39 protein-coding genes and 1 tRNA gene are annotated in these 41,222 nt (G+C 61.8%); 13 read left to right on the top strand and 27 right to left on the bottom strand.

The genetic code is table 11. From position 1 onward, the window contains the following. Positions 1 to 161: 161 nt before the first annotated feature. The 3 genes from B5G12_RS15100 to B5G12_RS11130 all read right to left on the bottom strand — a co-directional run bounded on the left by B5G12_RS15100 (position 162) and on the right by B5G12_RS11130 (position 1,361). The gene (locus B5G12_RS15100; RefSeq protein WP_275532646.1) at positions 162 to 293 is read right to left on the bottom strand and encodes a hypothetical protein; all 132 of its coding nucleotides are present in this window, start codon (positions 291 to 293) and stop codon (positions 162 to 164) included. A 233-nt stretch (positions 294 to 526) separates the two neighbouring features. After that, positions 527 to 922, bottom strand: a complete 396-nt coding sequence (locus B5G12_RS11135; protein ID WP_087324955.1) for a hypothetical protein — start codon at positions 920 to 922, stop codon at positions 527 to 529. Positions 923 to 1,067: 145 nt separating this feature from the next. Beyond that, a complete protein-coding gene (locus B5G12_RS11130) occupies positions 1,068 to 1,361 on the bottom strand; it encodes a hypothetical protein (RefSeq protein ID WP_144064140.1) in 294 nt (97 codons plus the stop codon). A gap of 425 nt (positions 1,362 to 1,786) precedes the next feature. Between B5G12_RS11130 and B5G12_RS11125 the strand changes: the two genes are divergently transcribed. Further along, on the top strand, positions 1,787 to 2,308 hold the full coding sequence (locus tag B5G12_RS11125; RefSeq protein ID WP_158099718.1) for a sensor histidine kinase: 522 nt from the start codon (positions 1,787 to 1,789) through the stop codon (positions 2,306 to 2,308). A 244-nt stretch (positions 2,309 to 2,552) separates the two neighbouring features. On the opposite strand, the gene B5G12_RS11120 is transcribed toward B5G12_RS11125, so the two are convergent. From B5G12_RS11120 to B5G12_RS11090, 7 genes are all read right to left on the bottom strand, one after another. Further along, positions 2,553 to 3,383: a MurR/RpiR family transcriptional regulator gene (locus tag B5G12_RS11120; protein ID WP_087324952.1), complete on the bottom strand. Its 831-nt coding sequence runs from the start codon at positions 3,381 to 3,383 to the stop codon at positions 2,553 to 2,555. Between the two features lie 12 nt (positions 3,384 to 3,395). Beyond that, positions 3,396 to 4,172, bottom strand: coding sequence for an inositol monophosphatase family protein (locus B5G12_RS11115; protein ID WP_087324951.1), 777 nt, complete (start codon positions 4,170 to 4,172; stop codon positions 3,396 to 3,398). After that, complete coding sequence (locus B5G12_RS11110) at positions 4,172 to 5,005, bottom strand: PHP-associated domain-containing protein (protein ID WP_242956020.1); 834 nt, start codon at positions 5,003 to 5,005, stop codon at positions 4,172 to 4,174. The genes B5G12_RS11115 and B5G12_RS11110 overlap by 1 nt, the downstream gene beginning before the upstream one ends. Before the next feature lie 19 nt (positions 5,006 to 5,024). Beyond that, the gene (locus B5G12_RS11105; protein WP_087324949.1) at positions 5,025 to 5,858 is read right to left on the bottom strand and encodes an energy-coupling factor transporter transmembrane component T family protein; all 834 of its coding nucleotides are present in this window, start codon (positions 5,856 to 5,858) and stop codon (positions 5,025 to 5,027) included. Next, on the bottom strand, positions 5,855 to 7,552 hold the full coding sequence (locus B5G12_RS11100; RefSeq protein ID WP_087324948.1) for an ABC transporter ATP-binding protein: 1,698 nt from the start codon (positions 7,550 to 7,552) through the stop codon (positions 5,855 to 5,857). Before B5G12_RS11100 ends, B5G12_RS11105 begins: the two co-directional genes overlap by 4 nt. Before the next feature lie 5 nt (positions 7,553 to 7,557). Further along, positions 7,558 to 8,400 (bottom strand): DUF8171 family membrane protein, encoded by an 843-nt coding sequence (locus B5G12_RS11095; protein WP_087324947.1) that lies wholly within the window; start codon positions 8,398 to 8,400, stop codon positions 7,558 to 7,560. 334 nt (positions 8,401 to 8,734) lie between these two features. After that, positions 8,735 to 8,821, bottom strand: a tRNA-Leu gene (locus B5G12_RS11090). Between the two features lie 176 nt (positions 8,822 to 8,997). On the opposite strand from B5G12_RS11090, the gene B5G12_RS11085 reads away from it, so the two are divergent. Together B5G12_RS11085 and B5G12_RS11080 are read left to right on the top strand one after the other, a co-directional pair. Beyond that, entirely contained in the window at positions 8,998 to 9,378 is a 381-nt protein-coding gene (locus B5G12_RS11085; protein ID WP_087324946.1) for a DUF3592 domain-containing protein, read from the top strand. Positions 9,379 to 9,390: 12 nt separating this feature from the next. Further along, positions 9,391 to 10,329, top strand: coding sequence for an FKBP-type peptidylprolyl isomerase (locus tag B5G12_RS11080; protein ID WP_087324945.1), 939 nt, complete (start codon positions 9,391 to 9,393; stop codon positions 10,327 to 10,329). A gap of 92 nt (positions 10,330 to 10,421) precedes the next feature. On the opposite strand, the gene B5G12_RS11075 is transcribed toward B5G12_RS11080, so the two are convergent. From B5G12_RS11075 to B5G12_RS11060, 4 genes are all read right to left on the bottom strand, one after another. After that, positions 10,422 to 10,964, bottom strand: coding sequence for an HdeD family acid-resistance protein (locus B5G12_RS11075; RefSeq protein ID WP_087324944.1), 543 nt, complete (start codon positions 10,962 to 10,964; stop codon positions 10,422 to 10,424). Continuing rightward, the gene (ftsH, locus tag B5G12_RS11070; RefSeq protein ID WP_087324943.1) at positions 10,961 to 12,796 is read right to left on the bottom strand and encodes an ATP-dependent zinc metalloprotease FtsH; all 1,836 of its coding nucleotides are present in this window, start codon (positions 12,794 to 12,796) and stop codon (positions 10,961 to 10,963) included. Before ftsH ends, B5G12_RS11075 begins: the two co-directional genes overlap by 4 nt. Positions 12,797 to 12,957: 161 nt before the next feature. Beyond that, positions 12,958 to 14,745: an ABC transporter ATP-binding protein gene (locus B5G12_RS11065; protein WP_087324942.1), complete on the bottom strand. Its 1,788-nt coding sequence runs from the start codon at positions 14,743 to 14,745 to the stop codon at positions 12,958 to 12,960. Then, on the bottom strand, positions 14,742 to 16,499 hold the full coding sequence (locus tag B5G12_RS11060; protein WP_343286637.1) for an ABC transporter ATP-binding protein: 1,758 nt from the start codon (positions 16,497 to 16,499) through the stop codon (positions 14,742 to 14,744). The genes B5G12_RS11065 and B5G12_RS11060 overlap by 4 nt, the downstream gene beginning before the upstream one ends. A gap of 288 nt (positions 16,500 to 16,787) precedes the next feature. Here B5G12_RS11060 and B5G12_RS11055 point away from each other — a divergent pair, with 288 nt between their 5' ends. Together B5G12_RS11055 and dnaK are read left to right on the top strand one after the other, a co-directional pair. Further along, entirely contained in the window at positions 16,788 to 17,882 is a 1,095-nt protein-coding gene (locus B5G12_RS11055) for an SseB family protein (protein WP_158099717.1), read from the top strand. 98 nt (positions 17,883 to 17,980) lie between these two features. Then, positions 17,981 to 19,801, top strand: coding sequence for a molecular chaperone DnaK (gene dnaK / locus B5G12_RS11050; RefSeq protein WP_087324939.1), 1,821 nt, complete (start codon positions 17,981 to 17,983; stop codon positions 19,799 to 19,801). 384 nt (positions 19,802 to 20,185) lie between these two features. Here dnaK and B5G12_RS11045 read toward each other — a convergent pair whose 3' ends face one another. The 10 genes from B5G12_RS11045 to B5G12_RS11000 all read right to left on the bottom strand — a co-directional run bounded on the left by B5G12_RS11045 (position 20,186) and on the right by B5G12_RS11000 (position 29,632). Continuing rightward, positions 20,186 to 20,938 (bottom strand): amino acid ABC transporter ATP-binding protein, encoded by a 753-nt coding sequence (locus B5G12_RS11045; protein WP_522731438.1) that lies wholly within the window; start codon positions 20,936 to 20,938, stop codon positions 20,186 to 20,188. Positions 20,939 to 20,951: 13 nt separating this feature from the next. Beyond that, complete coding sequence (locus B5G12_RS11040) at positions 20,952 to 21,662, bottom strand: amino acid ABC transporter permease (protein WP_087324938.1); 711 nt, start codon at positions 21,660 to 21,662, stop codon at positions 20,952 to 20,954. Positions 21,663 to 21,856: 194 nt separating this feature from the next. After that, a complete protein-coding gene (locus B5G12_RS11035) occupies positions 21,857 to 22,738 on the bottom strand; it encodes a transporter substrate-binding domain-containing protein (RefSeq protein WP_242956019.1) in 882 nt (293 codons plus the stop codon). A gap of 335 nt (positions 22,739 to 23,073) precedes the next feature. Then, complete coding sequence (locus B5G12_RS11030; RefSeq protein ID WP_087229149.1) at positions 23,074 to 23,649, bottom strand: nitroreductase family protein; 576 nt, start codon at positions 23,647 to 23,649, stop codon at positions 23,074 to 23,076. Positions 23,650 to 23,670: 21 nt separating this feature from the next. Beyond that, positions 23,671 to 24,714, bottom strand: coding sequence for a DmpA family aminopeptidase (locus B5G12_RS11025; protein WP_087229146.1), 1,044 nt, complete (start codon positions 24,712 to 24,714; stop codon positions 23,671 to 23,673). 63 nt (positions 24,715 to 24,777) lie between these two features. Further along, positions 24,778 to 25,701, bottom strand: coding sequence for a homoserine O-acetyltransferase MetA (gene metA, locus B5G12_RS11020; protein ID WP_087229143.1), 924 nt, complete (start codon positions 25,699 to 25,701; stop codon positions 24,778 to 24,780). 30 nt (positions 25,702 to 25,731) lie between these two features. Next, the gene (locus tag B5G12_RS11015; protein WP_087229140.1) at positions 25,732 to 27,006 is read right to left on the bottom strand and encodes an O-acetylhomoserine aminocarboxypropyltransferase/cysteine synthase family protein; all 1,275 of its coding nucleotides are present in this window, start codon (positions 27,004 to 27,006) and stop codon (positions 25,732 to 25,734) included. Between the two features lie 65 nt (positions 27,007 to 27,071). Continuing rightward, positions 27,072 to 27,728: a methionine ABC transporter permease gene (locus tag B5G12_RS11010; RefSeq protein ID WP_087229137.1), complete on the bottom strand. Its 657-nt coding sequence runs from the start codon at positions 27,726 to 27,728 to the stop codon at positions 27,072 to 27,074. Then, a complete protein-coding gene (locus B5G12_RS11005) occupies positions 27,725 to 28,738 on the bottom strand; it encodes a methionine ABC transporter ATP-binding protein (protein WP_087324936.1) in 1,014 nt (337 codons plus the stop codon). Before B5G12_RS11005 ends, B5G12_RS11010 begins: the two co-directional genes overlap by 4 nt. A 21-nt stretch (positions 28,739 to 28,759) precedes the next feature. Next, the gene (locus B5G12_RS11000) at positions 28,760 to 29,632 is read right to left on the bottom strand and encodes a MetQ/NlpA family ABC transporter substrate-binding protein (protein WP_087229131.1); all 873 of its coding nucleotides are present in this window, start codon (positions 29,630 to 29,632) and stop codon (positions 28,760 to 28,762) included. Between the two features lie 518 nt (positions 29,633 to 30,150). Here B5G12_RS11000 and B5G12_RS10995 point away from each other — a divergent pair. From B5G12_RS10995 to B5G12_RS10980, 4 genes are all read left to right on the top strand, one after another. Then, complete coding sequence (locus tag B5G12_RS10995; RefSeq protein WP_087324935.1) at positions 30,151 to 30,939, top strand: threonine/serine exporter family protein; 789 nt, start codon at positions 30,151 to 30,153, stop codon at positions 30,937 to 30,939. Next, the gene (locus B5G12_RS10990) at positions 30,936 to 31,391 is read left to right on the top strand and encodes a threonine/serine exporter family protein (protein ID WP_087324934.1); all 456 of its coding nucleotides are present in this window, start codon (positions 30,936 to 30,938) and stop codon (positions 31,389 to 31,391) included. The genes B5G12_RS10995 and B5G12_RS10990 overlap by 4 nt, the downstream gene beginning before the upstream one ends. Before the next feature lie 258 nt (positions 31,392 to 31,649). Continuing rightward, positions 31,650 to 33,212, top strand: a complete 1,563-nt coding sequence (locus tag B5G12_RS10985) for a GH3 auxin-responsive promoter family protein (RefSeq protein ID WP_087324933.1) — start codon at positions 31,650 to 31,652, stop codon at positions 33,210 to 33,212. A 22-nt stretch (positions 33,213 to 33,234) separates the two neighbouring features. Further along, on the top strand, positions 33,235 to 34,962 hold the full coding sequence (locus B5G12_RS10980; RefSeq protein ID WP_087324932.1) for a PP2C family protein-serine/threonine phosphatase: 1,728 nt from the start codon (positions 33,235 to 33,237) through the stop codon (positions 34,960 to 34,962). Positions 34,963 to 35,112: 150 nt separating this feature from the next. Here the strand turns inward: B5G12_RS10980 and B5G12_RS10975 are convergent, their stop codons facing one another. Genes B5G12_RS10975 through B5G12_RS10965 form a run of 3 tightly spaced genes read right to left on the bottom strand, consistent with a single transcriptional unit; the run spans position 35,113 to position 37,382 of the window. After that, complete coding sequence (locus B5G12_RS10975) at positions 35,113 to 35,700, bottom strand: flavin reductase family protein (protein WP_087324931.1); 588 nt, start codon at positions 35,698 to 35,700, stop codon at positions 35,113 to 35,115. Next, positions 35,697 to 36,674, bottom strand: coding sequence for a glycosyltransferase family 2 protein (locus B5G12_RS10970; RefSeq protein ID WP_087229119.1), 978 nt, complete (start codon positions 36,672 to 36,674; stop codon positions 35,697 to 35,699). The genes B5G12_RS10975 and B5G12_RS10970 overlap by 4 nt, the downstream gene beginning before the upstream one ends. 27 nt (positions 36,675 to 36,701) lie before the next feature. Next, positions 36,702 to 37,382, bottom strand: coding sequence for a Crp/Fnr family transcriptional regulator (locus tag B5G12_RS10965; RefSeq protein ID WP_087229116.1), 681 nt, complete (start codon positions 37,380 to 37,382; stop codon positions 36,702 to 36,704). A gap of 208 nt (positions 37,383 to 37,590) precedes the next feature. On the opposite strand from B5G12_RS10965, the gene B5G12_RS10960 reads away from it, so the two are divergent. The 4 genes from B5G12_RS10960 (at position 37,591) to B5G12_RS10945 (ending at position 41,045) form a co-directional block, all read left to right on the top strand. Further along, positions 37,591 to 38,658 (top strand): ABC transporter substrate-binding protein, encoded by a 1,068-nt coding sequence (locus tag B5G12_RS10960; RefSeq protein ID WP_087324930.1) that lies wholly within the window; start codon positions 37,591 to 37,593, stop codon positions 38,656 to 38,658. Between the two features lie 120 nt (positions 38,659 to 38,778). Next, entirely contained in the window at positions 38,779 to 39,546 is a 768-nt protein-coding gene (locus B5G12_RS10955) for an ABC transporter permease (RefSeq protein WP_087324929.1), read from the top strand. Next, positions 39,543 to 40,127, top strand: a complete 585-nt coding sequence (locus tag B5G12_RS10950; protein ID WP_087324928.1) for an ABC transporter ATP-binding protein — start codon at positions 39,543 to 39,545, stop codon at positions 40,125 to 40,127. Before B5G12_RS10955 ends, B5G12_RS10950 begins: the two co-directional genes overlap by 4 nt. Before the next feature lie 243 nt (positions 40,128 to 40,370). After that, positions 40,371 to 41,045, top strand: coding sequence for a hypothetical protein (locus tag B5G12_RS10945; protein WP_087324927.1), 675 nt, complete (start codon positions 40,371 to 40,373; stop codon positions 41,043 to 41,045). Positions 41,046 to 41,222: the final 177 nt, after the last annotated feature.

The following is a 41,222-nucleotide window of genomic DNA, read 5'->3' as shown; positions in this document are numbered from 1 at the left end:
CTGCTCCCCTGGGCCGAAAGCCTACCCGAGTATTGCAAACTCAAATAATTTTAACCGATTTGAGTTCCTTATGGGAGCTCTTTTCTTTATCCCTCACGGGGGATTATTGAGCGCTTACGGACAGCTGACAAAAAGCACACTGTCCTGCAGGTGGTTTTGGGTTAGCGTTCGGGCAGCGAGACGTTTTTGGTCTGCCAGACGGCGCACTCGATGGTTTTATAACCAGATGCGCCGATGGGCTGTTGATAGGTGAAGCCCCCTTCATACAGATGCCGGTGTCCCTGGAAATTCAAAAGATCCCATCCACCTTGCCCCAAGGAGTGCTCTCGCCGCTATAGCCGGCCTGGGTATTGCTCATCATGCAGACGGCTAAAACAGCGGATGCCATTCCTTTTTTCGTGGTCATTCATCTCTTTCAATATACGTTTTCAGCAGCATCCCGCCCAAAAGCAGGGCGAACAGCGCAGCAATGAGGTCAGCATGGATCTTCATAAGGGCCTCCTTCCGTCTGCCAGTGCAGCAAGCTTTAGCTGATGGCCAAATCGGAGAGGGCCCAGCCCTCCACCACCCGTGCGCCGATCGGGTCGGGATTCATCTTGAACTTGACGAATTCCATGGTGTTCTGAATAAACTCCTCGCCGGTGTGCAGGTTCTTGATCTTGACGGTGTAGCGAATGGCACGCCAGTCATCCCGTATGATCATGTTATCAAACTGGCCCAGCTCCATGGTAAAGTGCTGGAACAGCTGTCCCAGCATGTCCTTGTATTCCTGCAAGATCAATCGTTTCTGCGCACCGCGCAGGGGAATGTTGTAACAGGCATCCGGCTCATAGAGGGTGTCGCACCACTTCAGCCATCCGTCGTAGCCTCCGTTCCAGTTGTTGAACCCGCTGAACAGGCGGTCGCGGATTGCCTTCTCCATGTCCTTCTCGATGGGGGGTGGGGTACTTGACTTCAGAAACTTTCATGGTAGAATTCTCCTTTTATTTTGATGTTATTACACAGGAGATGCCGGAGCGGGGGCTCTAGATTCCCCTGTTGTATCGATAGTTTAGCGGCTGTTCAGTTCATGGAAGAGATTTTCTTTGGGGCGCAGTTCCATGGGCAGATAGGCGCTGCCGGATGGTGTTGCCCGGCCATAGGCAGTTGGTGCCCCAGAGAGCAGCCCACACAAGCTGTACGCCATACCAGGCCACCAGCGGGCCCGTCTGCTGTACGGAGTCCAGCGAACAGACATCGATCATAATACCGGTGATGTAAAGAGCTGTGCAGAGCAAACGGAATACTTTCCGCATCAAGTCGAAAGCCCTCATCCGGGCCGGGCGGTGGACAAAGCGAACCATCTGTACCAGCAGGGTCATAGCATAGCCAGCCGCCCCTGCAAAGAGCTCAGACAATGGTTCATACAAAATCCATTCTTTTTCGCCGTTGTTTGCGTGCAGCCAGCAATCAGGCCGCGAGGACAGTCAGGATAACGGCAGCGCCGCCAAAAACGGTTTTCTTCATGGTCATTTTCACCTCCATGTTGTAGGTGTGTTGTTTTGATCGACAGCTTTATCTTACCCCCGAAATGTTTGGCTGTGTTTTGGTTTGCGTTAAGAATCGGTTAAGAAGCAGAAGCCGTATATTTTCTGCGCGGTGCGGTATAGAGAAATTAACACCGGCTTAACATGGATGTGCTATATATAAAAGCATAAATACTATAAGGGAGGAAACGCCATGATCCATATCCTCGTCATGGAGGACGACCACGACCTGAACGAGGCAGTCTGCCGGCCGGCTGTCGGTGCTGGTGACAAATATCCTCCAGCTGAACCGGCTGGAAAACCAGAAGATCCGTCCCGTGCCCATTCCCTTCAACCTCAGTGAAGCACTCAGCCGCTGCATCCTCGACTTCGACGCCCGTTTGGAAGAAAAAGACATTGACCTCGAGGTCAGCCTCGACCAAAACCTGCTCCTCGCCAGCGACGAGGCCCTTTTGGATCTTGTATGGAATAATCTCATCTCCAATGCCGTCAAGTTCACGCCCGCAGGCGGACAGGTCAAGATCTCCCTGCGGCAGGAAAGGGAGTGTGCGGTTGTTACTGTCGCCGACAGCGGCTGTGGTATGGACGCTGAGACCCTACGCCATATCTTCGACAAGTTCTACCAGGCTGACTCCTCCCACGCCACCCAGGGCAATGGCTTGGGCCTCGCCCTCGCCAAGCGGGTCGCCGACCTGCTTGGCGGCTCCATCGCTGTTGAGAGCGTGCCAGAGACGGGCACGGTGTTCACCGTACGGATACCGGAAACAGTTCAGCATACATAAACCGTTCTTTCAAAGATTCTCCTATTTGACATTCTCTCCCCAGCAACACAAAAGCGCCCGAGGCACGATTGCCTCAGGCGCTTTTGCGTTACTGCTACTGTATTGGAATTGGAAAGAGTTCAGATTTTTTGCTTGTGATGTACCAGCATGAACCAGACAAAAAATCGCAGACAATCCATCCTCAAAAGCTGCCGCCTATCCGAGACAGCCCCCAAAAACGGCTGTCCGGACATGTACATGTTCCTCACAGCCTATCCTTATATGCGGCCTTGAGCTGCTGGATTTCGTCCAGGCGGGCTAGGGCGACGTCACCCATTTGGGCCGAGAGGGCCAGGCTTAGAGCTTCGACCACCGAGATGGGGGAACTCATTGAGTGCTGCTCCTTTTCGTCCCCGCGATAGACAAATAGTTCAATCTCAGCGCGAGGGCCTTCGCCGTGCCAAACGCGGCTGGTGAAAAGGATGGTCCGGTAGCCGGCCTGCTGCTGCCGGTCCAGAATGACCCCGGCCGCCTCCGACACTTTGGCAAAGCCGAACAGCACGACGACGTCCCGCGAGCCGATAAGCGCCAGACGCTCTGCCAGTTCGCTGCCGGCTGCCGGCAACTGCTCCACATCCAGTCCAATGCGGCGCAGCCGGTATTCCAACAGGACGGCCGGGGCGCGGGAGGCGTTGCGGGCATGGAGGAAAATTTTGCGCGCCCCCAGCAGCGTGGTTACCGCTGCGGCAAAGGCATCCCGGTCCAGCAGGTCGAGGGTCTTTTGCAGGTTATAACGCTGCTGCTCCATCCAGGCGGTCAGTAAGTCGCCGTCTCCGGTCTGAAGGGTACGGTTCAATTTCTGAGCGGGCCCGCGCTGAACGGTCTGCTCCACTACCGTTCGTTTGAGGTGCTTGAAATCCTCGCAGCCCACATGCCGGGCAAAGCGGGAGACCGTGGCCTCCGAGATATGCAGCGCCGCCGACAGCTGCCCGATGGTCATGCAGAGAAATTCATCCCGGTGCGCGGCGATGTACTCTACGATGTCCTGTTCGGTGCTGGTCAGTTTTTCCGGCATTTGGGGAAAGGAAAGATTCATAGACGCCTCCTGTTATACCAGGGCCAGCAATTCCTCGTGAATGTGGCCGTTCGTCGCCAGTATAGCACAGCTGGCTGCGGCAAGGGAAGGGGTCTTGCCGTCCCATGCGGTCAGGCGGCCGCCGGCTTCTTCCAGGATCAGCCAGCCGGCCGCATAGTCCCAGGGTTTGAGCCCGTGCTCCAGGTACGCATCCAGACGCCCGCAGGCGGTATAGCACAGCTCGACGGAGGCCGCGCCGAGCCGGCGGATGTCGTGGCAGCGGTCGTAGATGCGGCGGGCCCGGGCAAAGGCGGCGCCGGCTTCCTCACGCCGCCCGGGATTGGTCCCTACCGAGCACAGGCTGTCCGCTAGACGCGCGGCTCCGCTGACATGGATGGGCTTGCCGTTACAAAAGGCCCCACCGCCGCGCCGGGCGACAAACAGTTCCCTCGCAAAGGGGTCGAACACAAGGCCGAGGCGCACCCTGCCGCCCTCGGCCAGCGCCAGCGAAATTGCGCTGTGCCGGAAACCGTGGATCAGGTTGGTGGTCCCGTCCACCGGGTCCAGGATCCAGACCGGGCGGGCTGGGTCGATGGAGGCGTTGTCTTTTTCCTCGGCCATGAACTGGATGGTCCCATCCAGCGCCTGCAGCCGGGCGCGGATCCGCTCCTGCACTTCGGTATCCACCGCCGTGACAAAGTCGGTGGGGCCTTTGGCGCGCACCTGCGCCGCCCGATCCCGGTCCTCCAGGCGTGCGCCTGCCTCCTGTACGATGCGGCCTGCCTGCCGCAGCAGTTCAGCGGCGTCCATCACAGGACCGCCTTTTTGGCTGCCAGCACAGCCGGGGACTCTCCCCCGCGGCTCAGCAGGACCGAAACATAATCCCCACCCAGGGCGTGGACCTCTTTCAGCGCGCGTTTGAGCAGGCCGGCCGTGCGCACCTTGACTTCCGCGTCGGGGTGGATGCAGATGCTGTACCGGCCGGCCTTCATCTCCCGGGCCAGCACATCAAAGGAATCAAAATCGTGTTCAAAACAGGTACGGATGCAGCCGTACTGCACCGCCTGATGGGTATCGCTGCCGGCCACCACCGGCTTGCCCAGCCGCTGCCCCAGCCCGAAGGTCAGCTCCTCGGTGCGCTGACGGTCCTCAGCGATGTCCTTGCCGTTCAGATCCAGAAAATCAAAGCGCATCAGCAGCTCCGGCGGCAGGTCGGGGATATGCCCGCCGGCCCGGAAGGGGTGTCCCGCCCCCACCAGGACCGGGTATTCGGCAAAGAGGTCCAACAGCTGCGCCGCCGGGAGAAACCGGTCTTTGGTTTTGTGCGGCTCCAGGCGGCGGTTCATCTCCCGGATAGCCTCCATCGGGCCGACGCACAGCACATGCCCGCCTTCCGCAATGTCGGTCTCCATACCGGGAAAAACACACAGCCCGCCCGCGTCTTCAAAGACATAAGCGTCCCCGTTCTTTTGGCCCCGCGCTTCGATGTAGCCGTAAAGGGTGTCGAACTGCTGGGTGTTGAAATGCTCGGTCAGGCAGATGGCGTCCAGGCCGGCGCGGCGCGCCTCGCGCAGCAGCCAGTCGGTGTATTCGGTGGAAAAGGGCAGATACTTTGCCAGCTTCCCATGCGTGTGAAAATCCATGTACATAGCGTTCTCCCTCTCAGAGCAAGGTGGAAGTCAAAAAGGCGGCGGCGACCCAGACGAACGACAGCGCCAGGAACAGCAGATCGTTGTTGGTCACTTTGAGGGCGGCCAGCTTGAGCTTTTTGACTTCGGGGTTTGCGGCGGCGTAGCGGTAGCCCTTGATCTCCAGCACCTCGACGGTGGTGCGGGACCGCTTGGCCGTGTTGAGCATCAGGGGATAAAAGGCACAGATGATGATCCGTATCTGGTAGGCCAGGTACCGGATCTTGCCCAATAGGGTATCGTGGGCCGGTGGATTGCCCCGCAGCCGGTAGGACAAAAGGACATTTTGGAATTCTTCCATCAGGATGGGCAGCATCCGGTAGGCGTAGGAGATGGAAAAAGACAGCTGCTCCGGGCAGCCAAACCACATCAGGCCATTGGCCAGTTTGTCGGGGTCCATCCCCGAAAAGACGGTGACCGATGCCAGTGACACAGTGGCAACCTTGAGGGTAAGCACCAGCAGCGGCGCGATGGCCGAGGCGTCTCCGCCGAACAGCCAGGTCACGACCAGCAGGTAGCCCGTCTGGGAGAACACCCCCAGCCCGAACAGGAACAGCACCAGCCCCGCCACATGGGCCAGGATCGTGGTGGCCGTCACCAGCACAAAGCATCCCAGCAGGAAGGGCAGATCGCTGACGAACCAGGGGACCAGCCCAAAAAAGAGGTACCAGACGATCAGGACGCGGGGATCCATCGCGGCGATGACGGTATCGTTGTTGCCGTAAGCGTTTTTCAGCACCTGGCTGCGCAGAAAATCAATGGACAGTTTGTCCAGGATGCTTTCCGAGAGCTTATCGACCGCTTTCATACAGGTTTCCTCCCCTCAAAACAGCGCAAAAAATCGTCGATGGTGTAACAGAGGGCAGCAGGGTCCAGTGTCTGCCCCATGGCGAAGATCTCGGGCGGACGGATGCCCACACGCTCGATCAGGGCGCGGTCCCCGAAGATCTCATCCCGGGTCCCGTCGGCCACGACCTTTCCTCCGCACAGGACGATGATCCGCTGAGCCCATTCACAGACCAGCTGCATATCGTGGGTGGCAATGACCACCGTCTCGGTGATCTCTTTCAGATCCTCTAGGGTCCGCATGATCTCCTTCCGGGTGGCAATGTCCAGGTTGGCGGTGGGCTCATCCAGCAGCAGAATGCCCGGGTCCAGCGCCACCCCGATGGCCAGGCTGGCCCGGCGCATCTGCCCGCCCGAGAGCAGGCGGCCGTCCCGGTCCCGCAGGCCGGACAGGCGGAAGCGCTCGAGCAACCGGGCGGTGCGGCCTGCCGCATCGGGAACGCCCCGGACTTCCATCGCGTAGGCGATGTCCTTTTCGATCGAATCTTTGATGAACATATCTTCGGGGTTCTGGTAGACCATCGAGACCTCGCGGGAAAGGGCCTCCGGCCGGACATCCCGCAAAGACCGCCCATGCAGGCAGACCGTGCCGGACGAAGGCTTCATCAGCCCCACCAGCAGTTTCATAAAGGTGGATTTGCCTGCCCCGTTGGAGCCGATGAGAGCCACCTTGTCCCCTTTGTGGATCGCAAGGCTGAGCCCGTCGAACACCTTGTGCGGTTCCCCCTTGACACTGCGATAGGCGACCGAAACGTCCTGGAAGGAGGCCACTGTCTCCCCCTGCGCAGGGGCGGCGGGCGGCGGGGCGGGTGCCGAGTCTGCCCGGGGGACAAACACTTCCCTGCCCTCTGAGATGGTCGCCGGCAGGCGCGGCACGGTCAGGCTGCCCGCCTGGCGCATCCGCCAGGCCGCAAGGGTCACCTGCGGCGGGAAAATATTGCAGCTTTGCAGTTCTTCCACTCGCTGCAGAGCCTCGCCGGTGGGCAGCATCCACTGCACCCGGCCTTCTTTCAGCAGCATGACGTGCTTGCAGAAGTCGGCAATGTACTCGGTGTGGTGCTCGATGACGATGATGGTCTTGCCGTACCGCTCGTTCAGCTCCCGCAGCACCCCATAGATGCGGTCGGCGTGGGCCGGGTCCAGCTGGGCGATGGGCTCGTCCAGGATCAGGACGTCGGGCTGCAGAGACAGAGCCCCCGCCAGTGCCAGCAGATGGGTCTGCCCGCCCGACAACTGCCAGATGAAATCACTCTCCCGGCCGCGCAGCCCGCACCGCTCCAGCGCCATCATGCCCCGCTCTTTATAGTCCGGCATGGCATAGTTCTGGCAGGCGTAGGAGGCGTCGTCCAGCACGGTGGGGCGAATGATCTGATTTTCAAAGTCCTGGTATACATACCCCACCTTCCGGGCCAGGGCGCCCACGTCGCTCGTGCGGGTATCCAGCCCGCAGGCAAGGACGCGCCCCGAAAAATCGCCGCTGATGAACTGGGGGATCAGACCGTTTAGGGCCTTGCAAAAAGTGGACTTTCCGCATCCATTGTTGCCCACAATGGCGAGAAAGTCCCCCTGTTCCACACAGACGGTGATATCTTGCAGCGCCGGATGCGCTGCGCCCGGATAGGAATAGGTCAGGTGATCTATTTCTATCGCGTGCATAAGGCTCAACCTCTCTGATCCTGCTCTGCCTGTTTGCGGATGACCAGGACGGCCACCAGGCACAGGGACGCAGCGATCAGGATGGCCATTGCGAAAGCGGGCATGCTCTCAGACCAGGGAGCCTCCCAGTCCACAAGGCTCATACCGCTCTTGGCCAGCATCTGAGTGCCGGCAGCAGCAGCAAAACCGACGATGCAGCCCAGGACAGCCTTAGCCCCCAGGGGCTCCAGTGCGGTTTTCGGGGTGCGGGGCTGCATCCCCAGCAGCGGCTCGATCTTGCCGTGGAGCTTGGGCACCAGATAGAGGGTGGGCAGCAGGCAGAAGAGGATGCCCGAGAAGAGCAGGTCGTTCAGGAAGGCAAAGCCCTCGGTGGCAAAGACGCTTTCGGGCAGGCCGGCCACGGCCTCAAAGTCCTCGATGGCAAACTGTACTTTCAGAATATCCACCACCGTGCCCATAAACAGCTGCAAAGCGGTACCGCCTATGGCCGCCACACCGACCATCACCCGGTTGGACGGGTCACGCACCAGCCGGCCGGCCACGTAGACGCCTATGGTGACGGTGAGGAATTTTTCCATCTCGCCCAGGCCGCCGAACTGCCCCAGCATGATCTCGCTGAACACCAGCTCGCCGGTAGCGGCGCCCAGCGCTGCGGACATGGGATCAAACAGCATCGCCAACGTCAGCGGGATGAACAGGAAATACTCCACCGAAAACTCTACGATGCCCACCTGAAACTTGGGGATCAGTTCGGAAAAAAGGGTGGCCAGGCCATACAGCGCCATGGTCAGAACAAAGACCATCCGTTTTTGGGACTGGCTGGCCGTCTGCTTGTTGACAGATTCCATACATGATACCTCCCGGTAATCTTGAAATGTTAACCGCTTCGAACAATTCCAAGTTTACCAGCGGAACGTAAAGCCTGCGACCACAGAGCCGTAAAATGTTTGTATAATTTTCCGTTTTTCATAATGTGAAATATTATTTTCACGCAAAAACCGTCCACCGCGCAGAATTTGTCCAATGAGCGCTTTTCTTTAATCCGTCAATCCGTCACTGTTTGGCTCGCCCGGCCTTCTGGTACGGTTTCGGACAGGGGATAGCTCCCTGGTTCAACTCCCCAAAGAAAACGAAAAATCCGAACCCTTCTCCTATTGGAAAAAGGTTCGGATTTTGTGCTTGTGGTGCGGATAAGAGGACTTGAACCTCCACCGAGTTGCCCCGATTAGAACCTGAATCTAACGCGTCTGCCAATTCCGCCATATCCGCTTATTCACTTGCGCCCCGCTGCCGGGAACGTTAGCTATTATAGCGCAAAGCAGAGCAAATGTCAACAGGAACTTCCAGATTTTTTTGACAAATTTTCCGGACGAATTTGCTGCACTCTGCGCGCCGCAAATATGGTACAATAAAACCTGTATTTCAAACAGAAGGAGAAGCAACGCATGAACTTTGTGATCTTTATGGCCGGCGCTGTGCTGATGCTGGTCATGGGCCTGCGGGCCACCAAAGCCCGCCGCACCCTTATTACAAAAGGGGAAAAGGTGGAGGCCCTGGTGGCCGGCACCGTCCATACCCGGGACGGGGTGTCCCTGGCGCTGGAGTTCACCACGCCCGGCGGCAGCACCCGGCGGCTGCCCTATCCTGTGCCGCAAAAAGCCAAAGGTTTTGCCCAGGGCAGCCATGTCACCCTCTATTACGACCCGCTCAAACCCGAAAAGGTGTATGTCCAGGGGGACAAATCGGTGCTGGGAGCGGAGATCATCTATTACGCTCTGGCGGCGCTGCTGCTGGGCCTGGGCGTGGTGCTGCAGATGATGCAGTAAGGAGGGAATGCTATGATCCTGGAACATCTCTATCAGGGGGAACCCGGGGCCTGGAAGATCACCTTCCGGGCCAGCGCCCAGGAACTGGCCCGGGCTTTGCAGGAGGCCGAGGGCCAGACCGAACAGGACCGCCTGGCGGACGCCGTCAACCGTGCGATCCTGGCGCCGGATGGGTTTTCCACCGTATGGACCAAGGCGGTGGAAAAAGCCGGCCTGACCCCGGTCACCGACCCGGATTTCAGTCTGCAGGCGCTGAACAAGGATGAAGGCTTCCGGGCGTCGGCCACCTTTTTCGCCCTGCCGCCGCTCGAGCTGGGGCGGTACACCGGCTTTGTCCAGGCCGTTGAGCCCCGGCCCATCCGCCGGCTGACCATCGAGCTGGAGATCAACCAGCACCACGGTCCCGAAGACCGGGCGGCCGACGAGGCGGGCAAGGCTGCGCTGCGCCGCCGCGTGACAGCGGAGATCTACCAAAAGCGCTGCCGGCAGGCTGAGGAACTGGCCCGCCGCAAACTGCTGGTGCAGCTGGGGGACGAGGTAAAGGGTGCCCTGCCCAAGAAGCTGGCGGGGATCAGCTACTTTGCCGAGCAGCGCCGCTTCAACCTGAGCCTGCAGGCCCAGGGGGTCAATTTTGACCAGTACCTGCAGGTGCGGGGCCAGACGGTGGAGCAGTTCCGCGCGGAACTGCACGCCGATTCGGAGCGCAAGCTGCGCAGCCAGCTGGGCCTGCTGCTGGTGGCCCGCAGGGAGGGCCTGTGGCCCACCGATGCCGAGATCGACGCTGCCCTGGCCGCCTGGGACGAAAAGAAGGACGGGGAGCGCACCTTCCCCGCCAACGACCGGAACAAGGCCGCCCTCAAGCTGGCCCGCCGGCGGGCGTCGGACTTCATCCTGGCCCGCTCCACCCTGCTGCCGCCCCCGGCGGAGCCTACGGTGGTGGAGACTCTCTAAAATACACTAAAATACAGGAAAAGGAGCGCTCTCCGCATAAGCAGAGAGCGCTCCTTTTTGCCTTTTTGCATGAGAAACGGGAAAACCGGGCATTACCACCTCGACCCCATATTGGTGAAGGCCATGATGATGCTGTCGATGCCGAAGACGATCAGGCAGAAGGCCACCAGATATCCCACCGTGAAGAAGGTGAGGAACGGTTCGAACAGCATCAGGAAGCCCAGCACCAGGCCCAGGATGTTGACGATCATGGTGAACCAGTAGTAGAACTCGCCGGCCATAAAGCGGATCAGACCGGTATGGGTCAGGCGGGAGATGCAGTGGGTGATGAACCACAGGGGGAACAGCAGGGCCACGATCCACTCGGCGATGCCCGGAAAGGCCAGCAGCACGATGCCGGTCATGATGCTGAGGATGCCCGACACCAGAGAGACCACCGGGCCAAAGCCGGTGAACCGCTCCTCTTTGATGTAAAGGATGATGTCGCAGATGCCGGTGATCACCGCCGCCACGCCGTACAGCACAGCGATGCCGGTGAATATGCTGCGGGGCTTCATAAAGGTGAACACCCCCAGCAGGATCAGGCAGATGCCCATGATGAACTGGCTCCAGCCAAAACCGGAACGCCCTCTCATTGCGCTGCGCCTCCTTCGTTGTCCTGGCCGAGCAGCTGCATGAACTCCTCGCCGGTGATGGTCTCTTTCTCGTAGAGGTACTGGGCCAGGCGGTCCAGGGCGGAGCGGTTCTCCTCCAGGATCTTTTTGGCCTTGGCGTGCTGGGCCTTGACCAGGCCGATCACCTTGTGGTCGATCTCCTTCTGGATCTCAGCCGAACAGGCCAGGGAGGTATCCCCGCCCAGATACTGGTTGTTGACCGTCTCAAAGGCCACCATGTCAAAGTCGCTGTTCATGCCGTAGCGGGTGATCATGGCCCGGGCCAGCTTGGTGGCCTGTTCGATGTCGTTGGATGCGCCGGTGGTGATCTGCCCAAAGACCACTTCCTCGGCGGCCCGGCCGCCGGTCAGGGTGGCGATCTTGTTTTCCAGCTCTTCTTTGGTCAGCAGGTTCTTGTCGGCCTGCTCCACCTGCATGGTGTAGCCCAGCGCGCCCGAGGTGCGGGGGATGATGGTGATTTTCTGCACCGGGGCGGAGTTGGTCTGCTTGGCGGCCACCAGGGCATGGCCGATCTCATGGTAGGCCACCACGCGCTTTTCCTGGTCGGAGAGGATGGCGTTCTTTTTCTGGTAGCCCGCGATCACCACCTCGATGCTCTCCTCCAGGTCGGCTTCGGTGACGGTGGTACGGCCGGCCCGCACCGCCCGCAGGGCGCCCTCATTGATGATGTTGGCCAGTTCGGCGCCCGAGGTGCCGGCGGCCATCCGCGCAATGGTATGGAAGTCCACGTCGGGGGCGGTCTTGATCTTGCGGGCGTGCACCTTCAGGATGGCCTCACGGCCCTGCAGGTCGGGCAGCTCCACCGGCACCCGCCGGTCGAACCGGCCCGGACGGGTCAGGGCAGGGTCCAGGGATTCGGGGCGGTTGGTGGCCGCCAGGATGATCACGCCGTTGTTGCCCTCAAAGCCGTCCATCTCGGTCAGCAGCTGGTTCAGGGTCTGCTCCCGCTCGTCGTTGGTGCTGAGCTGGCCGTCCCGCTTTTTGCCGATGGCGTCGATTTCATCGATAAAGACGATGCAGGGGGCTTTTTCTTTTGCCTGCTTGAACAGGTCGCGCACCTTGGAAGCGCCCATACCCACAAACATCTCCACAAACTCCGAACCCGAGATCGAGAAGAAGGGGACCCCCGCCTCGCCGGCCACGGCTTTGGCCAGCATGGTCTTGCCGGTGCCCGGAGGGCCTACCAGCAGCACGCCCTTGGGCATGGATGCGCCCACGTCGGTGTACTTTTTGGGGTTGTGCAGGTAGTCCACGATCTCGGCCAGGTTCTCTTTGGCCTCATCCTCGCCCGCCACATCCGAAAAGCGGATGCCGTCGGAGGACTGGACGTAAATCCGGGCGTTGGATTTGCCCATCCCGAAGGACATGGAATTTTTGCCGCCCATCTGTTCCATCAACTTTTTGCCCATGTACTGGCCCAGGCCGATGAAGATGACCAGGGGCAGCACAAAGGTCAAAAGGAACCTGAGCACCGGGGAACCGTCGCTGCCGAGGTCGGTGGCAAAGACGGCGTCCGCATCGTGGAGCCGCTCGGCCAGGGTGGGGTCGTACATGACGCCGGTCTGGTACAGCTGGGTGTTGTCTTTGTTGGTGAAGGTGATCTCGGTGTCGGTGATCTCCACCTGCCCGATGTCCTTGTCCTCGATCATATCCATAAAGGTGCCGTAATCCACCGTATCGATCTGGGGCTGCATCAGAATGGGCGGCACCAGCAGATTGAACAGAAACAGGATGGCCAGCACCAGGACATAGTAGTAGATCAGGGGCTTTTTGGGGCTCTTGACTTCTTTCATGGTATGTCTCCTCCTCTGTTGTTGATTGTACGCTAGCGTACAATTTGGTTACGGTCTAAGTTTAATCCCGACATACGGCAGGAGGATGGATAAAATGTAAAAAATGTGATAACAAAACCGCCCCCGCGGCCAAATGGCAGCAGGGGCGGAAAGGAGAAATGTCAGGTGGCGGGGCGTTCGGCCTGCTCGAACTGGCTGTTGTACAGCCTGGCATAGAAGCCGTCCCGGGCCAGCAGCTGATCGTGGGTGCCCTGTTCCACGATGTGGCCGTCCTGCATCACCAGGATGACGTCCGCCTCCCGGATGGTGGACAGGCGGTGGGCCACGATGAAGCTGGTGCGGCCCTCCATCATTTTGGCAAAGGCTTTCTGGATGCGTACCTCGGTGCGGGTGTCGATGGAGCTGGTGGCCTCGTCCAAAATCAGCATGGGGGGCAGGCAAAGCATTACCCGGGCGATGCACAGCAGCTGTTTCTGGCCCTGGCTGATGTTGCCGCCGTTCTCGGCCAGGACGGTGTCGTAGCCCTGGGGCAGCCGGCAGATGAAGCTGTGGGCGTGGGCGGCTTTGGCCGCCGCCTCGATCTCCTGTAAGGTGGCGTCGGGCTTGCCGTAGGCGATGTTTTCCCGGACGGTGCCCGCCCGCAGCCAGGTATCCTGCAGCACCATGCCGTAGCTGCCCCGCAGGGAAGCCCGGGTGGCCTGGCGGATGTCGGTGCCTGCCACTGCGATGCTGCCCCCGTCCACATCGTAAAAGCGCATCAGCAGATTGATGAGGGTGGTCTTGCCGCAGCCGGTGGGGCCTACGATGGCAATGCGCTGGCCGGGCTGCACCTCCAGGTTGAAATGGTCGATGAGGGGACGGTCGGGCAGGTAGCGGAAGGAGACGTCTTTCAGGCTGACGCGGCCGTCGGGCGCCAGGGTGACGGCGCCGGGGGCCTCGGGGACCTGGTCGGGCGCGTCCAGCAGGGCAAAGACCCGGGACGCGCAGGCCAGGGCGTTCTGCAGCTCGGTGACCACCCCCGAGATCTCGTTGAAGGGCTTGGCGTACTGGTTGGCGTAGCTGAGAAAGACGCTGAGCTGGCCGATGGTGATGCCCCCGGCCACCGCATAGAAGGCGCCCACCAGGCCCACCCCCGCGTAGACGATGTTGTTCACAAAGCGGGTGGCAGGGTTGGTCAGGCTGGAAAAGAAGGTGGCCTTCAGGCTGACTTCCCCTAGGCGCTGGTTCACCTCGTCGAAGGCGGCCAGGCTGTCGGCCTCATGGCCAAAGGCCTGTACCACCTTCTGGCCCTCGATCATCTCGTTGACCAGGGCGGTCTGTTCGCCGCGGACGGCGCTCTGGCGATGGAAGTAGCCATAGGAGTGGTTGGCGATAAAGGCCGCCACCACCAGGCTGAGGGGGGTGATCAGCACCACCACCAGGGAGATGAGGACGTTCTCCCGGAACATGAACAGCAGGGTGCCCAGGATGGTCAGTACCCCCGAGAACAGCTGGGTAAAGCCCATCAGCAGGCCGTCGGCGAAGGTGTCCACATCGGCCACCATCCGGCTGACGATATCCCCTGCGGGGTGGCTGTCCAGATAGGACAGGGGCAGGGAGTGGATCTTGTGGATGGCGTCATTGCGCAGATCCCGTGTGACCGAGAAAGTGATCTTGTTGTTGCAGACACTGAGCACCCACTGGGCCAGGGCGGCCAGGACCATCACCGCCAGGATCTGCAGGATGATCCCCCACACGCCGCTGCGGTCCACCTGGCCGGGGCCCAGCATCCGGTCGATGGCGTCGCCGCACAGCAGGGGGATATACAGCTGGGCCGCCACGCTGGCCGCCGCCACAAACAGGCTGGCCGCCACAAACAGGCTGTAAGGCCGGATGTAGGCCAATACCCGGCGCAGGGCCGCCCGGCTTTCCGCCGAGGAGAGGACCGGTTTCTTTTTGGGCCGCTTCATCCCTGTACGCCTCCTTTCACAAGTTCAGAGGGCCGCTTGAACTGGCTCTCGTAGATCTCCTGGTAGACGGGGCAGCGCTCCAGCAGCTCCTTGTGGCTGCCGCAGCCCACCATGTGGCCGTCGTCCAGCACCAGGATGCGGTCGGCGTGCTGCAGGCTGGCGGCACGCTGGCTGACGATAAAGACGGTCATCGAGCCGGGCAGGGCGGCGATGGCCTTGCGCAGGGCCGCGTCGGTGGCAAAGTCCAGGGCGCTGGCGCTGTCGTCCAGGATCAGGATATCGGGGCTGCTGACCAGGGCCCGGGCGATGGTCAAGCGCTGGCGCTGCCCGCCCGAAAAGTTCTGGCCGCCCTGTTCCACCGGCTCGTCCAGGCCCAGGGGCTTGGCGCGGACAAAGTCGGCGGCCTGGGCCGTCTCCAGCGCGGACCACAGCTGCTCGTCGGTGGCCTGGGGGTTGCCCCACAGCAGGTTGGAGCGGATGGTGCCGGTGAACAGCTGGGCCTTCTGCATCACGATCCCCACCCGGCGGCGCAGCATCTCCCGGGGCCAGGCGGCGGCCGGCCGGCCGAACAGGTCCACCTGGCCCTGGGTGGCGTCGTAGAACCGGGGGATCAGGCTGACCAGGCTGGATTTGCCTGCGCCGGTGCCTCCGATCACTCCGATGGTCTCTCCCTGACGGGCGGTGAAGGTGATGCCGGTCAGGCTGGGGGCGCCCGCCCCTGCATAGGTCAGGCCCACATGGTCGAAGCGGACCGCCTCGGCGGCGCGGGCCGGATCCACGCGGCCCTCGGGCATCTGGGGAAAGGCCATGCCGGGCTTGGTGTCCAGCACCGCCTGGACCCGGGCTGCGCTGGCCAGGGCTTTGCTGATCTGGACGATCAGGTTGGCCAGTTTGACCAGCTCCACCAGGATCTGGTTCATATAGTTCACCAGGGCGATCAGGTCGCCCGGAGCCATGCCGCCCGCGTCGATCTCAATGGCGCCGGTGTACAGCAGGGCCACAATGGCCAGGTTGATGATGACATAGGTCAGGGGGTTGGACAGGGCCGACAGGTGCCCCACCCGCAGCTGCAGGTCGGTCAGCTGGCCGTTGGTCTGCTCAAAGCGGGACGTCTCGCTGGCCTCTTTGCCGAAGGCCCGCACCACCCGCACGCCGGTCAGGTTCTCGCGGGTCAGGCCCAGCACCCGGTCCAGCCGGGCCTGTACGTTTTTGTAGAGGGGGGAAGTGACCGCCATGATCGAGAACACCACCACCGACAGCACCGGGATGGTGACCACAAAGATGAGGGCCGCCCGGAAATTGACGGTGAAGGCGCACACCATGGCGCCCACCACCACGAAGGGGCTGCGCAGGAACAGCCGCAGGAACATATTCAGCCCGCCCTGTACCAGGTTGATGTCGCTGGTCATCCGGGTGATGAGGGTGCTGGTCCCGATGGTGTCCATCTCGGAAAAGTCCAGCGACTGGATGTGGGCGAACAGGGCATGGCGGAGGGCGGTGGCAAAACCCACCGCCGCCTTGGCCGAAAAATACTGGGCGGTGACGCTGCAGGCCAGGCCCACCAGGGCCAGCACCAGCAGCAGGCCGCAGCGGGTGAGGATATAGCGGCTGTCGTGGGCGGCGATCCCCACGTTGACGATGTCGGCCATCACCAGAGGCACCAGCAGGTCAAAGCAGGCCTCCAGCATCTTGAAAAGGGGGGCGATGACGCTCTCCTTTTTGTAGCCGTTGAGATAAACAAGCATCCGATTCAAGTGATAAACGCTCCTTTCCCGGGGCTTTCCTGTGCGGTCGCACTTTATGATACTGCTCTATTATACCGCGGCGGGCGCCAAATGTCACCGCACAGGACCGCATTTTCTGAGGTTTTTGGCCAAAGAGGGGACAAAGGTCCGCCGGCGCTCGCCCCACCCTGTTGAGAAAACGGGAAAATCCTGCTATACTGGAACAAATACAGGCAGGAGGTCACCCAAGGGATGGCAAGCGGAAAGAAGCATATCCGGTACAGGCCGGTCAAACGAAACAGGAAGGGGGCAGCGTCGATGCTGCAATACAGCCCGGTGTTCACCGGATGCCCGGCGGTGGAACTGGCCATCCGGCGGCTGTACGAGTCCGACGATGAACACCGGGAGACCCGGTTCTGGGGTCTGGTGCGGGGGCTGAATTACGCTTTGCAGATGCAGACCCGGGTGCTGGTGCCGGTGCAGCTGTCGGGCGCAAAGCCGCAGGGAGAGTTCAGCTGGGCCCAGGACCCCATCCCGCCCGAGAAGGCCCGGGGCCTGTCCTACTGGACCCTGACCACCCCCAAAAAGATCAAGATGCTGCCGGTGTTCACCCGGCCCGAGGAAGCGGACGCCAACCCCGCCACCCTGGGACTGCCCATGGCGGAACTGCCCCTGGAGCAGGTGATGGAGGAGACCCTGGCCCGTCAGGACCTGACCGGACTGGTGGTCAACCCGTGGGGCCGTTCGGCCTCTCTGGAAAAGGGTCTGCTGAAAGGGCTGCTGCGGGCCCCCAACCCCGAGGACAGCCCCGGGGAAGCCCAGGTGCGCCAGGGGGTGCAGCTGGCGGCCCAGGGCCAGTGGGAAGCGGCCCGTGCCCTGTTTGAGGAAGCTGCCGCGGCAGGCTGCACCGAGGGGGTGCGCCGTTTGGCAAACTGCTGCGACCGGGGCCTGGGCGGCCCCCGGAACCGGCGCAGGGCCATGACCCTGTGGAAAAAGGCCGCCGCCGCAGGGGACGTGCTGGCCCAGATCGCCCTGGGGGACCGGTACGGCGCAGGGACGGCCCGCATCCCCGCCGACCCGGGCAAGGCCCTGATGGCTTACCGCAAGGCCCGGTCCATGGCCGAGCTGGAACTGGATATCACCACATGGCCGGTGGTCTGCCTGCGCCTGGCCCAGTCGGAGGAGTGCGGGGTGGACCTGGAGCGCACCGGCTGTCTGCTGGCCGAAGCGGTGCACGGGCTGCATATGCTCTGCCGGGAAGAAAAAGACCCCGACGCCTGCCGGGAGCTGCACGCCGCCGCACAGGCCATGGAGCGGTACATCCGCAAGATGTACGCCGGAGCGGCCGGCCTGCAGGAGATGCTGGCCCGCCTGGCCGAGCAGGCGAACACAGATTCTTTACATTTCAGCTGAAAAACAGCCACAATCCTACGGTACAATAGAACAGGATATTTGATCGGGCGCTGCGGGCGCAGCCTGCGGCCCAGGAAGAAAAAGAGAGGATTGCACATATGGGCAAAGTGATCGGGATCGATCTTGGCACCACCAACTCCTGTGTGGCGGTGGTGGAAGGGGGAAAGCCGGTGGTCATCACCAACGCGGAAGGAGAGCGCACCACCCCCTCGGTAGTGGCTTTCACCAAGGACGGCGAGCGTCTGGTGGGCGGCGCGGCCAAGCGCCAGCTGGCCACCAATGCGGGCCGCACCATATCAAGCATCAAGCGCCGGATGGGCAGCGACTACCGGGTCCGGATCGACGGCAAAGACCTGACCCCTCAGGAGATCAGCGCCATGATCCTGTCCAAGCTGCGGCGGGACGCCGAGAGCTATCTGGGCGAGAAGGTGTCCGAGGCGGTGATCACGGTGCCCGCCTACTTTGACGACAGCCAGCGCAAGGCCACCCAGGATGCAGGCCGCATCGCGGGGCTGAACGTGCTGCGGATCATCAACGAGCCCACCGCCGCCGCCGTGGCCTATGGTCTGGACAACGAGGCGCCCCAGAAGATCCTGGTCTACGATCTGGGCGGCGGCACCTTCGACGTCTCCATCATCGAGATCGAGGACGGCACCTTTACGGTGCTGGCCACCGGCGGCGATACCCGGCTGGGCGGCGATGACTTTGACGGCCGGATCGTGGACTGGCTGGTGCAGGAGTTCAAAAAGAGCGACCGCATCGACCTGACAAAGGATCCCGCCGCCATGGGCCGTCTGAAAGAGGAGGCCGAAAAGGCCAAGAAAGAGCTGTCCAGCGCCCCTTCGGCCCAGATCAACCTGCCCTTTATCGCGGTGGGCCGGGACGGCCCCCACCACATCGACGCCACCCTGACCCGGCCCCAGTTCGAGATGATGACCGCTGACCTGCTGGCCCGGACGGTGGAGCCGGTGAACAACGCCCTGCGGGATGCGGGCCTTTCGGCCGCCGACCTGGGACGGGTGCTGCTGGTGGGCGGCAGCACACGGATGCCCGCGGTGGCCCGCCAGGTCAAGGAGCTGCTGGGCCAGGAGCCCAGCCACACCCTCAACCCCGACGAGTGTGTGGCCATGGGCGCGGCCATCCAGGGCGGCCTTTTGCAGGGAGGCGGCAAGCTGGCCGGCGCCACCGGCGCGGCAGCCCAGGGCCTGGTGCTGATGGATGTCACCCCCCTGACCCTGTCCATCGAGACACTGGGCGGGGTCGCCACCCCCCTCATCACCCGCAACAGCATGATCCCCACCCGCAAGAGCCAGATCTTTACCACGGCGCGGCCCATGCAGACCTCGGTGGAGATCAACGTCCTGCAGGGAGAGCGCCGCTTTGCCAAGGACAACAAGTCCCTGGGCAAGTTCAAGCTGGGAGGCATCCGGGCGGGCTTTTCCTCCAAGCCCCAGATCGAGGTCACCTTTGACATCGACGTCAACGGCGTGGTGAAGGTCTCGGCCAAAGACCTGGGCACCGGCCGGGAGCAGAACATCACCATCACCGGCTCCACCAACCTCTCCGAGAGCGAGATCCAGCGGGCCATGGCCGACGCGGCCGCCTACGAGGCCGAGGACAGCCGCCGCAAGGGCCGTCTGGAACTCCACAACCAGGCTGAGATCCTGGCCTACAAGGTGGACGAGGCCCTCTCCAAGTGCAAAAAGGAGATCGACAAGGAGGAAAAGAACCGCGTCAAGACCGACCTTTCCAACCTCCGCCGCTGCATCCGCAAGGACCACCCCGAAAAGATGAACGACAACGAGGAAGCTGCCCTGCGCCAGGCCAAGGAGACCCTGGAGGCCAGCGCCAGCCATCTGATGATCCTCTACACCCAGCAGACCGGCGAGGGCGATGCAGGCTCCGGCGAGAGTCTGTGAACGTCCAGCCCAAAAGAAGGCCCGGCGCCTGTTCAAACAGGCGGCCGGGCATTTTTGCCGACCGGTTGCTTTATGCTTTAGAAGTATGCTATACTAAATAAAACACGCCGGGCCAACCCGCCGGCCGGACGAAGGAGTCTGCCGTCCCATTCCCGCGCGCAGGAGAGGCGGCAGGACGGAGAGGGCAGGGAGGAGGTGAAACGCGATGTCACCCACCATCATGGTCGGGGCCAGCGTGGTCCTGACCGTCGTCATGAACCTGCTGCGCTGCGGCTGCTACCTGGCCGTTATCCTGGCCTGCATCAAATACCTGTGCAGCAAATGAACCAAAAAGCCCCGGCGCTCTTGTGCAACACGCACAGGAACGCCGGGGCTTTGACCTTGTTACAGCATTTTGGAGAGGAATGCTTTCAGACGGGGGTTCTTGGGGTTCTCGAACAGCTCCTGGGGCGGCTCGTCCTCCTGGATGACGCCCTCGTCGATGAAGATGACCCGGTTGGACACCTCCCGGGCAAAGCCCATCTCGTGGGTGACCACCAGCATGGTGATGCCGGTGTGGGCCAGCTCTTTCATCAGGGCCAGCACCTCGCCCACCATTTCGGGGTCCAGGGCGCTGGTGGGCTCGTCGAACAGGATGACATCGGGGTCCATGGCCAGGGCCCGTGCAATGGCAATGCGCTGCTGCTGGCCGCCCGACAGGCTGGCGGGGTAGGCCGAAGCCTTGTCCGACAGGCCCACCCGGGCCAGAAGCTCGTCGGCCCGTTTGGCGGCCTCCTCCTTGGTCTTGAGGTTGAGCAGGGTGGGGGCCATGCACAGGTTCTCTTTCACCGTCATGTGGGGGAAAAGATTGAAGTGCTGGAACACCATCCCCATCTTCTGGCGGAGCTTGTCGATGTGGGCCTCGTCCACCTCCACCCCCTCAAACTTGATGGAGCCGCCGGTGGGCTTTTCCAGCCGGTTGAGGCACCGCAGGAAGGTGGATTTGCCGCAGCCCGAGGGGCCGATCAGGCAGACCACGTCGCCCCGGTAGATGTCGATGTCAATGCCTTTCAGCACGTCCAGGGTGGGGGTCAGGCCCTTGTAGCCGCGCTTTTTCTCGCCGCCGTAGGTCTTTTTCAGGTCGCGTACTTCGATGATCTTTTCGGTCGATTTACCGGTCACTGCGGGCCAGCCTCCCTTCCATGTGGTTGAGCAGCTTCTCCAGGAACAGCACCATCACCAGGTAGATCAGAGCCACCGAGATGTAGGGGAAGAAGGTGCTGTATGTGCGGCTGCGGACGATGTCGCCGGCCTTGGTCAGGTCCTGCAGGGCGATATAGCCGCTGATGGAGGTCTCCTTCAGCAGGACGATCAGCTCGTTGCCCAAAGCGGGCAGCACGTTCTTGACCGCCTGGGGCAGGATGATCTTCCAGGTGGCCTGGGTGTAGTTCAGGCCCAGGCTGCGGGCGGCCTCCATCTGTCCCGGAGGCAGGCTCATGATGCCGCTGCGGAAGATCTCGGCCACATAGGCGCCGCTGTTGATGCCAAAGGCCAGGATGGCCACCGGCACCTTGCCGATGTTCACCGAGCCGAAGATGACAAAGTACATGATCAGCAGCTGGATCATGGTGGGGGTGCCGCGGATGACAGTCAGATACAGCTTGCACACGCCGTTCAGGATGCGCAGGTGGCCGGTCTGGTCATGGGTGGTACGGATGTACGCGATGATAAAGCCCAGCACCACGCCCAGGGCCGCTGCCGCAAAGGCAACGATCAGGGTGGTTTTCAGGCCATTCAGGAAGAGCAGGTAGCGCTGCTCCTCGATGAAGGTGGAGATGAACTCGCTGGAAAGTTCCTCCCATAGGTTTTGGAAAAATGCCATGAACTTCCCTCCTTGGCGGGGCGGACAGGGGTGAATATGCATATTTTTTGAATTTTTATGCATATATACATAAAGAGAAGGGACAGAGCCGGGATTCGCACCTGGGCTCTGTCCACTGCATCTCTTATAAAACCACAAAAACCGCAGTTTGTAAAGAGTTTTTTCTCTTTTTAAGCCGCAGATCGTCCGGCTGCTTACTTCAGCACGATGATGGACTGGGCGGCGGTGCAGTAGGTATCGGTGAAGTCGATCTGCTCCTGACGCTCGGGGGTGACGGTCATGCCGGCCATGCCGAAGTCGGCCTTGCCGCTGTTGACAGCCGCGATGATGGAGTCGAACTCCATATCCTCGATGTGCAGGTCATAGCCCAGCTTGTCGCACAGAGCCTTGGCAAACTCGGCGTCGATGCCCACGATCTCACCGTTCTCGATGTACTCATAGGGATCAAAGGTGGCGTTGGTGGCCATCACCAGGGTACCGTTGGGGTACTCGGTGCCCTCGGGGGAGACATAGCCCTCGGCGCCCTCCACCTTGGCGATGTACTTGTCCAGGATGGCGTCCAGGGTGCCGTCCTCTTTCAGCTCGGCGATGGCGCCGTTCAGCTGCTCGGTCAGGTCAGCGTTGTCCTTGCTGACGGCGATGGCGTAGCTCTCTTCGGCGAAAGCGGTGTCCAGGGTGGTCAGCTCATCGGGGTTGGCAGCCACAAAGTTCTTGGCCACCTGGTCGTCGATGCACACGGCGTCGATCTTGTTGGTCAGCAGGGCCTGCACGGCGTCGGCGGCCTTGTTGTACTGCTCCACGCCGGCGATGCCCAGCTTGTCCTCGCCTTCGCCCACTTCCTCGCTCATCAGCAGGTCGCCGGTGGTGCCCAGCTGGACGCCAACGGTCTTGCCGGCCAGATCCTCCAGGCTCTGGATGGCCTGGGTGGAAGCGGAAGCGGCGCCGGATGCAGCAGACGCAGCAGAGCTGGCGGTGCTGGAAGCGGTGGAAGAGCTGGTGCTGGAGCAAGCGGTCAGCACCAGGGCGGCGGACATACCTGCGGCCAGCAGGAAACTGCGGCGAGAGATCTTCTTCATATTCATACACTCCTCTTGTTATCCTAAAGCATAAGACGGGCACCGGGCCCGCAGGCCGCAAACAGACGATGCGGCGACAACACCGGGCATCTTCCCGGCAACAATTTGTAGTATAGTTTTTACAAAATCAAATGTCAAGCCTTGTGCAGAAAAGAGGAAGAATTGAAACCGATTTGAGATAACTTATGCAAAGTTCGACCAAAAACTGCGAATATATGCAGTGCATGACCTGCGGCAGCGATGCCGGGCCGGTCGGTCAACGGTCAAAAAAGTCCCGTCCGACCGACGCGTGCGGATGGACGGGACATATACGGGACAGCCAAGCCGAGCTGCGCTCACAGATACCGTGCGATCTCCTCTGCACTGCGCTTGGGCACACAGTAATCCCGGTTCTCGTCCAGGTAGTACTTGATGCCGGTGCTCTCGGTCATGGGGACCACATGGCTGGCGTGGGCCGGGTAGCCCAGGGCCACCATCGAGTGCAGTTTTTCGGTCTCGGCCAGACCCAGCAGCTGTGCCAGGCGGGGCCGGTCGATGGCGCCCATGATGCAGCTGCCCACCCCTTTGGCCCAGGCGGCCAGGGTCAGGTTGGCCAGGGCGATGCCGGTGTCGGTATCCAGGTCGCCGGGGATGGTGGTGTCCTGCACCACCGCCACAAAAAGGGTGGGCTGCTGGCCGGGTGCCGGGACGCCCTGTTCGGCAGGCAGGTAGGCCGCCCACTTGACCAGGGGCTGCACCCGGGCCACATCCTCGGGCCGGGCCACGATGACCAGCCGCACGGCCTGGCGGTTGGCCCCGCAGGAGGACAGCCGCACCGCCTCCACCATATCGTGGATCACGTCGGCAGGCACCGGTTTTGGATCGAACCGGCGGTAGGTGCGGCGGGTGGCGAGAAGCTGCATGATGTCCATAATGGGTCTCCTTTCACAAATTCAGTGCCCGGCTTCCTGCAACAGGTCCGCCAGGCTGCGGACGGTCAGGCCGCCCCGGCCGGTGACAGTCTCGGCGTGGAGCAGGGAAGAAAGCACGCTCTCCTCCACGCACTCGGCCGCCGCCCGGAACAGCAGGTCGATCTTGGTTTCCCCCACCGCCTGCAGGCTGAGCAGGCTCTGCTGGGGGTAGTGGGGGATCTTGTTGGCCGTGGAAAAGGCGATGACGATCTCGCCGCTGCCGTTGCCGCAGTAGGAACCGGTGCGGCTCAGGCCCACGATGGCCCGGCGGGCCACCCGGCCCAGCTGGCGGCAGGTGAGGGGGATGTCGGTGGCCAGCACCGTGATGATGGAGCCCTTGTCCTGGTGGGGCGCCACCTGGGGCAGCTGGCCCAGACGCTGGGCGATGGGCACTCCCGCCAGGATGAGGTCGTCAAAGCGGGCATGGTTGGAGAGGACCAGCGCCCCCAGATGGAAGGACTGGCCGTCCAGCTCCACCACCCGGGAGGAGGAGCCGATGCCCCCCTTCAGCCCGTGGCAACGCATCCCGCGGCCGGCGCCCACGGCGCCCTCGGCAAAGTCGGCCCGGCAGTCAGCCAGGGCGGCCAGGGCGTCAGCCTCGGTGACGTGCAGGCCCCGGATATCGTTCAGGCCGCTGTCGTTGCACTCGCACACCACCGGGTTGACGCTGCCGGTGCTCTCGCAGATGTCGGGGCAGCGCTCCAGCATATACCGCACCAGGGCGGTGGCCGCGGTGCCCACGCTGAGGGTGTTGGTGAACAGGATGGGGGTCTCGAGGGTGCCCAGCTCGTCGATCTGTACCAGGCCGATGGTCTTGCCAAAGCCGTTGATGACGCAGCTGGCCGCCGCTACCTTTTGGTGGAAGGTGTCCCCGGGGTGGGGCAGCAGGGCGGTGACGCCGGTCTGCACCTCCCCCTGTGCCAGGGTGCAGTGACCCACCGTCACCCCCGGCACGTCGCTGATCTTGTTGCGGGGGCCATGGGGCATGGTGCCCACACGGAACCCCCAACGGGCTTCTATACCCATAAAAGTACCTCCTGCACAAAGCAGGCCCGGCCCCAACAGGGCGGTCGGGAAGCCGGGCTGTTTTCAGACGCTGTCCATGGTGTCCAGGTCGTAGGGTGTGTTCTGGTAGACGTAGTAGTTCAGCCAGTTGGAGTAGAGCAGGTGGGCATGGGCCCGCCAGCGGAACAGGGGGCTCTGGCTGGGATCGTCGCCGGGATAGTAGTTTTGGGGCACCGCGATGGGCAGGCCCTTGGCCAGATCCCGGCGGTATTCGGTGTCCAGTGTCAGCTTGTCGTATTCGGGGTGGCCGGTGACAAAGATCTGCCGCCCGTTCTCGGTGCTCAGCAGGTAGGGGCCGGCCTGGTCGCTGGCAGCCAGGACCCGCAGTTCGGGCCGGGCCTGTACATCGGCCACGCAGATGCCGGTGTGGCGGCTGTGGGGCGCGTAGAACACCTCGTCAAAGCCGCGCACCAGGGGATTTGCGGGGCGCAGCACCCGGTGGGGGAAGATGCCGAACATCTTTTGGGGCAAAAGCTCCTTGCGCACGCCGTAGTGGTGGTAGAGGGCCGCCTGGGCCCCCCAGCACACATGCAGAGTGGAATAGACGTTGGTCTTGCTGTACTCCATGATCTCGCACAGCTCGGGCCAGTAGTCCACCTGCTCGAAGGGGATGGTCTCCACCGGCGCGCCGGTGATGATCATGCCGTCGAACCGCCGGCCCCGCACCTCGTCAAAGGTCTTGTAAAAGGCCTCCAGATGGGCGGGGGAGACATGGGTGGCGGAGTGGCTGGCCGTTTGCAGCAGGGTCATGTGGACCTGCAGGGGACTGTTGGCCAGCAGCCGCGCGATCTGGGTCTCGGTGGCGATCTTGGTGGGCATCAGGTTGAGGATGGCGATCTCCAGCGGCCGGATGTGCTGGGAAAGGGCCCGCTCCCGGTGCATGACAAAGATATTTTCGGCATACAGGGCCTGGTAGGCCGGCAGGGATTTGGGGATGATCAGGGGCATGGCGCAGCCTCCTTTGTGCGGGCTGGAGGCTCAGACCTTGTCCAGAGCCTGGGCGATGTCGGCGATCAGGTCTTCGCTGGCCTCCAGGCCGCAGCTCATCCGCACCAGCTCGGCGGGGACGCCGGCGGCCTTCAGCTGCTCATCGTTCATCTGCCGGTGGGTGCTGGAAGCGGGATTCAGGCAGCAGGTGCGCGCATCGGCCACATGGGTCTCGATGGCGGCCAGCCGCAGGGACTTCATGAAGGTGCTGGCTGCCTCGCGGCCCCCTGCCAGCCCGAAGGACACCACGCCGCAGCTGCCATGGGGCAGGTACTTCTGGGCCAGGGGATAGTAGGGGCTGGACTCCAGCCCGCAGTAGTCCACATAGGCCACTTTGGGGTGCTGTTCCAGGAAGCGGGCCACCGCCAGGGCGTTCTCGCAGTGACGGGCCATCCGCACGTGCAGGCTCTCCAGGCCCAGGTTGAGGATGAAGGCCGACTGGGGGGACTGGCAGCAGCCAAAGTCCCGCATCAGCTGGGCGGTCGCCTTGGTGATGAAAGCGCCCTCCCGGCCGAACCGCTCGGCGTAGGTGATGCCGTGGTAGCTCTCGTCGGGGGTGCACAGGCCGGGGAATTTGTCGGCGTGAGCCATCCAGTCAAACTTGCCGCTGTCCACGATGGCGCCGCCCACCGCTGCGCCGTGGCCGTCCATATACTTGGTGGTGGAGTGGGTGACGATGTCGGCGCCCCACGCAATGGGCTGGCAGTTGACCGGGGTGGGGAAGGTGTTGTCCACGATCAGGGGTACCCCGTGCGCATGGGCGGCATGGGCAAACTTTTCGATGTCCAGCACGGTCAGGGCGGGGTTGGCGATGGTCTCGCCGAACACGGCCTTGGTGTTGGGACGGAAGGCGGCGTCCAGCTCTTCCTCGGTGCAGGTGGGGGACACGAAGGTCACATCGATCCCCATTTTGGCCATGGTGACCGAGATCAGGTTGAAGGTGCCGCCGTAGATGGTGGAGGAGGAGACGATGTGATCCCCGCACTGGCAGATGTTGAACAGGGCGAAGAAGTTGGCCGCCTGCCCGCTGGAAGTCAGCATGGCGGCGGTGCCCCCCTCCAGAGCGGCGATCTTGCGGGCCACCGCGTCACAGGTGGGGTTCTGCAGCCGGGAATAGAAGTAGCCGTCGGCTTCCAGGTCGAACAGCTTGCCCATATCCTCGCTGGTGTCGTATTTGAAGGTGGTGGACTGGATGATGGGGATCTGGCGCGGCTCGCCGTTGCCGGGGGTGTAGCCCCCCTGCACGCAGATGGTATCGCGGTTCATGGCAAAGACTCCTTTCGTGACAAATCTTGTCGGATCGTTTTATAGACGACGTTATAAACGGATGGTTATTTTTTCAGGCGCTTGTCGCTGTGGTTGGCCAGGGCGGTGCCTACGGTCTGGAACAGCTGCACCAGCACGATCAGCAGCACCACGGCGATCAGCATGATGTCGGCCTGGTAGCGGTAGTAGCCGTAGGAAATGGCGATCTTGCCCAGGCCGCCGCCGCCGATGGCGCCCGACATGGCCGAATAGCCCAGGATGGTGGTCAGGGCGGTGGTCATGCTGGAGACAAGGCCGGGCAGGCTTTCGGGGATCATCACCTTGGTGATGATCTGGAAGGGGGTGGCCCCCATGCTCTGGGCCGCCTCGATGACGCCGGCGTCCAGCTCCCGCAGGCTGGTCTCCACCAGACGGGCCACAAAGGGGAAGGAGGCCACCACCAGGGGCACGATGGTAGCGTTGGTGCCCACGGTGGTGCCGATGATCAGCCGGGAGAGGGGGAACACGCAGATCATCAGGATCAGGAAGGGGATGCTGCGCAGGATGTTGATGACGATGTTCAGCCCGTGCATCAGCCAGCCGGGCAGAGGCAGAACGCCGTCCTTGTCCCCGGCCACCAGAAGCACGCCCAAAGGCAGCCCCAGCACCAGGGCAAACGCGGTGGAGAGCACCGTGATATAAAAGGTCTCCCACACGGCAAAAGCGAAATCATAGACGGTCACAGGCCGGACACCTCCTCAACAGTCACACCGGGCTGGGCTTTCATATAGGCAACGGCCTGGCGGGCCGCCTCCACGTCCCGGGGCAGACGCAGCAGCATACTGCCAAAGCACTGGGCGTTCAGGTCGCGGGTATCGGCGCTGAGCACGCTGACCAGGATGCCGGTATCGGCGGCCAGGCTGGCCACCAGGGGCTTCTCGGTGGAGGAGCCGTTGAAGGTCAGGCGCACCACATGGTCGTCGGGCGCAAAGGAAGCCAGCTCCCGGGAGGCCTTGCCCCCGCCGGGCGCCACCAGACGGCGGGCCGCCGGGGTCTTGGGCCGGGCAAAGATCTCCTGCACCGACCCTTCTTCCACCACGCGGCCGTGGTCCAGGATGGCCACACGGTCACAGATGGCCTCCACCACGCTCATCTGGTGGGTGATCACCACCACCGTGATGCCCAGTTTCTGGTTGATCTGGCGGATCAGGGTCAGGATGGAGCGGGTGGTGTCGGGGTCCAGGGCGCTGGTGGCTTCGTCGCACAGCAGCACCTTGGGGTCGGTGGCCAGGGCCCGGGCGATGGCCACCCGCTGGCGCTGGCCGCCCGAGAGCTGGGCGGGGTAGGCCTCTGCCTTGTCGGGCAGGCCCACCGTCTGCAGCAGCTCCCGCGCGCGCTTTTCGGCATCGGCCTTTTTGATGCCGGCCAGCTCCATGGGGAAACAGACGTTTTTCAGGCAGGTGCGCTGCATCAGGAGGTTGAACTGCTGGAAGATCATGGCGATCTTCTGGCGGCGCTGGCGCAGCTGGGCAGGGGTCAGGGATTCCATCGCGGTGCCGTCGATCACCACCGAGCCCTGGGTGGGCCGCTCCAACAGGTTGATGCAGCGCACCAGGGTGCTTTTGCCCGCCCCCGACATACCGATGATGCCGTAGATCATCCCGTCGGGGATGGTCAGGTCGATATCCTGCAGCGCCTCCACGGCGCCGTCCTTCATCTGGAAGGTCTTGGACAGATGCTTGATCTCAATCACGACAAGTGCTCCTTCGCGTTATCAGCCAAAGATGGCGTCCAGGCTGGTCTGCTTGCCCCCGTAGATGCCCATGGGCTCCACATGGATGCCTGCCACCGTCACCAGGTGGGTGCCGTTCTGCTCATTGAAGTCGTCCAGGTAGGGCTGGTGCTGGAAGTAGTTGGTGTCCACCTGGCCGTCCTCCACCACCGTGTTGGGGATGATATAGTCATCAAACTCCTGGATATCCAGGGTGATGCCCTTAGCCTCCAGGATGGGCACGCACACCTCCAGCACTTCGCAGTGGGGGGCGGGGGTGGCGGCGCAGCTGATGGTCTGGCCGTTCAGGGCCTCGTAGTCCACGGTGGGATCGTAGCCGTCGGTGGGGTTTTCCACCACCGACACCACGGCGCCCTTGTACTGCTCGGCCATATAGTCCTTCACCTGCTGGCTCTGCAGGGCGGCGGCCAGAGCCTTGATGAGGGGCAGCTCCTGGTTGCCCTCCTTGCACACCAGCACGTTGACGTAGTCGGAGGTGCCGTCCTCCATGGCCAGCGCCTGGGTCATGGGGTCCAGTCCGGCGGGGATGGCGTAGTTGGAGTTGATGACGGCGTAGTCCTCATCCTGCAGCACATTGGGCACCTGGGCGGCCTCCACCTCGTCGATCACCACGTTGTAGGGGTTCTCCACGATGTCGTTTTTGGTGGCGGTGATGCCGGCGTCCTCGCTGAGGGTGAAGAAGCCGTTCTTCTCCAGCAGCCGCAGGGCGCGGGCCTCGTTGGTGGTGTCGTTGGGCACTGCGATGTGGAACTGGGTGCCGTTGGCGGAGCCGCCTGCGCCACAGGCGGCCAGGGCGGCGGCTGCGGCAGCCGCGCCGGTGACTTTCAGGAAATTGCGGCGAGTGATCTTGGACATGATGAAACTCCTCTTTTCATAAAGTTGGATGATGGGCCGGGGCGGAAAAGAAAAACTCCCGTCCCCACAGGTCTAAAAAACCTGCAAGGACGGGAGCAGAATGCTTCCGTGGTACCACCTTGGTTTACCGCCCCCTTGCGGGGTACGGCCTCGATGCTGCGGCGGCAGGGCGGACCCATGGCGCGACAGCCGGACGCTGTAACGGGCGCACCCGTCGCAGGCTTGGCGCTCTTGCCCCTCGCCCGCGCGGCTCCGAGACCATTTTCAGCCCCCTGTTCCCCGCCTGCTCTCACCGTCCAGGCTCTCTGGTAGAGGTCAATGCGAAGGCCTACTCTTCTCTTCACAGCCAATTTTATGATATCGTTTTTATTGTAGCCGCGTCGGGCTGTTTTGTCAACAGGCAAAAGCAAATCTTTTTTGCCAACTCCTGCCCTTGAGATGCGGCGGCCTTCGTGGTAAAGTATAGGCAGACGACGCGAGGGGAGCTATGCGCCCCCGCAAAACGATAGGAGGAGCGTATGGCGCAGCCCATTCAGCTTTATCCCGACGGCGAGGAGCGCCGCCGGATCATGGATTTTATTATGGCGGCAGGGCAGACCCTGCTGGAGAACGGGGCGGAGGTGTTCCGGGCCGAGCAGACCATGCAGATCATGGCCCGCAGCCTGCACCTGCGGGAGTTCCACGTCTATGTGCTGACCAACGGCATCTTTGCCAGCGCCGGCACCGCCGAGATCAGCGAGGTGCGCAATGTGCCCCAGCGCACCACACACCTGGGGCGGGTGGCCGCCGTCAATGAGCTGTCCCGGGAGCTGGCGGCAGGGCAGGTGGGCCTGGACGAAGCCGAGCGGCGCCTGGTGGCCGCGCGGCGGATCCCCTTCCCCAACGTCAAGGCCCAGGTGCTCAGCGGCACCGTGGGATCGGCGGCCTTTGCGCTGATGTTCGGCGGAGGGCTGGGGGAAGCTGCGGCCGCCGCTGCTGGGGGCTGCCTGGTCAGCCTTTACTTATGGACCTGCCGGCGGCTGCCGGCGCTGTTCCTCAAACTGACGGGGTCGGGGCTGATCACTCTGGTGTGCATCGCGGTGTGCGGGGCGCTGGGGGCCAGCGTCAACCATGCGGCCATCGGCGCGCTGATGATCCTGACCCCCGGCGTGGCCTTTACCATGTCCATCCGGGACTTTGTGAAAGGGGACTATCTCTCGGGCACCATCCGGATGATCGACGCGGTGCTGGTGGCCGCGTGCCTGGCCTGCGGCACCGGCCTTGTGCTGCGGGCTTATACCATGCTGACAGGGGTGGTGGTCGTATGACGGCGCAACAAGTGTTGGAGCTGGTGCGGCAGCTGTTCCTGGGCGGGGTGGGCACTTTGTGCTTTGGCATCCTGTTCGGCATCCCCCGCAAATGCTACCTGGCCTGCGCCGCCACCGGCGCGGTGGGCTGGCTGACCTATGAGCTGGCCGTCATGCTGGGGATCGGGGCGGTCACCGCCAACCTGCTGGCGGCCATCCCCCTGACGCTGCTGGCTCGCATCTTTGCCATCACCCTCAAAGCCCCGGTGACGGTGTTTTTGCTGTGCGGCATCTTCCCCCTGGTGCCCGGTGCCGGCATCTACTACACGGCCTATTACTTCATCCAGAACGACAACCTCCAGATGGCGGCCAGCGCCGCCGACACCGTTAAGATCGCCGCAGCCCTGGCCATCGGCATCTCCCTGGTGCTGGGCCTGCCTCTGCCCGGCCCCAAAGCCCGGAAGGATAAATGAAAGGGGATGCAGGCTGTCAGCAAAAGGATATCGTGGGATAAAGGATCGATTTGGTTTGGACCTGAGGGCGCAGAGGTATCCTGTTTGCGGAAGAATCCTCCTGTTTGCGCGAAAATGACGGGCTTTTTTGAAAAAAGAAACGATATATAGATGTTTCGCCTTTTTGGGCCAAGTTGACGCTGAAAAAAACCAAACGTATAATGAATAGAAACAGCGCGTTATTTTACGGAATGGCTTTGGCCCAGAAAGGAACAGACGATGACAGAACGGGAAATCCAGAACCACGCGATCCAGCAGCTTTTACAGGATTGCGACCGCGCCAGGATGGTCAATGAGGAGAACTTATACAGCATTCTGCGCAGCAATGCAGATACGGATTATGGCCGCCGGCATCACTTTGCGCAACTGAAGAGCGTAGAGGACTACCGGGCCGCAGTACCTGTTACGGAATACAGCGACTATCCGGATCTTTCCGCCCATCCTGAGCGGTATACGGCTCTGCCCATCTGCTGCACCCTTACCACATCCGGGACCACCGGCAAACAGAAAGAGATCCCCATCTCCCATGTCTCGATGGAGCGATATGGTCCATATTTGCATGACATGATCTATTATCTGGTGGGAGGACGCCAGGGGCCTCACCTGCATACCAGCATTTTCCGCCCGGCTGTGAATGGCCGGATGCTCATGTCCTCGGCCTATTATACGTTCCTGCGGGAAGCGGGATATCTGGACGTCAGCACCTATCTGGGAGGGGAAGATCTGCTGTTCTGCGGTCAAATCGATCAGGTGGCCTATGTGAAACTGTGGCTGGCTCTGGGCTGTCGGGATCTAGTGAGCATACAGTCCATCTTTTTGTACGATGTACTGATCCTGTTCAGCTATCTGGAAGAAAACTGGCGTATGCTGCTGGACGATATGCGCAGCGGTACGTTCTCCGTGCCTCTGGAGTCCTGGGTGCGTCAGCGACTGCTGTGCCATCCCGTAAGCCCGGAGCGGCTGGAGGAACTGGAAAAGATCCTTGCTGGCGGATTCGGCACACCCATCGCTCGCCGTCTGTGGCCCGAGCTGCGGGTCGTGGTTGGCAATGGAAGCAAGGCGTTCACCTTGCAGATCGAGGCATTGAAGCGCTACACGGGAAGCCTGCCTCTTGAATACTATTCTTATGGCCTGTCGGAATGCCTGCCCGGGATCCCCACCCGCCTCGACAGCGAGGATTTTACTCTGCTGCCCCGCAGTGCTTTCTATGAGTTTATGAGAGAGGATGGCAAGCTCTGCCTGGAGCAGGAGCTGGAAGTGGGGCGCCGCTACGAACTGGTCCTGACCACCTTTTCGGGTCTGTACCGCTATCGCTCCCAAGACCTTTTGGAGATCGTGGGCTGGAACGGCCAGTCTCCGGTGTTCCATCTGCTGGGCCGCAGAGGTTATATGCTGAATGTTGCGGGTGAAAAACTGGATGATGCCACGGCCCGCGCTGCGGTGGCTCTCTGGGCCAAAGAGCAGGGGCTGCAGGTTTTGGATTGTTCGCTTGGCATTGACAGCAGCCGTTATCCGTGCAGCTATTGCCTGTTTGCTGAGGCGGAGGGTCAGCCGCGTCCCGGCTTTGCAGATCGTTTTGACAAAGCTTTGGCGCAGCAGGCGCCCGATTATGAAGATGTGCGCCGTCTGGGTCTGCTGGCGGCCCCCCGCGTCTACCTGCTGCACAAGGGGGAGATCGGCGGCTTTTTGGCGCAGAGCGCGAAAGGAAATGCACACAGCAAGCCCCATCTGTTTCTGAGCCAGGAACAGACGGCGGATCTTGTCCGTAAAGTCGGCAAATAGGAGGAGGTAGGGAAAGGACGCCATGAAACGTGTATCCAAACTGAGCCTGCGCTTCTTTTTGGGCTGTGTCCTTTTGGGAGCGCTGATCTGCTTCTCCACGTGCGTAGTGGGATATTTCCAGTACCGGGATTCGATCCGCAGCCAATACAGCGCGCAGGCGTACAGCACCGCGGAGGTGGCGGCATCTTATGTGAGCGGTGAGGATCTGCACCGTTATGTGCAGCTGGTGACGGGGTACCATGATGGAACGGTGACGGAGGCGGAGATCGCTGCGGTAAGCGAGAGCGGTGCATACCAGCAGGCCAGCAGGCAGATGAACGACTTGCAGGTGGCTATGGGAGCCAGTGACATCATGGTCTTTGTCCTGGATGAGGAAGAACTGCTGTCTTATAACGGCACCCGGGAAAACTGGGAACCTCTGCTGTACATTTTCGACAACAACGACAACGCCTCATTGTCTTATCGTATAGGGGACAGGGGCAGCTTTAAGCCGGAATTCATCGAGGATCTGTATCGGATCGGTACCACCGGCCAGCGGGTGGACAACTATTTCTTTTCAAAAGGGGAATACGGCTACAATACGTCGGCGATCCTGCCGCTGCTGGATGAGGACGGGTCGGTGCTGGCCATCGTAGCGGTCGAGATGCCGATGGCTACCCTGAATGCACGTCTGGCCCGGTACATGATTGCCTCCATCCTGACGACTGTAGTCATCACCCTGACATTTGTGTTGCTCTATATGGTCTATCTGTATCGCAGGGTGGTGCGCCCGGTGGAGGCTGTCACCCGAGCAACGGCGCAATTTGCAGAGGATCACACCCGACTCAGCACAGAGCTGGAACAGGTGCGGACAAAGGACGAGATACAGACTCTGGCTGCCAGTGTGCTCAAGATGGAAACCGACCTGAACCGGTATATCGATGACCTGACCCGTATCACCGCAGAAAAAGAGCGGGTAAGCGCCGAGCTCAACGTTGCGGCCAAGATCCAGTCGGATATGCTGCCTCGGGTCTTTCCCGCTTTCCCGGAGCGGGAAGAATTTGACATCTATGCCTCGATGGACCCGGCCAAAGAAGTGGGCGGCGATTTCTATGACTTTTTCCTGGTGGACAAGGATCATCTTGCTCTGGTGATAGCGGATGTATCCGGCAAAGGAGTACCGGCGGCCCTCTTTATGATGATTTCCAAGACGCTGATCAAGAACGCGGCACAGTCGGGCTTGTCTCCCAAAGAGGTACTGGAAAAAGTCAACAACCAACTCTGCGAAAACAATGACGCCGAGATGTTCGTTACGGTATGGCTGGGCATCCTGGAAATCTCCTCCGGTCGGATGATTTGTGCAAATGCGGGTCATGAGTTTCCGGCCATTCGCAGGAAAGATGGACGGTTTGCCCTGTATCAGGACCGGCATGGATTTGTGCTGGCTGGTATGGAAAATATGCGGTATAAGGAGTATGAGCTGCAGCTGTCGGCAGGCGACGCTTTGTTCGTCTATACGGACGGCGTGCCTGAGGCTACCAATGGGGACAACGTTTTGTTTGGCGCTGACCGTATGCTGGAAGCGCTGAATGTATGCCCGGACAGCACCGGCCAGCAATTGCTGTGGAACGTGCGCGGTGCGATAGACTACTTCGTGGGCAGCGCCCCGCAGTTTGATGACATAACCATGCTTGCCCTCACCATAACAGACCCGCCGGCACAGCAGCCCGGGGCAGAAGGATTTACAACTGGGTCCTGCGATTTTGTGTGAGGATCCGGGGCAGTTCGGATCGCTTCGGCAGGCGCCCGTGCGGCAATGGAAGGTTGGCAAGGGGGCAAAAATGCAGGAAAATAATCCCATCGTCCAAAACAAAAGCCGGCAGGTCCCTGCCGGCTTTTGCTTTTTGCATGATAAGTGGTCTTATCGCTTTTTGGGGTGGGCGGAGCGCTTTTTGCGCACCGAATAGCCAAAGGTGCCGAGGCGCTTGCCCAAAGCCCGGTATTCTCCGTGGTTGTAGGCGATCAGGCCGGCCCGGTCCAGCCGGAGCTTGCCCTCGCTGTCCAGCAGGCTCTCGTCCACGCACACCCCTTCCACCACCGCCAGGAACAGCTCGTGGCTGCCCAGGGGGATGGTCTGGGTCACCCGGCACTCGAGGGCCAGAGGGCTTTCGGCCAGGATGGGGCAATCGGGATGGACGGTCCCCGGCTCGGCATGGAGGCCCAGGGCGGCGAACTTGTCCACATCCCGGCCGCTCTTGACCCCGCACCAGTCCACCGCCCGCACCAGCCCTTCGGTGGGCAGGTTGACCGCAAAGACGCCGCTGTCTTTGATCAGGCCGTAGCTGTACCGCTCGGGCCGGATGCTCACCGACACCATGGCGGGCCGGGTGCAGATGGTGCCCGCCCAGCCCACTGTGATCAGGTTGGGCTTTTCGATGCTGCCGCAGGACACCAGCACCGGGGGGACCGGGTTGAGAAGGGCCGCGCCCTTCCAGCTCTGTTTGCTCATCCGTGATACTTCCTTTCATAGGGCTGCCAGGTGCGCTCGCTGATGATATAGCGGGGCCGGGCTTTGGTCTCCATATAGATCTTGCCGATGTATTCTCCGATCACGCCCAGGCACACCAGCTGGATGCCGCCCATCAGACAGACGATGCAGATGGTGCTGGCCCAGCCGGCCACCGTGCTGCCCAGCACCCCCAGCACCACCGCCCAGACCACCCCGATGAAGCTCAGGATGCTGAACAGCAGCCCCACCCCGGTGATCAGCCGGATGGGTTTGTTGGACAGGCTGGTGATGCCGTCGAACGCCAGGCCCAGCATTTTGGACAGGGGATAGTGGCTTTCCCCGGCCAGGCGCTCATGGCGCTCGTAGGCCACCGTCTCACTGGGGAAGCCCGCCAGCGGCACCATCCCGCGCAAAAAGATATTCACTTCGTGGTAATCCGCAAAGTGCTCCAGCACCCGGGCGCTGATCAGCCGGTAGTCGGCGTGGTTGAACACGATGTCTGCGCCCAGCAGGTTCATCAGGTGGTAGAAGCCCTCGGCGGTGAACCGCTTGAAAAAGGTATCGGTATCCCGGCGGCTGCGCACCCCATACACCACCTCGGCCCCGGCCAGGTATTTGCGCACCATCTCGTCCATGGCGTTGATGTCGTCCTGACCGTCGCAGTCGATGGAGATGGTCACATCGCACTGGTCTTTGGCCTCCATCAGCCCGGCCAGCACGGCGTTCTGGTGGCCCCGGTTGCGGCTTTGGCTGATGCCGATGTAGTGGGGGTCCTGCTGCGCGAACTGGCAGATCAGCTGCCAGGTGCGGTCTCTGGAGCCGTCGTTCACAAAGCAGACCCGGCTTTTGTCGCTGATGAGGCCCTGCGCCGTCAGATCCAGGATCTTGTGCAGAAACTGCGGCGCGGTGATGGGAAGCACTTCTTCTTCGTTGTAACAAGGAATGATGATCCAGAGGATCGGTTTTCCGCTCATGACAGATATTCTCCTTTTCGTGCAGGTTCACTGCGACAGCTTGCGCAGCCCGTCGGGGTCCCGCAGCTTGAAGCTGCTGCGGTAGGTGTCCAGAAGGCCCTCCCGCTGCATCCGGCCCAGTTCCCGGCTGAGGGCGCTGCGGTCGCAGTTGAGGTAGTCCGCCAGCTGGGCCCGGGTGAAGGGGATGCGGAAGGTCAGCTGCCCCGCCCGCTCGGCTTCACTGAGCAGGTAGGACGAGACCTTGGCCCGCAGGCTGCGCAGCAGCAGCAGATCCACCCGGCGGGCCAGCATGAAATATTTGTCGCTGATGGTGCGCACCAGGTTTTGCAGCACCAGCTGCTGGGCGGCGCTGCCGTCGGGGTGCAGCAGCCGCTGGTAGGGGATCAGCAGCACCTCACAGGGGGCCCGCGCGATGACGGTGACAGGGCTGCACAGGCTGGAGCCACCCAGCACGTCTCCGTAGATCCCGCCGGGGCCCATCTGGGTGATGGGCAGGCGGCTGCCGTCGGGGGCCAGGCGCGCCGCCTCGATCCATCCCGACAGGATCACCCCCACGCAGTGGTTGGGCACGCCGGCCTGCACCAGTACGGCGCCCCGGTTGTAGCTGCGGCGTACCGCGCCGATCTGGGCCAGCAGCCCGGTCAGGGCCTCGGCCTCCAGCCCGCTGAACAGCGGGGTCGATTGTAAAAGGGTCAGTTCGTTTTGCATAGGCTTTTCCCACCAGCCGTGCCTGCCCCCGGATGGAAGGCGCTTGCAGGCTTTCTGTTGCGTGTGCAACGGTAATTTCCTTCTTATTATAGTAGAATGATGGCTGCAAAGCAAATGGTTTTGTGCATTTTTTGAAAATTGTAAAAATCCCCGGGCTTCCGGCGCGTCCCGTCGTGCCGGCCGTCCCAAGGAAAGAAGGAACCAGATCATGAAAAGAATCGTTTCCCTGTTGCTTTCTGCGGCCATGCTGCTGGGCCTGGCCGCCTGCGGCGGATCTTCCGGCGCGGTGTCTTCCGGTGCGGCGTCCAGCCAGGCCGCGCCGGCCCCGTCCAGCCAGGCGGTTTCCCCGGAGGCCGCATCCAGCCAGGCGGCCCAGCCGCTGACGGCCCAGACGGTGCGCATCGCCGGCCTGAAGGGCCCCACCACCATGGGCCTTGTCAATCTGCTGCCCATGAAGGAGGCGGGCACAGCCGCTCTGGACTATGACCTGCAGCTCTACGGCGCCGCCGACGAGATCGTCCCGCTGCTGACCAAGGGTGAACTGGATATGGCGGCCATCCCCGCCAACCTGGCCGCCACCCTCTACCAAAAGACCGAGGGCGCCATCCAGGTGATGGCGGTCAACACCCTGGGGGTGCTGTATGTGGTGGAAAAGGGCGATACCATCCACTCGGTGGCTGACCTGGCCGGGCGCACCATCCTGTCCACCGGCAAAGGCACCACCCCTGAATATGTGCTGCGCTACCTGCTGGAGCAGAACGGCCTGGACCCTGACACGGATGTGACCATCGAATTTTACAGCGAGGCCACCGAAGTGACCGCCCAGATGGCGGTGGCGGAGGACGCCGTCGCGGTGCTGCCCCAGCCCTATGTCACCAGCGCCTCGATGCAGGACGATACCCTGCGGGTGGCTCTGGACCTGACAGAGGAGTGGGACAAGGTGTGCGACACCCAGCTGATCACCGGCGTGACGGTGGTGCGCACTGCGTTTGCGCAGGAGCACCCCGATGTGGTCGCGGCCTTCCTGGAGGAATACGCGGCCAGCGTAGACGCCGCCAACAACGACCTGGACGGCACCGCCGCCCTCTGTGAGGAGCAGGGCGTGGTAGCCAAGGCGGCCATCGCCAAGGCGGCCCTGCCTGCCTGCAACATCGTCTGCATCACCGGCGACGAGATGCGGGCCGATGTGGAGGGCTACCTGCAGGTGCTCTGCGACGCTGACCCCGCCTCGGTGGGCGGCGCCATGCCCGACCAGGGTTTCTACTGGCTGGGCTGAGACCGGCCTGAACCCCGGCAAATCCCATCCGGCCTGGATGCGCCCTGCGTCCGGGCCGGATTTTTGCTTTACACGGGCGGGCCTTTTGGTTTATACTGCACTGGAAAAGGAGGTGCTGGGGTGAAAACGAAAAAGAGATCCTGGCTGGCCCGGCTGGCTGCGGTGGCCTTCTGGCTGGCGCTGTGGCAGTGGGCCGCGGCGGCGGTAGGGCAGGAGGTGTTCCTGGTGTCCCCGGTACGGGCCCTGTCCACCCTGGTGGGGCTGCTGCCCACAGGGGCGTTCTGGGGACGGGTGGCCTTCAGCAGCGGGCGCATCCTGCTGGGGTTTGGACTGGGGTGCCTGTGCAGCGCGGCTCTGGCGGTGGCCGCCCGGCTGTCCGGTGCCGTGGAGGTGCTGCTGGAGCCCATCATCCAGCTGGTCAAGGCCACCCCGGTGGCCAGCTTTGTGATCCTGGCCCTGGTGTGGGTGCGGGGCCGGGAACTGAGCATCCTGATCAGTTTCCTGATGGCGGTGCCGGTCCTGTACAGCGCCCTGCGCACCGGCATGGCCAGTGCGGATGCCCAGCTGCTGGAGATGGCCCGGGTGTTCCGGCTGCCCTGGGGCCGCAGGCTGCGGGCCATCTGGCTGCCCGCCGTGCTGCCCGCCTTCCGGGAGGGGTGCCGCACCGCCCTGGGCCTGTGCTGGAAAAGCGGCGTGGCCGCCGAAGTGATCGGTCTGCCCGACGGCAGCATCGGGGATGCGCTGTATAGGGCCAAGATCACCCTTTCCACCGGGGAACTGTTTGCCTGGACCTTTGTCATCATATGCCTGTCCGCCGCTTTTGAAAAGGGGTTCCTGGCCCTGCTGGGCGTGGCGGTGCGCCGGGTCTGTGGGGAGGAACAGCCATGAGCCTGCGTGTAGAAAATCTGACCAAAGCCTTTGGGGAACATCTGCTGTTCCGGCAGCTGCGTTTTACGATCGACGGGCCTGCAGTGCTGTGGGCACCCAGCGGCTGGGGCAAAACCACCCTGCTGCGGATCCTGATGGGGCTGGAACAGCCCGACAGCGGACGGGCCGACGGGGTGGGGCGGGTGGCCGCCGTCTTTCAGGAGGACCGCCTCTGCCCCCAGCTGACGGCGGTGGACAACGTTCTGCTGGTTTTGCCCGACGGCAGGGCGCAGCGGCAGGACGTGCAGGCGGATTTTGCCTTTTTGGGGATGGAAGGGGAGGCCCTGACCCTGCCTGCGTCCCGGCTGTCCGGAGGGCAGAAGCGGCGGGCCGCCCTGCTGCGCGCCCTGTGGGCCAGAGCGGACACCCGCCTGTTCGACGAACCCTTTACCGGCCTGGACCCCGCCGCCATGGAAAAGGCTGCGGATCTGCTGGTCCGCCGCTGTGCAGGCGCGCCCGCCCTGCTGGCCACCCATGACCGCGCCGCCATCCAGGCTTTGGGCTGGCCGGTGCTCCGCCTGGATGAGCTGGCCGGCCGGTGAGATCGAGCCTCCACGATGCCAAAAGCGCACGCGAAAGCGTGCGCTTTTTTGCTGCCTCCGAATCCCCTGCGCCCGAAGTTAGGGAATGCGAACTAAAGAAAATAAAGAAAAAATGGAAAAATTTGAAATTGGGTCTTGACACCGGGGGGGGTATGTTATGATAGGCACACAAAGGAAAGGACCTTCCTTTGAACCTGTTTTGGGTCTCTATCTTTTATACACCATAAGGAGGAAAAATTCATTATGAAACTCAAGAAGATTGCTTCTCTGGCGCTGGCCGGCATCATGGCCGTCAGCATGCTCACCGCTTGCGGTGAGGGCACCAGCAACAGCGGCTCTTCTAGCAGCGAGAATACCAGCACTGCTTCTGGCTACTCTGCTATGCTGGGTGAGAAGGCTGCTAAAGCCCTGAGCAGCAGTGACCGTGATAAGATTGTCTCTTTCGCTGACAATGCAGATGATCAGAAGGCTCTGGAAAAGGTTGTTCTTAACAATGTTGCACAGAGCAGTGTTCAAAATATTCTGAGAGATGTGGCGGGTGTTAATGGTACTTGGAATACGGGCGATCCGACTATTCGTACTGTTGATGCTGACTTTGCAAATGAGATTGAGGCAGTTGGTGGTGTTTCGGCTGTGGATACATGGGCTGCTTCTGTGAATGATGACACATTTGCAAGTGTTTGGGTTGCAAGTGGCGACATTTCGATGAATACAGTTTTGGATACTGTGTTCGATACGCTGGAAAACGACTTTAAGGCTCTTAAGAAAGATGACGTTTTTCAGACCTTAGTCGATGTTAACTATACCTATGATGTTGCTGTGAGCGTTGTGAATGTGCCTGTAACATACAATACCAACAGAAGTGGCTCTGTCAACTTCGTTGCTGTGTCGATTGTCCGCGACGCTGAGATTGCTTAAAACTTTACTTATAACACCCCCGGGGCACCATACCGGGAGATGATATAAGGGGCGGGCGGGTGCCAGAGACCACCTGCGCGCTCGGGTAAAACACCCATCCGATGTGGCGGCAAAGAGGAATAGAACCATATTCCTTCTGTTGTTGATCGCACCAAAACAAAAGAACTTTTGCGTCAC

Origin of the sequence: Faecalibacterium sp. An58 (genome assembly GCF_002161515.1) — a bacterium.
In the GTDB taxonomy this organism is placed as follows: domain Bacteria; phylum Bacillota; class Clostridia; order Oscillospirales; family Ruminococcaceae; genus Faecalibacterium; species Faecalibacterium avium.
This window is presented reverse-complemented; position numbering and strand designations above follow the sequence as displayed.

Excerpts from the sequence above, each read along its gene's own strand:
- B5G12_RS11135 (WP_087324955.1), bottom strand. The coding sequence starts at position 922 with ATGGAGAAGGCAATCCGCGACCGCCTGTTCAGCGGGTTCAACAACTGG.
- B5G12_RS11130 (WP_144064140.1), bottom strand. The coding sequence starts at position 1,361 with ATGACCCTGCTGGTACAGATGGTTCGCTTTGTCCACCGCCCGGCCCGG.
- B5G12_RS11120 (WP_087324952.1), bottom strand. The coding sequence starts at position 3,383 with ATGAATCTTTCCTTTCCCCAAATGCCGGAAAAACTGACCAGCACCGAA.
- B5G12_RS11115 (WP_087324951.1), bottom strand. The coding sequence starts at position 4,172 with ATGGACGCCGCTGAACTGCTGCGGCAGGCAGGCCGCATCGTACAGGAG.
- B5G12_RS11110 (WP_242956020.1), bottom strand. The coding sequence starts at position 5,005 with ATGGATTTTCACACGCATGGGAAGCTGGCAAAGTATCTGCCCTTTTCC.
- B5G12_RS11105 (WP_087324949.1), bottom strand. The coding sequence starts at position 5,858 with ATGAAAGCGGTCGATAAGCTCTCGGAAAGCATCCTGGACAAACTGTCC.
- B5G12_RS11100 (WP_087324948.1), bottom strand. The coding sequence starts at position 7,552 with ATGCACGCGATAGAAATAGATCACCTGACCTATTCCTATCCGGGCGCA.
- B5G12_RS11095 (WP_087324947.1), bottom strand. The coding sequence starts at position 8,400 with ATGGAATCTGTCAACAAGCAGACGGCCAGCCAGTCCCAAAAACGGATG.
- B5G12_RS11085 (WP_087324946.1), top strand. The coding sequence starts at position 8,998 with ATGAACTTTGTGATCTTTATGGCCGGCGCTGTGCTGATGCTGGTCATG.
- B5G12_RS11080 (WP_087324945.1), top strand. The coding sequence starts at position 9,391 with ATGATCCTGGAACATCTCTATCAGGGGGAACCCGGGGCCTGGAAGATC.
- B5G12_RS11075 (WP_087324944.1), bottom strand. The coding sequence starts at position 10,964 with ATGAGAGGGCGTTCCGGTTTTGGCTGGAGCCAGTTCATCATGGGCATC.
- ftsH (WP_087324943.1), bottom strand. The coding sequence starts at position 12,796 with ATGAAAGAAGTCAAGAGCCCCAAAAAGCCCCTGATCTACTACTATGTC.
- B5G12_RS11065 (WP_087324942.1), bottom strand. The coding sequence starts at position 14,745 with ATGAAGCGGCCCAAAAAGAAACCGGTCCTCTCCTCGGCGGAAAGCCGG.
- B5G12_RS11055 (WP_158099717.1), top strand. The coding sequence starts at position 16,788 with ATGCTGCAATACAGCCCGGTGTTCACCGGATGCCCGGCGGTGGAACTG.
- dnaK (WP_087324939.1), top strand. The coding sequence starts at position 17,981 with ATGGGCAAAGTGATCGGGATCGATCTTGGCACCACCAACTCCTGTGTG.
- B5G12_RS11040 (WP_087324938.1), bottom strand. The coding sequence starts at position 21,662 with ATGGCATTTTTCCAAAACCTATGGGAGGAACTTTCCAGCGAGTTCATC.
- B5G12_RS11035 (WP_242956019.1), bottom strand. The coding sequence starts at position 22,738 with ATGAAGAAGATCTCTCGCCGCAGTTTCCTGCTGGCCGCAGGTATGTCC.
- B5G12_RS11030 (WP_087229149.1), bottom strand. The coding sequence starts at position 23,649 with ATGGACATCATGCAGCTTCTCGCCACCCGCCGCACCTACCGCCGGTTC.
- B5G12_RS11025 (WP_087229146.1), bottom strand. The coding sequence starts at position 24,714 with ATGGGTATAGAAGCCCGTTGGGGGTTCCGTGTGGGCACCATGCCCCAT.
- metA (WP_087229143.1), bottom strand. The coding sequence starts at position 25,701 with ATGCCCCTGATCATCCCCAAATCCCTGCCGGCCTACCAGGCCCTGTAT.
- B5G12_RS11015 (WP_087229140.1), bottom strand. The coding sequence starts at position 27,006 with ATGAACCGCGATACCATCTGCGTGCAGGGGGGCTACACCCCCGGCAAC.
- B5G12_RS11000 (WP_087229131.1), bottom strand. The coding sequence starts at position 29,632 with ATGTCCAAGATCACTCGCCGCAATTTCCTGAAAGTCACCGGCGCGGCT.
- B5G12_RS10995 (WP_087324935.1), top strand. The coding sequence starts at position 30,151 with ATGGCGCAGCCCATTCAGCTTTATCCCGACGGCGAGGAGCGCCGCCGG.
- B5G12_RS10990 (WP_087324934.1), top strand. The coding sequence starts at position 30,936 with ATGACGGCGCAACAAGTGTTGGAGCTGGTGCGGCAGCTGTTCCTGGGC.
- B5G12_RS10985 (WP_087324933.1), top strand. The coding sequence starts at position 31,650 with ATGACAGAACGGGAAATCCAGAACCACGCGATCCAGCAGCTTTTACAG.
- B5G12_RS10980 (WP_087324932.1), top strand. The coding sequence starts at position 33,235 with ATGAAACGTGTATCCAAACTGAGCCTGCGCTTCTTTTTGGGCTGTGTC.
- B5G12_RS10975 (WP_087324931.1), bottom strand. The coding sequence starts at position 35,700 with ATGAGCAAACAGAGCTGGAAGGGCGCGGCCCTTCTCAACCCGGTCCCC.
- B5G12_RS10970 (WP_087229119.1), bottom strand. The coding sequence starts at position 36,674 with ATGAGCGGAAAACCGATCCTCTGGATCATCATTCCTTGTTACAACGAA.
- B5G12_RS10965 (WP_087229116.1), bottom strand. The coding sequence starts at position 37,382 with ATGCAAAACGAACTGACCCTTTTACAATCGACCCCGCTGTTCAGCGGG.
- B5G12_RS10960 (WP_087324930.1), top strand. The coding sequence starts at position 37,591 with ATGAAAAGAATCGTTTCCCTGTTGCTTTCTGCGGCCATGCTGCTGGGC.
- B5G12_RS10950 (WP_087324928.1), top strand. The coding sequence starts at position 39,543 with ATGAGCCTGCGTGTAGAAAATCTGACCAAAGCCTTTGGGGAACATCTG.
- B5G12_RS10945 (WP_087324927.1), top strand. The coding sequence starts at position 40,371 with ATGAAACTCAAGAAGATTGCTTCTCTGGCGCTGGCCGGCATCATGGCC.